Below are 56,497 nucleotides of genomic sequence, written 5' to 3'. Positions count from 1 at the left end.
ACTGCTCGGCGCCGGAGAAGTACTCGTGATTGCCGGTCACGAAGAACGCGCCGTGGCGCGCGCGCAGCCCGGCCAGCGGCTCGACGGCCGAGCGGAGGTGCTCGACGCTGCCGTCCACCAGGTCGCCGACTACCGCGATGAGGTCGGGCTGGGTGTCGTTCACGGTCCGGACCACTCGCTCGGCGAAACCGCGACCGAGGGTCGGGCCGAGGTGGACGTCACTGACCACCGCAATGCGGAAGCCGTCGGCCCGGCGCGGCAATTTCGCCAGCGGCACGGTGACGTGTTTCACGGTGGGTCCGTTCAGCACGCCGTAAGCGCCGAGGCCCACTGTGGTCGCCGCGGCGGCGACGGCGGCCCCGCCCACCACGCGGGAGACGAAGACACGGCGCGGCAGCGCGGTGGCCGCGACCTCGGCCTGCTCGACCGGGTCGTCGTTGTCCGGCACGGGTCGCGCCGCGGGAACGGCCGCGGCCACCGCGGGTTCGCTCACCCGGCGGCCGCGATCGATCCGGCGCAGCGCCAAGCGCCGGATCGGTTCGCCGACCAGCAGGGCCAGCAGCAGGTACACGAACAACGCGCCCCACAGATACCCGGGCCAGGCGATGATCCGCACCACGGCGAACGGAGCCGACAGCAGTTCGGCCGCCGTCGCGCCCAGCAGCAGCACCGGCCCGGCCACCACGACAGCGGTGCCGGCTCGACGCGCACGGGACCCCGCGCCGGTCGTGTCCCGCACGAGCCGCCGCCATACGTACCAGTGGCCGCCGACCAGCGCGAGGAAGACCAGCGCGACAAGAACGAGCACGACGATTCCGACGAGAACCTTCTCAACGACCACGGCGGCACTCTCTGTGAATTTTTCGGATACGCCGCATCAACTTACGTCACGACGTGGACCCGGCCCACGCTTCGGCTTCTCGGTGCCGGTCATCTCGTCCGCTCGACCACCCCGCGCAAGAACGCGGCTTGCCCCGCGTGCTGCAGGTCGTCGGAGATCACGCTGACCAGTCGCACGCCCAGCGTCACCGGCGGGTCCCACCGGGTGTCGACGACGCGATCCAGATCGCCGTCCCGGAGGGTCCGGAGCAAGCGCAGCGTCCGCTCGTGCACCGCGTCGAAATAGCCGGTGAGCAATTCGGCGGGCGCGCGGATCAGCGCCACGTCGGCGGCGCTGTCGCCGTACCCGGTCGCGGTCTTGTCGATGGGCAGGCCGAACCGGTCGTACCACCCCTGCTCGGTCCAGATCTGCTCGGTACCGGCCGCCTCCGCGAGGTGATCGTCCTGCACCCGGGTCAGGTGCCAGATCAGCCACGCGATCGAGTTGGCGTCCGGATCGACGCGGTGGACGAGGCCGTCCTCCGGCAATCCGTCGACGGCTTCGTGCACCACTTCTTTGATCCGCTCGTAAGCGTCGGTCAGCACATCGGCACTGGTAGCCATGAATCGACGGTACCGAGCGGCCGCGAGCGGCGGGCGGTAGGGCGATTTCTCAGACGATCGCACCACATTGAACGTGCCGTTGTTCAACGGTACGATGCATGGTGGTGATATTGGGTCGATGGCCTCGGAATCGGTCACCGACCGGACGAAGACGTACCGAAGTGAGGAAGTACCGATGATCCACGACGTCCAGACCGGCCGCGCCCGGCGAGCCGTTGTCCGCGTGGCGATGGTCGCCGCGCTCGCACTGACACCCGTCGCCGCTGTGGCGGCGCCCGCGATGGCGCAGGAGCCGACCGTCGCGCGGACGAGTCAGGCCGAGGAGATCCACGGCGGCTGGCACCGCCACGGCGGGTGGGGCCACCACGGATACGGCGGCTGGGGCGGCTGGGGTGGTTACGGCGGCTGGGGTGGTTACGGCGGCGGCCTCTGGGGCAATCCGTACGGCTTCTGGGGCAGCCCGTTCGGCATGTGGCCGGGCATCGTCTGGCTGCGGCCCGGCACCGGAAGCGCGTTCTGACGACGAGCGCTCCGGCACAGTCGGCCAGATGAACTCCGGCTCCGCGCCACGGCGCTCGCATGTCACGGCGCACGAGCGCGGAACCGGAAGCACCTGCCACCCGATCAGGCGGTCGCCAGACGAACGGACAGTCGACGCATCGACCGCGGCTCCGCAACATCCTGGCGGCTGCGAATTGCGTTGCCACGCCGCGACACTGCACCAGTGGCACACCACTAACCCTTTCACCCCGCCGAGCCGCGGCAAGCGCAGCACCTTCACAGCACTCAGCCGACGAACTCGCCCCTCTTCGATTTCACGCCCGGGCGTTTCGGAGTATTTGTCTGTTCACGCGTCCGAATTACGCAGCGCTGTACAGGGAATCAGCACACATACTGCAACCGCCGTGCGTCGGCATCGAAACAGACTTTGCCCGAGCATATTTCGTCATCGGTCGACGCGCGGGCAGGCCACCGATTTTCCGTGAAATTCGCAGAACGATTGCTTCGCGAAAGCCCTGCGGCCAGAATGGGTGGGGCCGAGAACCGGCATCTTGGGGATTCGTCGGCACTCGTGGCCGACACGACTATGTGGGGAAATACGATGAGAGTCAACAGATTCGCCGCCACCGCCCTACTCGCGGTCGGAGCCACCGGAATAGCGGCGGGCGTCGCGCACGCCCAGCCCGCCACGCCCGCCCAGGTCAGCGTGCACGGCGTCGAGCAGGGCCTCGGCTTCACCTCGGCGCCCGCCGCCGACGGCACCGGGGTGGTCACCACCCTCGATGCGGGCACCTTCGCGTTGACCGCCGACGCCGGGGCGGTCGAAATGCGCGACGGCGCGGGACAGGTCATCGCGACCCTCCCCCTGGCGTTCCAGGCCTCCGGCGCGACGCACGGGCTGGCGCCCGCGATCACCGACGGCGGGCGCACCCTCACGGTGACGCCGGTGAACGCGCCCGCCGCGACCGAGCGTCTCACCCAGTTCGTCGCCGAGGACGAGACGCTCGCGCGCAAGCAGTACAACGCGGGCATCGGCGCCCTCATCGGCGCGGGGATCGGCGCCGTGATCGGCTTCTTCCTCGGCGGGGTCGGTGCACTGGTCACCATTCCGATCGGGGCGGGCATCGGTGCGCTGATCGGTTTCTCCACGCCGTAGCCGGCCGGTCCGGTGTGCGGCCGTCCGTGGACGGCCGCACACCGATCGCCGGTCGTATCGCCGGGATTCCCTGGGTGCGCGCTCGGCCGAGGGGAACGCGGCGATCCGACCGTCGGCTCCATCCGAAGTCGTCCAGTCCCGTGGACAGCAGGCCGAAACGGACTGCCCGGCCGGGCGCTGGGGCATGATGGGGAGGCACGAAGACGATCGGAGCGAAGACACAGGATCCGCGAGATGGCACAGCGCAGTTCCCTCTCGCAGCAACGCGCTGCGCTGGAACAAGAGTGGTCCCGGTGGATACCCACCGGAGCGCCGCAGGGTGACTCCACGCTGCGCAGCGAGGTCGCGCAATCGTGGCTGCGGTCGCTGCGCACCGTCGATCCGGCGCGCGAGCACGCGCCGCTCGCCGATGCCGACGTGTCCGCCCGCTGGGCCGAATCCCCCTTGCGCACACCGGTATCCGAGCTGACCGACCAGTTGCGCGACATCACCGAGGGCGCGGGTTACGTCGCGGCGATCACCGACGAGACCGGGACCATTCTGTGGTCGCACGGTGGTCCGGTGATGCGCCGGCGCGCCGAGCAGGTGAACTTCGCGCCGGGCGGTCGCTGGGACGAGGCGCACATGGGCACGAACGCGCTGTCGCTGGCGCTGCGCACCGCACGGCCGCACACCGTCTTCTCGGCCGAACATCTGGTCGCCGCCCTGCACGGCTGGGTCTGCTACTGCGCGCCGATCCGCGCCGCGAGCGGCCGTCAGCTCGGCGTGCTGGACCTGTCCACCACCTGGGATCGCGCCCACCCGCTGGCCATGTCCACCGCCCGCACCTTGGTCACCGCCATCGAGGCCAAGCTGCACCACCGCATGGCCACGCCGGGAGTCCGGCTGACCTGTCTCGGCGCGGGCCGCCTGATCCGCGACGGCGCCCCCGTGCGCTTGCGCCCCAGACAGCTGGAGATCCTGGCCCTGTTGGCGCTCGAGCCCGAGGGATTCACCCATGAACGCCTGCACTTCGCGGTGTACGGCGACCGGCCGGTCGGCGCGAGCACGCTCAAATCGGAGATGTCTTACCTGCGCCGCGCCACCGGCGGCGATATCACCAGCCGGGTCTATCAGCTGGTGAGCCCGCTGTCCTGCGACGCCGTGGACGTGCTCGCCGCGCTCGAAGCGGGCGACACCACCACGGCGGTCGAGCTGTATCGCGGTCCGCTGCTGCCGGACTCGGACACCCCGGGGATCGTCCAGTGGCGCGAATATCTGGAGGTCGGGGTGCGCACCGCGGTGCTCACCAGCGGGAACGTCGAGCACGCGCTGCGCTACGGCGAACGCGCTCCGCACGACGCCGAGATCCACGAACACGCGCTGCGTCTGCTCCCGCCGGGCGACGCTCGTCGTGCGCTCGCCGCTGCCCGGCGGCACGGCGCCCTGCGCGACTGAGTTCCGCCTCGGGCCTCGGGCGCTCGCCGCGCGCCTCAACGTTTCCTCAACCCTCGCGCGGCATAGTGACCCGCGTCACGGCCGACCCGCCGTGCGCATCACGTCCGCAACCAGCGAGGAGTTACCCGCCATGAGCTACGCGAAGCCGGGAACCGAGGGCAGCGTCGTCGAATTCGCCACGCGCTACGACAATTTCATCGGCGGTGAGTGGACCGCCCCGGTCGAGGGCCGCTACTTCGAGAATCCCTCTCCGGTGGACGGGCAGACCTTCTGCGAGGTGGCGCGCTCGACGGCCGCCGATATCGAACTCGCCTTGGACGCCGCGCACCGAGCCGCCGACGCGTGGGGCGCCACCTCGGCGGCCGAGCGTGCGAACACCCTCAACAAGATCGCCGACCGGATCGAGGACAACCTCGAGGCGCTGGCGGTGGCCGAAACCTGGGAGAACGGCAAACCGGTCCGGGAGACGCTCGCCGCCGACCTGCCGCTGGCAGTGGACCACTTCCGCTACTTCGCCGGTGCCGTGCGCGCCCAAGAGGGCGGCATCAGCGAGATCGACGCCGACACCATCGCCTACCACTTCCACGAACCACTCGGCGTGGTCGGGCAGATCATCCCCTGGAACTTCCCGATCCTGATGGCCACCTGGAAACTCGCGCCCGCGCTGGCCGCCGGGAACGCGGTGGTGCTCAAGCCCGCCGAGCAGACCCCGGCGTCGATCCTGAAGGTAGTCGAGCTGATCGCCGACCTGCTGCCGCCCGGAGTTCTCAACGTGGTCAACGGCTTCGGCGTCGAGGCGGGCAAGCCGTTGGCCGCCAGCCCCCGGGTGGCCAAGGTCGCCTTCACCGGCGAGACCACCACCGGCAGGCTCATCATGCAGTACGCCAGCGAGAACATCATCCCGGTCACCCTGGAACTGGGCGGCAAGAGCCCGAACATCTTCCTGCCCGACATCATGGCCGCCGACGACGCCTTCCTGGACAAGGCCGTGGAGGGCTTCGTGATGTTCGCGCTCAACCAGGGCGAGGTGTGCACCTGTCCGTCCCGCGCGCTGATCCACTCCTCGATCTACGACGAGTTCATCGGCCGGTGCATCGAACGCACCAAAGCCATCCGCAGCGGTAACCCGCTCGACGAGGCCACCATGATCGGCGCGCAGGCCAGCAACGACCAGTACGAGAAGATCCTGTCCTACATCGATATCGGTCGCCAGGAAGGCGCCGAGGTGCTCACCGGCGGCGGCCCACGCAAGGTCGAGGAGTTCCCCGACGGCTTCTACGTCGAGCCGACGATCTTCTCCGGCCGCAACGACATGCGCATCTTCCAGGAGGAGATCTTCGGACCGGTCGTCTCGGTGACCACCTTCGACTCGATCGACGAAGCGCTGAAGATCGCCAACGACACCCTCTACGGCCTCGGCGCCGGAGTGTGGACCCGCGACATCAACGCCGCCTACCGATTGGGCCGCCAGATCAAGGCGGGCCGGGTCTGGACCAACTGCTACCACGCCTACCCCGCGCACGCGGCGTTCGGCGGCTACAAGAAGTCCGGCATCGGGCGCGAGAACCACCGCATGATGCTCGACCACTACCAGCAGACCAAGAACTTGCTGGTCAGCTACTCGCCGGACAAGCTCGGATTCTTCTGATGACCGATCCGGTCCATCGTGTCGAGCTCACCGCGGCAGCGCGAACACTGCTGCGGCAGCTGATCGCCCAGCATGGCCCGGTCATGTTCCACCAGTCCGGCGGCTGCTGCGACGGCAGCTCACCCATGTGCTATCCGCGCGGAGAGTTCCGGGTCGGCGCGTCGGACGTACTGCTCGGGCACCTGGCGGCGGACACCCCGTTCTGGATGAGCGCCGACCAGTACGACTACTGGCGCCACACCCACCTCACCGTCGACGTGGTGCCCGGTCGAGGCAGTGGATTCTCCCTGGAAGCACCCGAAGGAGTGCGCTTCCTCATCCGCTCCCGGCTGCTCACCGACGAGGAACTCGCCGTTCTCGAGGCGCAGCCGCCACGCACCGGGGCCGATCCGCCGCACTGACCCGGGCACCGGCGACTGCGGGGGATACGGCAGCGCCGGGGCTGCTCACCGGACCGCCGTATCGGGTGAGCAGCCCCTCCCGCTGGGATCGAGCTGGAAGAATCACCGTGCGGGAACAGCCGGGGAGCGGATACCGTCGTTCGAGGTGATTAGGCAAGCGAACGAGAGGGGCCGCGGTGGCGACCGGGACTGCGACGGCGGTCGGGCTGCGATCCGAGCGCGGCGCGGTGCTCGGCTCGCTGATGCTGGCGACCGGGCTGGTCGCGCTCGATTCGACGGTCATCGCCACCGCGGTGCTCACCATCACCCACAGTCTCGGCGGCTTCGCGCAGTTCCCCTGGCTGTTCTCCATCTATCTGCTGGCGCAGGCGGTGACGGTGCCGATCTACGGCAAGCTCGCCGATACCGTGGGCCGCAAACCCGTGCTCCTGTTCGGGATCGCGATGTTCGCGCTGGGTTCGCTGCTGTGCGGCGCGGCGACCAGCATGCTGGGGCTGATCGTCTTCCGGGCGGTGCAGGGCATCGGCGCCGGAGCGATCCAGCCGATGACGATGACCATCGCGGGAGATCTGTACACGCTGTCGGAGCGCGCTCGGGTGCAGGGTTATCTGGCCAGCGTGTGGGCCATATCGAGTGTCGCGGGTCCGCTGCTGGGCGGCCTGTTCGCCGAGTACGTCGGCTGGCGCTGGATCTTCCTGATCAACCTTCCGCTCTGCGCGCTCGCCGGATGGATGCTCGTGCGCAATTTCGCCGAGAGCGCCCCACGGCGCAGACAGAGCGTGGACTACCTGGGCGCGGCACTGCTGACGGTCGGAGCGGGCGCGTTGATCCTCGGATTGCTCGAGGGCGGCCAGGCCTGGGCTTGGTCCTCGCCCGTCAGCATCGGGATCTTCACCGGCGGCGCGATCCTGCTCACGCTGTTCGGGCTGGTCGAGCGCAGGGCGCGCAATCCCATCCTGCCGCTGTGGGTGTTCACCCGCCGGGTGGTGATCGCCAGCAGCCTGGTGTCGGTGCTGATCGGCGCGATCCTGGTCGGCGCTGTCTCCTACGTGCCGACCTTCACCCAGGGTGTGCTCGGCAACGGCGCGCTGGTCGCGGGCCTGACGGTGGGCGCGCTGACGCTGGGCTGGCCGCTGGCCGCGTCCCAAGCGGGCAAGCTGTACCTTCGTTTCGGTTTCCGGACGACGGCTCTGCTCGGTAGCGGTTCGGCGGCGCTCGGCGCCGCGAGCACCCTGCTGATCACCCAGGACTCCGCGCTGTGGCAGGTCGCCCTGTCGTGTTTCGTGATCGGCATCGGCATGGGCTGGGTCGCGACTCCGACCCTGATCGCGGCGCAGACCAGCGCCGAATGGAGCGAGCGGGGCGTGGTCACCTCCGCCAACATGTTCGCGCGCTCGATCGGCAGCGCGGTGGGCATCGCGGTGTTCGGGGCGATCGTGAACGCGCGAGTCGGTCACTCCGATCATCCGCCGCCGCAGACGCTGGCCGCGGCGATACACCTGGTCTTCGTCGTGATCGCGGCGATGGCCCTCGTCATGGTCGTCGCCGCGGCCATGATGCCCCCGCGGGCGGCGGCCGACTGACCTTCGCCCGCCCGGCACCGGCACAGTGCCGTGGCGCGGTCACGTGGCTGCCGATCGGACGACACGACGCGACGCAGCGGGTTTTCGGAAGCGTTCGCTACCGGATCCGGCGCAAGCTTGGCTTTCCAACCGAACCGGATCTCGGAGGTCGTAGTGGCACAGGTCGTATGCGCAATAGTCGGCGTGTTCTTTCTCGGCATGGGTGCGTACGCGCTCGCGTCGCCCGTCGCGCTGATCAGGCCTTTCGGCATCCGACTCGCGGAACCGAGCGCCCGATACGAAGTGCGCGCCGTCTACGGCGGTTTCGGTGTGGCGATGGCCGTCGTGCTCGCGGTGGCCGCCCTCGACCTCGGTTCCCTGCGCGGCGGGATCATGGTCGCGATCGGCGCGGCGCTGGCGGGCATGGCCCTCGGCCGGGTGGTGTCCGCGGTGCTCGACGAGCGGACAGCCTTCTACCCCACCTGGTTCTACGGCGCGGTGGAGGCGATCGGCGCGGCCGCGCTCTTCCTCGCCGCCCAGCGGTAACCGCCCGTCAGCTGGTGTGCACGGGTTCGGCCGTCTCGGCGGGCCTGCCGAGTTTGTTCAGCGTGAGGTACCCGGCCGACACCAGGACCGCCCACACCACGCCGACCACGACGGCCGTGCGCCCGCTGTCGGTGAACAGCAGGAGCACGACCACGAGGCCGAGGAACGCCAGCGCGAGCACGGTGGTGTAGGGCGCGGCGGGCAGCCGGTAGTCGCTGGCGGGGAGCTCGCCGCGGGCGACCTTGGCGCGGTAGAGCAGGTGACAGACCAGGATGACGCCCCAGACGAAGATGATGCCGATGGTCGAGACCGAGGTGATGTAGGCGAAGGCCTTGTCCGGGGAGATGACGTTGACGACCACGCCGATCACCATCGCCGCCGCCGAGGCGCTGATCCCCACCCACGGCACCGCGTTCGCGCTCAGCTGGTTCAGCCGGGCGGGCGCTTCGCCGCGCAGCGACAGGGTGCGCAGCATCCGGCCGGTGGAGTAGATACCGGAATTGCACGACGACAGCGCCGCGGTGAGCAGCACGAAGTTCACGATGCCCGCCGCGCCGGGGATGCCGATCTGCTGGAAGACCTCCACGAACGGGCTCTTGCCCGCGTGGAAGTCGCGCCAACTGGACACCGACATGATCACCACGAGCGCGCCGACGTAGAACAGGCCGATCCGGAACGGCAGCGTGTTGATCGCCTTGCGCAGGGTCTTGCGCGGCTCACGCGCCTCCCCGGCGGTGACGCCGACCAATTCCACGCCCACGTAGGCGAACAGCACGATCTGCAGCACGAGCAGCGATTGACCGAGGCCGTTGGGGAACACGCCCCCGTCGGCCCACAGGTTGGTGACGGTGGGATTCGGGGCGTTGCCGAAGCCGATCAGCAGCACGCCGATGCCGAGCAGGATCATGCCGATGATCGCGGTCACCTTGATGGCGGAGAACCAGAACTCACCCTCGCCGAACAACCGCACCGAGATCAGGTTGGCGCCGAACATCACCGCCAGCACGACCAGCGCGGTGATCCACGGCGGGATGTCGAACCAGTACTGCACGTACTTGCCCGCCACGGTGATCTCGGCCATGCAGGTGGTCACCCACACCGCCCAGTACGACCAGCCGGTCACGAAACCGGCGAAGCGGCCGAGGAATTCGTGCGCGTACTCGGCGAAACTACCCGAGATCGGCCGGTAGGTCAGCAGTTCGCCGAGCGCCCGCATGATCACGAAGATGGCCAGGCCCGCCGCCAGGTAGGCCAGGATGAGGCCGGGGCCCGCTTGCTCGATCGCGCCGCCCGCGCCGTAGAACAGGCCGGTGCCGATCGCGCCGCCGATGGCGATCATCTGGATGGTGCGCGGGCTCAGGCTGCGGGCATAGCCTTCCGAGTCGCCGCTGTCCGCCGGTGCCGACGGTCCGGCGTCCGGAACGTGACGGTCGGAGGCTGTCATACTGCGGTCCTTCCCCTCGATGGGCGGCGACGCCGGTCGCCGGCCGGTGCGCCGGGCACACGACGTCGGATCATCGCACGGCCGGCCTCGATCGAGTCGTCACGCTACCGCCCCGCCCGTGCGCGGCGTCTCGGGGCCGACCGCCGAAGCCCTCCGGCTCTACCGGACCGGTGCCGGACATGCCATCATCGGGTCCCCTACCGATCGGCTCCCGTCATGACCGAACCGCCGCACCGGCGCATCCCAACCGTCCGCCCCGCGCTGCGTGCCGTCCTCGCCCTGCTCGCTGTCGTCGCCGCCCTGGTCGGCGCGGCTTTCGTCACCACGCCGGTGCTGCGCATACCGTCGCCGCCGACGCTGCTGCGGCTGATGACCGACCCGCCCTCCGCGCAGGGCGCACTGTTCGAGAGCCGGACGGTGGCCGCCTCGCCCACCCCCCGTACCCTGCCGATCGCGCCGCGGCCGCTGCCCGAGCAGGTGCCGTGGCGCGGATCGCGCCGCTCGATCGCCGACTTCCTCGACGCCACGCGCACCAATTCGTTCCTCGTACTGCGCGGCGGCGCCCTCACCCACGAGTGGTACCGCGACGGCTTCACGGCGACGACCCGTCAATCGTCGTGGTCGGTGGCGAAATCCATCGTGTCGCTGCTGATCGGCCGAGCCGTCGCCGCGGGAAAACTCGCCGAGGACGACCGCCTGGTGCGCGTCCTGCCCGAGTTGACCACCGGCGGCGCCTACGACACCGTCACCATCCGCGACCTGCTGGACATGGCCTCCGGCGTCGACGTCTCGGAGAACTACAACAAGTACCTGCCGCTGACCGGCACCGCCCGGATGTACCTCACCGAGGACCTCGCCGGATTCGTCCGCGACCACCAAGGACTGCGGTTCCCGCCGGGCAGCGCGGGCGAGTACCGCAGCGTGGATACCCAACTGCTCGGCATGGCGCTGGCGAGAATCGAGGGCCTGCCGCTCGGGGATCTGCTGGAACGCGACCTCTGGGCTCCGATCGGCGCTCAGGACGACGCGCTGTGGAACCTCGATCGCGCGGGCGGCCAGGAGAAGGCCTTCTGCTGCCTCAACGCGACGGCACGCGACTTCGCCAAGATCGGGCAGTTGGTGCTGGACGGCGGACGCGTGGGCGACGCGCAGATCGTGCCGCCCCAGTGGATCGAGCGCATCCGCACCCCGGCCCCGCACCGGGTGGGCGACTGGCCCTATGGCGCGCAATGGTGGCACCCGACCGGCGGGGACGGCGCCGACCTCACCGCGGTCGGCGTCTACGGCCAGTACGTCTACGTCGATCCGCCCAGTGGCACCGTCATCGTCAAACTCAGCGACCACGGGACCACCCAGGACGAGCAGGAGACCATCGAGGTGTTCCGCGCGATCGCGCGCGGCTGAGGCGGCCGGCGAAATAGACCGGGAACGCCCGGCGTTGGGACTGGAGATCCGCACCCTGGAGGAGACCCATGATCGACGTCCCGCTGTCCGTACTGGATCTGGCGCCGGTGCAGTCCGGTCGCACCGTCGGCGAGGGGCTGGACGCGACCACCGAATTGGCCCGGCGCACCGAGGCTTTGGGCTATCACCGCTTCTGGGTGGCCGAACATCACAACATGCCCGGCATCGCGAGTTCGGCGCCGAGCGTGCTGCTGGCCCACCTGGCCGCGGCCACCTCCACCATCCGGGTCGGCTCCGGCGGGGTGATGCTGCCCAACCACGCTCCGCTCGTGGTCGCCGAGCAGTTCGGCACCCTGCACGCGCTGCATCCCGGACGGATCGACCTGGGCATCGGACGCGCGCCGGGCACCGACCAGGCGACCGCCCGCGCGCTGCGGCGCACCGCCGACGGTCTGTCGGCGGAGTCGTTCCCCCAGGAGCTGGCCGCGCTGCTCGGCTACTTCCGCGGGTCCGATCCCGGCGGCATCGCCGCGACGCCGGGCCGCGGCGAGGAACCGGAGATCTGGCTGCTGGGTTCCAGCGGCTACAGCGCCCAGGTGGCCGCGGTGCTCGGGCTGCCGTTCGCCTTCGCCCATCACATCAGCCCCGACAACACCGAGCCCGCGCTGGCGCTCTACCGCGAGCACTTCCGGCCGTCCGAACAGCTGTCGCGCCCCCACGCCATGGTGGCGGTCGCGGCGATCTGCGCGGACACCGACGAGCGCGCCGAAGCCCTCGCCGGTCCGCGCGACCTGGCTTTCCTGAATCTGGTGCGCGGCACGCCGCGGGCGCTGGCCACGCCGGAGGAAGCGGCCGGGTTCCGCCCGTCCGAGCACGAGCGCGCCTTCATCCGGCAGCGCCGGGCCGGGCAGTTGCTCGGCTCGCCGGAAACGGTGCGCGGTCAACTCACCGACCTGCTGCGCCGCACCCAGGCCGACGAGCTGATGATCAACACCTTGGTTTACGACATCGATGACCGAGTCCGATCGTTCGAACTGCTCACCGAGAAGGTCGCGGCCTGAGGCGGCGCTTCAGTGCAATCCGAAGCCGTGGTTGGTCAGCGACTCGCGCAGCCGGTGCCTGCCGTTCAGCGCCGCCGCCGAAGCCAGCCGGGCCAGCACCCGCTCGGTCCAGGAATGCGCGAGCTGTCGCTCGGCATAGAATTCCGCGATCCGGGTCTCGTACTCGGCCACGTGTCCCCGCTGCGCGTCCAGATCGTAGGTCTCCCGGTGCAGGACGGCTTCCTGCGGCAGGCGCGGCTTGACGCGCGCGTCCTCGGCGGGGTCGGGGTGGCCGACCACCAGGCCGAAGACGGCGAACACCTGCGGCGGCAGCCCGAGTTCGGCGGCGACCTCTTCCGGATTGCTGCGCAGCGCACCGATGTAGACGGTGCCGAGCCCGAGCGATTCCGCCGCCACGACCGCGTTCTGGGCGGCGAGCGCGGCGTCGATGAATCCGACGTAGCTGGACTCGAGATAGTCCGCACCCTCCAGCGGCGCGCTCCGGTCCGCGGCGAGCTGGCGCAGGCGGGCGAAATCAGCCGTCCAGACCAGCAGCACCGGCGCCTGCACGATGTGCGCCTGATCCCCCGCCAGCGCGGCCAAGCGCGCCTTGCGCCGCGGGTCACGCACCGCGATGACGCTCCAGACCTGCAGATTCGACGACGTCGGCGCGGACTGCGCCGCGGAGACCAGCAGCCGCAGAGTGGCGTCGGGCACCGGGTCCGGCAGGTAGCGGCGCACCGAGCGGTGTTCGTGCAGCACCTGCAGCACTTGGTTCCACTGGGCGGGCTCGACCGGCCGCGGGTCGCGGTAACGCTGCTGCACGGCGTGGGCGGGTGTCGGCACGGACTGCGTCATGGTGGTCATTTTCACGTCCGGGCGGCGCGCCGTCAGCGGTTGTCCGCAGCTCGAGCCGAACACGGTAGCCTGAGTAAGGTAATCCTAATTTCTTCATCGGAGGTTCTCTTGGCACGTCCTCGCACCACCCTCACCGTGCAGCGCACCGAATGGCTGACCCCGCATCTGATCCGGGTGCACCTCGGCGGCCCCGGCTTCGCCGCGTTCCGTCCCAGCGAGTTCACCGACTCGTATGTGAAGTTCATTTTCGCGCAGGACGGGAACGAGGTGCTGCGTACATACACCGTCCGTTCGGTGGACCCGGTCGCCGGCGAGATCGCGGTGGATTTCGTGTTCCACGGCGCCGAAGGCATCGCGGGACCGTGGGCGGCGGAGGTCCGGCCGGGCGCGACCATCGACGTGTACGGCCCCGGCGGCGCCTACGCCCCGCGCCCCGACGCCGACTGGCATCTACTGGCCGGTGACGAAGCGGCCCTGCCCGCTATCGCCGCCGCGCTCGAGGCGATGCCCGCCGAAGCGACCGGGCTGGCATTCGTCGAAGTCGCGGGCCCGGACGACGAGCTGCCGCTGAAGCAGCCGGACGGCATCGAACTGACCTGGCTGCACCGCGGCGTCCGGCCCCCGGGCGAGTTGCTCGCCGAAACCGTCCGCGCGGCGCCGTGGGCGGCGGGCCGGGTCCAAGTGTTCATCCACGGCGAGGCCGAGGCGGTCATGAAGGATCTGCGCCGCTACGTCCGCAAGGACCGGGGCGTCACCGCCGAGTGGGCGGCCTCGATCTCCGGATATTGGCGGCGCGGCCGCACCGAGGAAGGCTTCCGGCAGTGGAAGGCCGATCTGCGGGCCGCGGAGGAAGCCGGCGGCTGAGCCGTCAGTCGCCCCAGCCGCTCATCGCGAGGATCCCGTCCCAGGTGAGCGCCGGGAGTTCGGGATGGCGATCGCGCAGGAGCACACTGGCCATGCTCCCCGGCGGCGCCTTGCGCGGGTTCGCCAAAGCCTGGGCCTCGATCGCCGCGCCCAGCGTACGGCTGCCGCCGAATCGCGGATACGCGGCGTGCACCAGGTCGGCGAAGCCGAGCGGCAGATCGGCGGGGGAACCGCCCACATCGATGCCGATCCCGTCCACCGCGATCCAGGTTTCCGGCGGCCTGCGGCGGCGCCAGACCGGCGAGTCGGTGAAACCGGAGGTGTGCGCGGCGATGGCGTCCCAGATCGTGTCCACCCTGGCGTCGGTGACGCCGTTGTCCTCGAGGAATCGCGCGGCGCGATCGGCCCCGTCGACTTCGAACCTCTGGTCGTCGCCTCCGCTGCCGGCCAAGCCGAGGTCGTGCAGTACGCAGATGAGATACATGATCTCCTCGTCGTAGTCCGCGCCGGGCCGCATGCCTTGCCGCTCGGCGATCGCCCGCCCGAAGAGGAAACCCCGCACGCTGTGGTTGCGCAGCGCCGGCGAGAGTTCGGCGGTGACGAGGTCGTTCGCTCTGCCCGCCAGCGAAGTCGGCGGATGATGCAGCGTGAAGTTCTGCGCGGCAGCCGTTTTCGCAGCGGCAGCGAACGCGCCGACGGCGATGCCCGCGCCCAGCGCGGCACGGCGAGACATGGACATGGTCGTACTCCTGGTGAGTGAAGGGTGCGCTCAGCGCGCGAGCGCGCGGAAGCGCCTGCGGTAGTCGCTCGGCGAGGTGCCGAGCAGGTCGAGGAAGGTGCGGCGCATCGTCTCCTCGGAGCCGAATCCGCTGCGCCGGGCGACCGCCGTCATCGGTTCGTCGCCGGATTCGAGCAGCGCCTGCGCGGCTTCCAGCCGGGCCTGCTTGACGTAACGGCCCGGCGTCATGCCGATCTCCTGCCGGAACAGGCGGCTGAGATGACGTTCGCTCAGCGCGGCGCGGGCGGCCATGGCCGCCAGGCTGTGGTCGGCGCACAGGTCGGCGATCACCGCGTCGACCACCTGGCGCAGACCGTCGGTGCGCGGCGTCGGAATGCTGGTGCGCACGCTGAACTGCGACTGGCCGCCGGGCCGGTGCAGGAAGACGACGAGGTGTTTCGCCAGTGAGCGCGCGAGTTCGGCGCCGTGCTCCTCCTCCACCAGCGCCAGCGCCATATCGATGCCCGCGGTGACGCCCGCGGACGTCACGATCGGGCCGTCGCGCAGATAGATGGCGTCGGCGTCGACCCGCACGCGCGGAAACCGCTGCGCCAGCGCCGCACACGCCAGCCAATGCGTGGTGGCGCGCCGCCCGTCCAGCAATCCGGCCTCGGCCAGCACGAACGCGCCGGTGCACACCGAGGCGACCCGCCGCGCCGCGCCGCCGACCGCGCGCACCGCGTCCACCAGCGCCGCCGCAACGTCGTCCTCCGGCGGGTAACCCGGCACCAGCAGCAGGTCCACTGGTGCGCTCAGCTCGCCCAGCGCACCATCGACACCGAGCGGTACGCCGACATCGGTGCGCACCGGAGCTCCGTCGGGCGAGGCGAAGCGAATCCGGCGCCCGGCCCAGTGCAGCACCTGCACCGGTCCGGCGACGTCGAGCATCAGCACCCCGTCCGATACCGCGACCACCACGTCACCGCTTGCCTGCATGAGCCCAGTCTCGAGCCGCCGGGCCCAGTCCGCAAGGACACGCGACCCACAGATCCGGACAGGCGGACGCGGCGGGCGCCGGCCCTGCGGTGCGCAGGGCATGGACCCGGCCCGGCGCTGTTCCGATCGAGGTCGACAGCACGGAGGCGACTCCGCTGAACCGCCCCTGTCGACGCGGCGTTCTGCGTAGCATTACTGCACAACGCATTCGGCGGATGTGCGACGAAGGGGGCGGGGTGGATCCGTTCACGGTGATCGTGACCGCGTTGATCGCGGGCGCGGCGGCAGGCGGACAGGAAGCGGCGTCGGAGACGGTGCGGGACGCGTATCGGGCCATCCGGCGCCGCGTCGGCCGCAGCGGTGCGGACGCACAGGCGAGGGCCGCGTTGGAAGCCAACGAAACCTCGCCCGGCAGCGACGTCGCGGCATTGGAAGCCGCCGTGATCCGCGCGGGAGGAGTGGACGACAGCCAGTTGCGGGCGTTGGCCGCCCAGCTCCTGGAAGCATTGCCCACCGCGGACACCGAACGGGCTCGTCACCATATCGACCTGCGTCACGCCAAGGGCGTGCAGCTGGGCGACAACAACACGCAGAACAACACGTTCCACTGACTGCGGCCAACTCTGCGACGGGCCGCGCACGGCCTGCTGACGCGAAGCGCTGACAGAGGTTCCGGTGAAAAATCAGCTACCGATTCAAATCGGCGAGAAGAATGTCCAGAACAATTTCTGGACCGAACGCAGGAGAGCGCTTGTCGTGATCGGCACGGCCCTGCTGATCGTCATATCCGTATCGGCAGTCGTCACGATCTACCTGCTGCTGCCGGATCGCGCCGTATCCGCCCAGCACGCCCTCGACGCCGATCGCGAAGGAAGAGACCGCGCCACCGCTCCCGTTCGGGTGGAGGGCGTGAGCGGCCCACCCGGCGGTCCCGCGTCATTGGCTGCACCGAGAGCCGTCGAATTGGAGGGTGTCACGGCGGACGCATCGACCATTGCGGGTCTCGTCCCCGACGGTGTGCCACTGGGTCAACCCATGACGGCTTCGCGCGAACCGAAATTCTCCGCGGGGTACAGCGAGGGTTTGCTTCACTACAAGCTGACCGGACAGAACTACACGCCGGTCCAGATCTCCAGCATCACCGCCAGGATCACGGAGAGACACCGACCGCCATCAGGGACGATTGTCCCGTTCTTTTCGCAGGGCGCGACCGAAGCACTGACGATGGGATTCGACTTGGACTCCGGTGATGTCGCCGAGGCGAAGGCGCTGGACGAGTTCGGCCGATTCACCGAGCTCGACTACATGAAAACACATGCGGTTACCCTCGCGCTGAACGAGACGCTGGCATTCGAGATAGAGGTCCGAGCGCGAGAATGTGACTGCAGATTCGTGGTGGACGTCGGGTTCGCGGACGGCCGCTCGGTGACGATAGACGACGGGGGAAAGCCATTTCGATTCGTCACGTTCGCCGGCTCGTACGAGCGAGCGTACGTCCCGATGTACGACATGGTGGACGGCTCCTTGGTACCGCAGGCGAAACTGCGACGGTGCCAGTACCCGAAGGAATGCCAGATGCGGTATCTGCAGGTGTACACCGAGTAGCTGGTGCCCGGCTTGCGCAGCGCGAGCCGGTCTGTCACGCCACCGGCGAGGAGAACACCCAGTGGCGGCCGTCGGGACTAGGTGAGGAGGCCGACGATGGTGGCGGACAGGAAGCTGACCAAGGTCGCGCCGTAGAGCAGGCGAAGTCCGTTGCGAGCGATGACGGTGCCCTGTCGCACGCTGAGACTGCGGACGGCGCCGGTCACGATGGCGATGGTGGCGAAGTTCGCGAACGACACCAAGTAGGTGGACACGATCGCGATGGTGCGCTCGGACAGCCCGGCTCGGTCGCTGTTGAGTTCCTGCATGGCGACCACCTCGTTGGACACCAGCTTGGTGCCCATGAAACGGCCCGCGGCGGCCGCCTCGTCCCAGGGGATGCCGGTCAGCCACGCGCAGGGCGCGAAGACGTGCCCCATCACGTCCTGGAAGGTGGTGCCGTTGAACACGGCGGCGAAGATTCCGTTCACCATGGCCAGCAGGGCGATGAAACCGATCAGCAGGGCCGCCACGGTGAAGGCGACCTTGAAGCCGACCAGGATGTAGTCGGTGAGCATCTCGAAGAACGACTGCCGCTTGCGGCTTTCGGCGACCTCCTCCCGGAGCAGTTCGGCGTCGTCGGCGGCCGTGACCGAGTAGGGGTTGATCAGCGCGCAGATCACGAACGCGCCGAGCATGTTCAGCAGGATCGCCGCGATCACGAACTCGGGGTCGATGAGCTGCATGTAAACGCCGAGGATGGCCGCCGACACCGTCGACATCGCCGAGGCGGCGAGGGTGTACATCCGCTGCGGCGGGATGTCGTCGAGCATGGCCCGCAGCGAGATGAACACCTCGGACTGGCCGAGGATGACGGCGGCGACGGCGTTGAACGATTCGACCTTGCCGAAGCCGCTCACCCACGACAGCAGCAACCCGAGGTACTTGATGATCAACGGCAGCACCCGCAGGTGTTGCAGGATGCCGATCAGCGCGGAGACGAGCACGATCGGCATCAGGACCGCGAAAAGGAACGCGGGCCCGCTGCTGCCCACGGTCGGCAGCTCGCCGAACACGAACGCCGTGCCCTGTGCCGCGTAGCCGAGTATGTGGTCGAAAGTGTCGCTGATCGCGCGGATCACGCCGCCTCCGATGCCGGTTCTCAGCAGCAGGAAACCGAGCGCGAACTGCACGATCAGCAGAACCGCTATCCGCGGCAGCCTACGGCCCGCGGCGCGGCGGTCGGAACTGGGCAACCATGCCAGCAGCAGGAAGCACATCAGCCCGCCGACCCCGATCAGATGATGCACGCGCACCTCGTTCGCCATGGCGTACAACAACTGTCGGGAACACCTCTCATGTCGGTTTATGGTGCGGTGTCTCCACAGCTGAGAAGCCGTAGGTGGTCGTGGTGAACCGCCCGAAACCCTCTGGGTTCCGAGCGGCTCGGGCCTCGCGCGACGGCTCGCGCGCTACTGTCGCGGCGCGCGCAACGCCTCCTCCACGAACTGCGTGGTGTAGGTCTCGGACAGGTCGATGCGATCACGCACGGGACGCACGTTCTTCGAGTACTTGCCGAGGATGTCCAGCACGTTCTGTGCGCCTTCCGGTTTCATCAACCCGTCGCCGTTGAACATGCCGATGGAATCGCGGATCGATTGGACGTAGAGGTCCTTGCCCGCGCTCGCGTACTGCGGCGGCATCTTCGCGGCGATCTCCTCGGGCGTGTGCGTCCGAATCCATTGCAGCGTCTGCACGAACGCGGCGGCGAGTTTGCGCACGATGTCCGGGTGGGCGTCGATCGTCGCGCAGTTCATGTACAGCGACGTGGCCGGGTACAGTCCGCCGAGCGCCGCCCGGGTGCCCGCCTCGGTGCGCAGGTCGACCAGAATCCGCGCCTGGCCGGAGTTCACCATCTGCGCCACGGTCGGATCGGTGGTCATGCCCGCGTCGATGCCGCCGTGATTCATGCCCGCGATGAACGTCTGCCCGGCGCCGACTTTCACCCGGGTGTAATCGGCGGTGGTCATGCCCTCCTGGCCGGTGAGCGCCTGGGTCAGGAAGTCGGTCGAGGAGCCGAGCGAGGTCACGCCCAGCTTCTTGCCGCGCAGATCGGCGATCGTGGCGATGCCCGGCTCCGCTTCCGACACCAGCTCGACCTCGCCCGGCACATCGGACATCTGCACCACCGACCGAATGCACTGGTCCTTGGCCTGCAGGTCGATGGTGTGGTCGTAGAACCCGACCACACCCTGCACGTCGCCGGTGAGCAACGCGGTCTCGGCGGTGGCGCCGGACTGCTCGCCGAGCAGTCGCACGTCGATGTCGTTGCGCTCGAAGAAGCCGAGTTGCTGGGTCAACATGGCGGGCAGGTAGATCACCTTCTCCAGCCCGCCCACCATGATGGTGATCTGCGGGCGGCCGTCGACCATCGGGATGGTGCGGGAGTCCCGGCATCCGGTGGCCGTCAGCAGTGCCGCGATCGCGACGGCCACCAGGGCCACATGCTTGCGATACCTCATGATCAGATCCCGTGGTTCGATGTCGCCTGCGAAGGCCGCCATTTGAGCAAGCGGTTCTCCGCCATGCCGATCCCCCACTCGGCGATCAACGCGATCACGGTGATGACGATCATGCCCGCGTAGATGCCCGCCGAATCGAAGGTGCCCTGCGCGTTGCTGATCAACAGGCCCAAACCCTTGCTGGCGCCCGCGTATTCGCCCACGACCGCGCCGATGAGCGCGAAGCCGAAGGCGGTGTGCAGACTGGACAGGATCCAGGTGGTCGCGCTCGGCAGGACGATCGACACCAGCACTTGCCTGCGGCTCGCCCCGAGAATGCGGGCGTTGTTCATCACATTGCCGTCGACCTCGCGCGCACCGGTGAAGGCGTTGAAGAACACCGCGAAGAACACCAGCACCACCACCGTGGCGACCTTCGAGCTCAGACCGAGACCGAACCAGATGATGAACAGCGAGGCCAGCACGATGCGCGGCACGGCGTTGAGCGCCTTGATGAACGGCGCGAGCACTTCGGCCCAGTACCGGCTGCGACCGAGCAGCACGCCCAGCACGACGCCGGCCACCGTGCCGATCACGAAGCCGAGCACGGCCTCCTGCACCGTGGTGTAGATCTGCAGCCAGATCGAGCCGAACTGGGTTCCCTCGGTGAACCATTCGACCAACCGCGCCCAGATCAGCGACGGCTTGGAGTAGAAGAAGGGGTCGATCCACACCGTGGCCGTGAGTTCCCAGGCGCCCAGCCATAGCGCTACCAGCGCGGCGCGCAGCCCCCAGGTACGCATCCGGGCGCGGCGCGCGGCAGTCCGGACCCTGGCCAGGATCTGCTCTTCGGTCTCGTTCTCCACTACGGGCGTGGCGACGGCGCCCGGCGCCAGCACGTCATGCGACACGGGAGGCTCCCTTCGCTCGGGCCGCCTCGACCTGGTCGCGCAGCGTTTCCCAGATCTCCTGGTAGATGTCGCGGAACTCGGTGGTCAGCCGCACCTCCTCGACGCTGCGCGGCCGGGCCAAGCCGACCGTGAAGTCCCCGCACACGGTGGCCGGGCTCGCGGTCATGACGACCACCCGGTCGGCGAGCACGATCGCCTCCTCCAGGTCGTGGGTGACGAAGACGACCGCCGCGTTGGTACCCGCCCAGACCCGCAGCAGCTCGTCCTGCATGAGCTGACGGGTCTGCACGTCCAGCGCGCTGAACGGCTCGTCCATCAGCAGGATCTCCGGCTCGTTGACCAGCGTCTGCGCCAGCGCCACGCGCTTGCGCATGCCGCCGGACAGCTGGTGGGGGTAGTAGCTCTCGAAGCCGGCCAGACCCACCGTGCGCACCCATCCCGACGCCTTCGCGCGCGCCTCCGCTTTCGACGCGCCGCGCAGGCGCGGGCCGAGCGCGACGTTGTCCAGCACGCTCTTCCACGGCAGCACCGCGTCCTGCTGGAACATGTAGCCGATGCCGTCCGGAATGCCTTCGACGTCTTTGCCGCGCACCAGCGTCCGGCCCGCCGATGCCGGTTCCAGCCCGGAGACCAGCGACAACGTGGTGGACTTGCCGCATCCGGTCGGGCCGACGACGGCGACGAATTCGCCGGAGCCCACCGTGAGGTTCAGATTGCGCACGGCGGTGTGGATGCCGCCGCCGGTGCCGGGGAAGCGCTTGGTCGCGCTCCGCAGCTCGATGAGTGATTGCGTCATTGCTTCCTACTCCTGCGAGATCGGGTACGGCGAACGTACGTGTCCCCGGTCACACGTCGGAGCTTGTGCGCACAACCGCCAGAAACGCGGGATTCGCAGGTTCTGCGCATTCTGCTCACCTTCCCCGAGCGCGGTGATCTGCGCCTATGCTGCGCCCATGGCCACTGAGGGCGCGCGGCCCGTGCGATTGCGGACCCAGGTTCTGCTGTCGCAGATCCTGGTCGTCGCGCTGACGCTCGGCGTCGCGTTCGCGGTGTTCGGATACCTCAGTGACCAGCGGCTGCGCGCGGCCTACGGCCAGCGCGCGCTCGCGGTCGCGCGCACCGTCGCCGCCGATCCGGTGGTGCGCGCCGAGGTGGCCGGATACGCGCCCGGCGTGGTCGCCGACGATCCCGGCGTGCGCGAGGACCTGGCCGCGGGCCCGCTCGAGCGGCTCGCGGTGGACGCGACGCGGCGCAACGACGCGCTGTTCGTCGTGATCACCGATGACGCCGGCGTCCGCCTCGCGCATCCGGACGCGGCCCGGCTCGCCGAGCATGTGAGCACCGACCCCTCCGAGGCGCTGGCGGGCCGCGAGTCGATCACCGAGGAACGCGGCACCCTCGGCGACTCGGTGCGCGCGAAGGTACCGGTTCTGGCCCCCGATTCCGACCGGGTGGTCGGCGCGGTCAGCGTCGGCATCGCCACCGACGCGGTGCACGACCAGCTGCTCGCCGATCTGCGCACCGCGGGCGGGCTGGTCGCGGTGGCGCTGCTGATCGGCGTCGCCGGATCGGCCCTGCTGGCCCGCCGGTGGCGCGGGCTTACGCTCGGGCTGGAGCCGGGCGAGCTGGCCGAACTGGTCCGCAGCCAGGCCGCGGTGCTGCACGGCATCGGCGGCGGCGTGCTCGCGGTCGACGCGTCCTGGCGCACCACCTTCGTCAGCGACGAAGCGCGCAGGCTGCTCGGCGTCGCGCCGGACATCGGACGCCCGGTGGACGAAGTGGGGCTGACGCCGCGGGTGCTGGAGGTGTTCCGCGAACTCGACGGGCAACCCGTCTCGGCGACGGTCGGCGCGAACATCGTCATCGTGTCGGCGCGCCGAGTCAGCCGCGACGGGCGCGATCTCGGCGCGGTGCTCACGGTGCGCGATCGCACCGACGTGGAATCGCTGACCCGGCAGCTGGACGCGGTGCAGTCGATGAGCACCGTGCTGCGTGCCCAACGCCACGAGTTCTCCAACAAGATGCACCTGATCAGCGGCCTGCTGCACAGCGGGCGGGTGGAGGAGGCGGCGCGCTCGGTCGACGAGCTGATCGGAGCCGGTCCGCTCGGTCCGGCGACACCGGGCATCGATGCCATCCACGACGCGTATCTGCAGGCATTTCTCGCCGCCAAGGCCGCGCACGCCAGGGAGAACGGCGTCGAGCTCGTACTCGGGCCCAACACCTGGGTCGAGAGCGAACTGACCGACCCGGTGGACGTGACGACCGTGCTCGGCAACCTGCTGGACAACGCCATGGAGGCCGTCCGCGCCGAGGACCGGCCGGTGCGGCAAGTGGAAGTCGAACTGGTGCAGGAGGAGTCGACTTTGCACATCGCCGTCGCCGACAGCGGCGACGGGGTCGCCCCCGACCTCGTGGACACGTTGTTCACCGAGGGGATCTCCACCCGTGACGACCGCGGTGTCCCCGGTGGGCGCGGGGTGGGCCTCGCCCTCATCCGCCAGATCGCCCGCGCCCACGGCGGCGACGTGCGCCTGTCCAGCCCCGGCGGTGGCGAGCCGCCGCTCACCGGCGCGGAATTCATCGCCCGCCTCCCCGGCGTGCTCGTGGAAAGCGAGGAGTCATGGCCGCGCCGTCCCTGACCGTGCTGGTGGTCGACGACGACTTCCGAGTGGCGAACCTGCACGCCGGGATCGTGGCGTCAATCCCGGGTTTCACGGTGGCGGGCACCGCGAACACCCTCGCGGCCGCGCGGGAACTCGTCGCGGCGGAACCGATCGACCTGGCGCTGGTGGACGTCTACTTGCCGGACGGCTCCGGGATCGATTTCGTGCGGGAGATCCGCTGCGACGCGATGATGCTCACCGCCTCGACCGACAGCGACGCCGTGCGGGCCGCCGTCGCGGCGGGCGCGGTGGCCTACCTCGTCAAGCCGTTCCCGCACACCGAACTGGCCGCCCGGCTGGCCGCCTACGCCCGCTACCGGCGCATTCTCGCGGCGCCGCAGGTGGACAACGCCCGGGTGTCCGCCGCGCTGCACGCGTTGCGTCCCGCCGCCACCGCGAGTCCGGCGCCGACGGTGTCCTCCCCGACCAAAGACCTGGTCCTGCAAGCGATTCTCGACGCCGGAGTCGCACTGTCCGCCGGTGAGGTGGCGAGCGCCATCGGCGTCTCCCGCGCCACCGCGCAACGCTATCTGGCCGCGCTCGTGGCCGACGGGGCGGCCCGCATGGGCCTGCGCTACGGCAGTACCGGACGCCCCGAACAGGAGTACTCGGCCGCACCGCGGCGCTGAGGGGACAACGGGGGAACCCACCGCCACACAGCGCTGAGCAACAGCAGTGCGACCCCACTGCCACAGCGCTGGGCAAACAGCAGTGGCGACTTCGCCGCCGCGCGGCCGTGCGGCCCACGCTCGGATCGTGACGGGCAGGTAGTCGCGCACACTCCCGAGCCACCGAGTCGGGTCGTTTCCCTCTGACGTTCGCCTCGACAGCCGACCGAGGCGGCCCCGGCCCCGCCCTTCGCTCGGCGAATTGCGCACTGTCCACCTGCCCCGAGTACGCCTCCCCGCCGGTCGACGATTCGCGGCGAAGTTCTCGTGCCGTCGGCGCACTTCGGTCCGGATGCGACAGGTTGCGGAACTCGTGCCGCGCTGACGGCCCACCAGTGCGGACCCGGCGATCCCGGCTGTCGTGCCCGGCGGCGGTAGCGTCGGGGCATGAGCATCCTCGAAGTCGCCGTGCTCGGCTACGGCTTGGCCGGATCGGTCTTCCACGCTCCGCTGATCGCCGCGCAGCCTCGGATGCGGGTGGCGGCCGTGGTGACCTCCTCGCGGGAACGCGCCGAGCGTGCTCGCGCCGAGCATCCGGGCGTGCGTGTGGTATCGCATGCCGAGGAGCTGTTCGCCGCACCGGCCGGAATAGACCTGGCCGTGATCGCGACACCGAACCACACGCACGCGCCGCTGGCCAGGCAGGCGCTCGCGGCCGGTCTGCCCGTGGTGGTCGACAAGCCGTTCGCGGTCTCGGTGGACGACGCCGAGGACCTCCTGGCCCGCGCGCAGCGCTCCGGCCTGGCGCTGTCGGTCTTCCAGAACCGGCGCTGGGACGGCGACTTCCGGACCTTGCGCGATCTGGTCGAGACCGGAAAGCTGGGCCGCGTGCGGCGTTTCGAGTCCCGCTTCGAGCGCTGGCGCCCGGTGCCGAAAGGCGGCTGGCGGGAAGTCGGCACGGACGAGGAAGGCGCGGGCATCCTGCTCGATCTCGGCAGTCACCTGGTGGACCAAGCCGTGAGTTTGTTCGGCCCGGTGGCTTCGGTGTATTGCGAGCTGGACCGGCGACGGGAGAACATCACCACCGACGACGACGCGTTCGTCGCGCTCACCCATTCCGGCGGTGTGCGCTCCCATCTCTGGATGAGCGCCGTCGCCCCCCAGCTCGGACCACGTTTCCGGGTACTGGGATCCCGCGCCGCGTATGTCACCTATGGCCTGGACCCGCAGGAGGCGGCGTTGCGGTGCGGTCGCCGCCCGGACGACGGAACCCCCTGGGGCAAAGTTGATGCCGAGCGCTGGGGCGTGCTGGGCGCGGAACCCGACTTCGCCCCCGTGCCCACCGCGCCCGGAGCCTACCCCGCGTTCTACTCCGCTATGGCCGCCGCGCTACTCGACGGGGCGCCCGTTCCCGTCGACCCGCGCGACGCCGTCACCACCCTGCGCCTGCTGACGAAGGCACGGGAGTCGGCGGCCAGGGGTGTGACCGTCACCGTCTGAGCCGGACTGGCCACCCGCGCCGCGAGTCGATAACGTCGGTCCCCCGGGATCGGCCGGTCCGGCCGCTCGGCGGAGAGGAGACCCCATGGGCGCAACGGTTTTCGCGGTGCTGCTGCCGCTGGCACTGGCCTTGGTGATGTTCGGGCTCGGGCTGACCTTGACCCCCGCGGATTTCGCCCGGGTGCTGCGCTATCCGAAAGCTGCGGTGATCGCGCTGGCATGCCAGATGCTCCTGCTCCCCGCGCTGTGCCTGGGCTTGGTCTACCTGTTCGGACTCGAAGGCGCGCTGGCCGCGGGCATGCTGCTGCTCGCGGCGTCGCCGGGCGGAGCGTCGGCGAACCTGTTCAGTCACATCGCCGGAGGCAATGTGGCGCTGAACATCACGCTCACCGCGATCAATTCGGTGCTCGCGGTGTTCACGATGCCGGTGGTGGTGGCGCTGTCCTACGCCTTGTTCCTGGAGGACGAAGCCTCGGTCGGCCTGCGGCCGGAGAAGTTCGCGCAGGTGTTCGCCATCGTGCTCGTGCCGGTCGCGCTCGGCATGGTGGTGCACTCGCGGTTCCCGGAGTGGTCGCGCCGGATGCGCGGCGCGGTGAAGATCCTTTCCGTCGTGGTATTGGCGCTGGTGATCGCGGCCGGGGTGGGCGCCAATCTGGACACGCTGACCGAGCACATCGGGAAGCTGGCCTCGATCTGCCTGTCGTTCGCCGTGCTCAGTCTGGCCACCGGCTACTTCCTGCCCAGGCTCTTGCGGGTGGAGACCGGTCAGGCGATCGCCTCGGCCATGGAGATCGGCGTGCACAACGCGGCGCTGGCGATCGCCGTGGCCGCGTCGGTGCTGCACAACGAGACCATGGCCGTTCCCGGCGCGGTGTACGGCGTATTGATGAACATTCCCGCGGCAGCCGCGGCGTATCTGCTGGCCAGACGGGCGCGGCGAGAGCAGCCGGCACCCGCGCCGAGCATGGCGCGGTAGCGGGCAATAGGCTGCCCGGACACGGGCGCCCGCGATGAGTAGCCGCTCGGAGGTTCGACGCATTCGAAGGGAGCCAGCTGCGCGATGCAACCGCTCGGCACGAACGATCCGGCGCGGATCGGTGACTACCGGCTGCTCGGCGTGCTCGGCGCGGGCGGCATGGGCCGGGTCTATCTCGGACGGAACGCGGGCGGGCGCACCGTCGCGGTCAAGGTCATCCGTCCGGACATGATCGACGCCGAGTTCCGCCAGCGCTTCCGGCGCGAGGTGGCCGCTGCGCGCCGAGTCGGCGGACAATTCACCGCACCGGTGCTCGACGCCGACGTGGACGCCGATCCGCCGTGGCTGGCCACCGGTTACGTGGCCGGTTTCTCTCTCGCCGACGCCGTCGACCGGTACGGGCCGTTCACGGAGAACGCGCTGCTCGTGCTCGCGCACGGCCTGATCGACGCATTGGCGGCGGTCCATGGAGCGGGGGTGGTGCATCGCGACCTCAAGCCGTCCAATGTCCTGCTGGCCCTCGACGGTCCCAAGGTGATCGATTTCGGCATCGCCCGCGCTGTCGACGACAGCAAGCTCACCACCACCGGAAAGGTCATCGGCTCACCGGGATTCATGTGCCCGGAGCAGGTGACCGGCGATCCGGCCGGCCCGCCCGTGGACGTCTTCGCCCTGGGCGGCGTGCTCGTGTTCGCCGCGACCGGCCACGGACCGTTCGGCGTCGGCGACGCGGTGCAGATGCTGTGGCGGGTGGTGTACGAGGAGCCGCGGCTCGACGATGTGCCGCAACGACTGCGCCCGCTGGTGGCGGCCTGCCTGGCCAAGGACGCCGCGGCCCGCCCCACCCCGGACCAGCTGCTCACCCAGCTCACCGCACTCGGCATCCCCGATCGCGGCGGGTGGTTGCCCGCGCCGGTGGTCGAGGAGGTCACTCGCCGCGCGGTCGAGCTGCTGAACTTGGACTCCGGCCCGTTCCACCGTCTGGATGGCCCCCCGCGCCCTGATCCGGCGCGCACCGCCGACACGATGGTCCGCCCCGCCGCACCCGCGAACCTGCACGGAGACCCCGGCCGATCGGCGCCCACGCAGATGCGGCATCCGGGCTCGCCGCAGGCGTCTCCCCAGTTCATCGGGCATCAGACCTACCCATCCGCGCACCATAGTGCGCCCGCGTTCGGTGCGGTCCCCGCCGCTGCATCATCACCGCGCCGCCCCGGTCGCGCCCTGCTCATCGCAGGCGCCCTCGTCGTCTGCGTCGCAGTCGCCGTAGCGGCCTTCGTGGTCGGCGCGCAGTTGCGAAACGACAATTCGAACGACGCGGTGGCCCCGACCACCCAGAGCAACGGCGACCCTTCGACGGCTGTCGCCACGCAGGCCGACGACGTAAGTACGACCAGCGACAATCCTTCCGCCACGAGTGTGCCGGAGGCTTTCGTCGGCGAGTGGAAAGGCGTCGCCAGCGATATCCTCGCGTCGTTCGACATCGTGCTGACCATCCGGGACGGCACAGTCGGCGAAGAAGTCGCGCAGTCCTCGAACACCGGCAAGCGGCGTGGTGAGCGCTGTGAGCGGGCGGAGACGCTCACGGGCGCCACCGAAACCGAACTGTCCTTTGTCGCGCGACTCTCCGGCGGCTCCCCCACCTGCTTCGACAATGGCTCTACGTCGACCGTCACCTTGCAGTCGGATGGCTCGGTGTCCTACCGCCTCTCCGGCGTTTTAGGCGATATCGCAGGAACCCTGCACAAGAGCTGAGGGCGAGGCGCCGCCGTCGCATCGAGTGCCGGGGGCGGGAACGCGGGCCACGAGCGCGGGCGGCGGCGGGCGGTTAAGGTGCGGCGGTGGACAGAGCGGAATTCTTCGAGCGGGGCGCTTCCATCGCCGACCGGCTGACGACGACTCAGGCGCAACCGCCGTGGTGGCTGGTGGCGGCGGCCGCGGTGGCGGCGCTCGTGCTGGTGGGTTACACCCCGATCTGGCGGTTCACCCGGAATATCGTCACCATCGCGCACGAAGGCGGCCACGCAGTGGTCGCGCTGCTCACCGGCCGCAAGCTCAACAGTATTCGATTGCATTCGGACACTTCGGGACTCACGGTGTCGAGCGGGAAACCCTACGGGCTCGGGATGATCCTCACCACGATGGCGGGTTACCCCGCACCGGCGCTGCTCGGTCTCGGGTTCGCCGCCCTGCTCGGCGCGAGCCGGATCACCCTCATGCTCTGGACCGCCATCGCCCTGCTCGCCGCGCTGATGATCAAGATCAGGAATATCTACGGCGCCATCACCGTGCTCGGTCTCGGCGCGGTCGTCTTCGTCGTCTCCTGGTTCGGAACCGACACGCTGCAAGCGGGTTTCGCGTATCTGGGCGCGTGGTTCCTGCTGTTCGCCGGGACACGTCCGGTGATCGAGTTGCAAAGAGGCCGTTCCCGGCAGCAGCGCGCCCGCTACCACGACGTCGACTCCGACGCCGATCAGCTCGCCCGGCTCACCCGCCTGCCCGGCCTGCTGTGGGTTCTGGTGTTCGGCACGATCGCCGTCGGTTCGCTGGCGGTCGGGGCGTGGCTGCTGGTCTCCGCCATCGCCGAAGTGTGCCTGCCCGGCGCGCCGTCCGGCTCCTGCTTCGCCACACGCTGACCGCCAGTGCCGCGCTGCGGCGGGTGATCGGCTCGGTTAGGCTCGAATCCCACACTGTGTCAATGTCTTACCCACGGCAGTGGCACTTCGCCGGACGCATCCACGTCGGCCACAGCGGTAACGCGATCCCACTACCTCCGGAGCCAGCATGGCAGCCATCCTCGTTCGGACCACGCCCGCGCGGCCCCTTCTCTCGGCGCTGACGCTGGTCGTCGCGGTGTTCCTCGCCGTGATCCCCTCCGGGGCGGCGACCGCTTCCACCACGCCCTGCGACACACCGTTGACCACGGCCGAGAAAATCACGATCACGGAGCTGTCCGACATCGGCGCGCTGACCGGTTCGTCGCTGCGCCGGCTGGAGCAGGCCGTCGACCGGCACCGGCGGATCACCGAGATCTTGGTCCGCCACCGCGACCTGCGCGGCGTGTTCGGGCTGGGGCTGGACGCGGTCGAACGAGCCGCCGTGCTGCCGCTGCAGCGCGACCCGGCGGCGTTCGACGACCCGGAATGGGCGCATCGGATCAGTCTCGAGCTGCTGTCGCGATTCCTGCGCGCGGTGCACGCCGAATTCACCGGCGCGCCCACCGAGCCGCACTGGGCGCACTACTTCGGCCTGAGCCGCCGCTGCGAACTGTCCCCCGCACGGGTCGCGATGGCCGGTTACAACGCGCATCTGACCGTCGACCTGGCGTATTCCGTCGCGGCGGTCGGCAGCACCGCCGCCAACGCGGCCGACTATTTCCGCATCGTCGACGCGATCGCCCAGCAGGGTGCGCTGATCGTCGAGCGGACCAAGGCGGTCTACGGCGGCGACCTCGGGCCGCTGTGGCGCTTCTACTTCCTCGGCGAGGGCTTGGACGCGGCGCTCGGCCCGGGCGTCGCGACCGGTCCGCTGCTGCGCCTGGCCGACGCCGGCGCCAACGTCCTCATCTTCGGCAACGGATTGGCCCTGCGAGATCCGGCCCAGGCGCCCGTGGTCGCCGCCGAGATCGACGCGCTGTGGCGCGGTCTCGATCTGGCCTTCGAAGCCCTCTCCGGACTCGGCGGCCTCTAGGTCATGTCCCCCGATTGAGTCCGCCCCCGCAGGATTGCCTTGCCTCTCGCGGTAACCCGGATCGCAGCAAACACGCCCTTCAACGAATATGGCAATTCGTCCAGGCCATCAAGCCCACTCGAGTCGGCCGTGCGATCGGTTGTTCAACCCGGCTCCGCAAGTCGGTATCGAGCAACGCTCGCGTGCGGTGGGTCGCAGTTCGCGGCCGACTACGCTGTGGAACGATGAGGCAAAGCGCCGGAACTGGTGGTCTGCATAGGTTTCAGACGAACACGAAGGCGCCGTGAGGAGGTCCGATGGATGCCGAACGCACCGGCCGCAAGGTCGTTGACCCCGGCCGCTTCGATCCGGACACACCGAAGCGAGGGACCTCCCAGCACCCCGATCGGCGGCTGTCGGCGCGTGTCCAGCGCGCCATCTTGCGCGAACGCGTAGTGCCGCTGCTGGCAGCAATAGCGGGATTGGCAGTCGTGCTGGCTGTGGCGATCGCAGGTACCGCGGGCCTGCTGATCGGATATGGCTATTTCGAACAAGGACGCGACCGGGCCGAGCGTGACAGCTGGTCACGCAAGATCGAGACTGCCATCCGGGCCCTTCCGGGGGTGACCGACGCGTCACACCGGTTCGAGCACTACAAGGGCAAACATTTCAACGCCAAACTCGACGTGCGGCTCAGGGACGACGCCACACCGGCCGAGGCTGCGTCTGTGGTGAGTGCCGTGGGCGCTCAACAGCTTCCGCGGCGTTTCCAAGGCGACCCGACAGAGGTCACCATCGACCGGATGGCGGACTCCTATTCCGCGTATTGGCTTTTCGGCCGTGACGTGAGCACTGAAGCGAACGCCGCAGACACCTGGGCACGACTATGGGCCGCCGGCACCGAAGTGCACTGGTCCTCGCGCGGCGGCGACGCGAGCCGCATTACCAACGCCATCGACGTCCGAGCGGGCTCCGAAGCCGAACCTCACCGCGCCACCGCGGCGATGCGCCGAATCATCCGGGACTTCCCCGAACTGGCCTCCAACCATTGGACCGTATCCACCGTTCATGAGCGGGAACGCGGGTTCACCAATCACTCGGAACGGCGCCCCGGGTCGTATCCATGGCCCCATGATCGCGTCACCCCCCACCAAGAGCCCACCCCTCGCTTCCCGTCCAATGATGAACTCGACCTGTGGCAGTGGTTCCTGACCGATCAACCCATCCCGTTCTTCGTTCGGGTGTCGGTCTACGACCCGCCCTCCGAAGGCCGCACACTGGGCGTCACCGTGTTCCCTCCCGTGGGTGCGGAATTCAGCGCCGCGCAGACCAAACAACTCGCCGATCTGCACCTTCCCTACCTGGCTGGCTACGGCGCGGCGGTCGACTACACGATTCACACACCCAACGGCCCCGTCTACTCCTACGGCCCCTTTTTCGAGGTCGTGGTCGGCGGCTGCCAGACATCCGGGTACAACGTCTTACCGGAGTCGCAGCCCTACGTGCGTCAGTACGAACGCTGCTAGGTTCTGTCTCCCAAGCGATCGAACGGGGTGTTCGGAGTGCCTCGGTGGTGCACTGTCCGCTGTGTCGAGGCTGCCGGTTGATCGGTATCGGGTGTTGACGGACTAGTAGTGGGAGTTGCCCCTGCCCGCGAGCCGGACCTCACCGCGGCAGCGCCGCCACGGCGGCCCGGACCACGTCCTCCGGTGGTGGGGTCGCGTCGACGGTGCTGCCGTACTCGTCGGAATCCAGCGGCTCCAGGGTGGCCAGCTGCGACTCGAGCAGGCTCGGCGGCATGAAGTGCCCGCGGCGGGCGGCCAGGCGGCGCTCGAGCTCGCCGCGCGACAGCCGCAGGTGCAGGAAGAACGCGTCGGGAGCTGACGCGCGCAGCCGGTCGCGATAGCTCCGCTTCAGGGCGGAGCAGGTGAGGACGGCTCCCCGGCCCGAACGCGCGGCGAGCCATGCGGCCAAGGCGTCCAGCCAGGGTTCGCGATCGGCGTCCTCCAGCGGCGTCCCGGCCGCCATCTTGCTGACGTTCGCGGCCGGATGGAAATCGTCGCCTTCGGCGTAGTCGACGCCGAGCACGGCGGCCAGGCGGGTGCCCACCGTCGTCTTTCCCGACCCGGACACCCCCATCGCGACGATCGGTACCTCGTGCACTCGAATCTCCTTCCCATTCGGTGGCAGATCTCGTGCTCGCGGACTTGTCGTCGGCGACAACCCAGCCGTCGGTCACTTCGTCGGCACGTGCAGTGACCAGCCGCGCCGACCCGGCTACATTTCAAGGACCGCGACTCGTGCGATGTTACCGGTGGATCGAAAGCTCCTCTGCGGCAAATACTTCCGAACGCGAGCGGCCGACTGGACGGGAAAGTACCGACATGTTTGCGACGACGCAATGCACGCCCGTGGTCCGGCATCCGAACCGCGACCGCACGCTCGACCTACGCATGGTCGGCGGCGGGCGCGGCCGCTGAGGGGGGCGGCGTGCCGACCGCGCGCTCCGCCGATCTCGTCCCGGCCACCGAACACATCGTGCGGCACCTGCTGGACATCATTCCCCGGCGGCACGTGACGAGCGGGAATCTCCTGCGCGAGGAGATCCGCGACACCGTAGCGAACTGTGTCGACCTGGTCGCTTCCGGCGGCCCGGAGCCGCCGGACCGCACGGCTCGCATTTTCGAGGCCGCTGCCCGGTGGGCCGGCGTCGGAGTCGCGATGGACACCGTCCAGCGTCTGGTGCACGAGGGATTCCGCCTCTATCTCGACGCTCACCTGCGGCAATCGCCTGCCGTGCGGCACGACGACATCCGCGGGCTCTTCGACGCGCTGCACGCGGTCACCGCGACGGTCTCGCTCGCCTACCGGTCCGTCGCGCCCGCCGCCGAACAGACGGCTTCGCACGCCGCCGCCGTCGCGCTGCTCAGAGGCCACCATCCCGGGAAGGTCTATCTGGAGCACGGCATTCCGGTCGCCGACCGATACACCGTGCTCGCCCTCGCGCTCGACCGAGCGATCGACCGGCATCCGGGCCGGCGCCCCGGGGACGGACACGCCATCCGGGAGCGCATGCAGATCTGCCTCGCCGTGCACTGCGGCAGGCACGTGCCGACCCTGCTCAGCGCGATCGGCGGAACGGTCCTGGTGCCGGTGTCGGTGGTGGCCGAGGACGAACTCGACGACTTGGTCGCCGCACTGGCCGCGGCGGTGCCCGCCCCGCTCACCGCTGCCGCCACAACCGCCGAACCGGACCGCATTCCCGCGACTGCCGACCAGGCGCACGAACTGCTCGACATGGTCCGGCGCCTGCACCGCCCACCGGGCCTGTACCGCTTCGACGACCTGGCCCTCGAATACCAGCTCACCCGGCCGGGTCCGGGCCGCGACCGGCTGGCCGCCCTGCTCGACCCGCTGGAGGACCATCCCGAGCTGCTGGAGACCCTGCGCGAGCACGTTCGCAACGACTTCAACCGCAGGCGCACCTCCCGGACGATGTACCTGCATCCGAACACCGTCGACCATCGCCTCAAGCGGATCGGCCGCCTCACCGGCCTGGACACCGCCCTTCCGTCGGTGCTCTACCGACTGCGCGCGGCGCTCATCGCCCGCACCTACGACGAGGGGCGATCCGAGCCCCCGCACAGCGGCTAGGGTCGGAAGACATGGAACTACGCATCTTCACCGAGCCGCAGCAGGGCGCGAGCTACGACACCCTGCTCACCGTCGCCAAGGCCACCGAGGACTTGGGATTCGACGCGTTCTTCCGCAGCGACCACTACCTGAGCATGGGCGGCGCCGACGGGCTGCCCGGCCCGACCGACGCCTGGATCACCCTCGCCGGACTGGCCAGGGAGACGAAGCGGATCCGCCTGGGCACCCTGGTCACCGCCGCCACCTTCCGGCTTCCCGGCCCGCTGGCGATCCAGGTGGCCCAGGTGGACCAGATGTCGGGCGGACGCGTGGAATTCGGACTGGGTAGCGGCTGGTTCGCCGAGGAGCACGCCGCGTACGGCATCCCGTTCCCCGCCGACAAGTTCTCCCGGTTGGAAGAGCAACTGGCCGTCATCACCGGGCTCTGGGCCACCAAACCCGGGGACACCTTCAGCTACGACGGCAAGCACTACCGGCTCACCGATTCCCCGGCCCTGCCCAAACCGGTGCAGGACCCGATACCCGTGCTGATCGGCGGGCAGGGCGCCACCCGCACGCCGCGGCTGGCCGCGCAGTACGCGAGCGAGTTCAACATGCCGTTCTCCTCGATCGAGGACAGCGCGCGGCAGTTCGGCCGGGTGCGCGCCGCCGCGGAGGCCTACGGCCGCCCGGCCGACGACCTGGTCTACTCCAACGCGCTGGTGGCCTGCGTGGGCGCCAACGACGCCGAAGTGGCGCGCCGAGCCGCGGCCATCGGGCGCGAGGTGGACGAGCTGAAGGCCAACGGCCTGGCCGGTTCGCCCGCCGAGGTGGTGGACAAGATCGGCCGATACGCCGAGATCGGCACCGGCCGCATCTACCTGCAAATGCTGGACCTCGGCGATCTCGCCCACCTCGAGCTGATCTCCGCGCAGGTGCAGTCGCAGCTCTGAGGGGCGGGGTCAGCCCAGCGGACGGTTCGTCGGCACGATGGCGTAGCTCGGCGCCGACGGATCCAGTTCGAGGTGCTGCGGCCGCAAGGCGGTGTTGTTGAGCATGGGCCGGAAGGCCAGCGCCTTCGGCGAGTTTCCTGCGAAGACGTCGATCCGCAGCCGATGGCCCGGCCGCAGCACCGCCTGCGTGGGGATGACCGCGATGTCCAACGCGACCGGCGCGCCGGGGACGACCGGCTGCACGCTGTCCAGCGTGATCGGATTGAACGGTTCGGTCAGGTCGCCGGTCGGGGTGCGGCTGCTCTTCTGCTCGTCGACGGCGCGCAGCGAGGCGGTCAGCTGCCCGGTGGTCAGCACCTTCGAGGTTCCGTCGGGCCCCACGTCGTTGACCGTGACGTTCCAGTACCCGTCCGTGGCCTCGTGCACGGTGTTCAGGTGAACGTTGATCGGGCCCGAGATGACCGTCGGCTCGGTCATCGGCGCACTGGTGAAGGTCAGGGCGTTGCGCTCGGCGATGCGGGAGTCTTTCGCGCACACGTCCACCACCGCGGCCATGCCGGCCGACCCCTGCGCGGTGTCGCGGGAACACGCCACGGCGAGGCCGGGTGACACCGTCAGGGTGCGCCGCTCGTTCGGCACGGTCATCGTCAGCGATCCGTCGTACACCGCCCTTCCGGCGGTGCCGCTCGGCGCGGCCGACAGGTACACGCGACGATGGTTGAGGTCTTTCTGCGGGAACTGCCCGAGCGTGATCCAGCCGCCGCCCTGTTCCCACACGGTGATCGGCCCGAAGTCGCCCAAGCCGTGGTCCACGTCTTTCAACCACTTGTCGAACCACACTCGTTGCAGCACGTCCAGCCGCGGCGGCGCGCCGGGGATGCCGGTGCCCGCACCGGGATTCGCGTGATAGGTGTCGCCGACCACCAGCTGCTTGTGCCCCGCGGGCAGCGGAATGGCGTTGTACAGCTTGGTCGCGCTGTTGGCGAAGATGTCGTGCCAGCCGCCGTAGACGAAGGTGGGCACCGTGACGCGCTCGGGATGCCCCTGGATGCCGCGGCGGAAGTAGCTGTCCTCGTCCAGCGCGTCGGCCAGCGCGGGCGGCACGTGATCGAGCGAGGGGGTGAGCAGCGCCTGGGCCAGCAGGTCGACGTTGCTGGCCGGATCCGACATCCGCTCGTGCAGCCACGCCCAGTCGAAGGTGCCGTTCAGCATCGACCGCACATCGGGAATCAGTTTCAACTGGTTGACCGTGTTGAGCCACATCGGAAGGAACGTCGTCCCCACGCCGCCGCCCGGCGCGACGACATCCCGCATGAGATCGCTGCCCGGCTCGACGGGGAAGATCGCCCGCAGGGGGGCAGGGGCGTTCTCGGCGGCGCGCAGCTGGTTGATGCCCGAGTAGGAGCCGCCGCTCATCCCGACACGGCCGTTCGACCACGGCTGCGCGGCCGCCCATTCGATGACCTCGCGGGTGTCGAGTTGTTCGCGCTCGCCGAGCGTGTCCCACGCCCCCTGGGAGAAACCTGTCCCGCGCACGTCCGCGATGACCTGGGTGTATCCGGCACGGATCAGGTTGCGGTCGAGACCGAGCACCGTCTGCACGGTGCCACCGTCGATCGCGTGCAGCAGATCGCCGAAGCCACTGACCGGCGTGCGGGAGAGATTCACGCGGTTGACCAGCCGCACCGTCAGCGGCTGCAACCCGGGCGCCGCCAGCGCCGAGTCGATGAGATTGGTCATGAGTTTGGTGTAAGGCGTGAGGTTCACGATGGTGGGCAGCGGCTGCTGCTCCACCTCGCCGCCTCGCTTCACCGGCCGGTAGACGTTGGCCTTCAGCACCACGCCGTCGCTCATCCGGATCGGGACATCCCAGTCGATGTGCACGTCGGCATACGGCTGCGGACCGTCGTGCAACGCGGTCCATCGCACGCTGTGCGCGTCGGGGGACGGCTCCGCCGCGACGGGCGCCGACCCGAACCCCACGGTCGCCAGTGCCGCAACCGCGGCCGCCAGCCGGAAAGCCCTGATCATCGTTGGTCCCACCACACGCCCCGATCCCTCTCGCTCCCTCGACCGGTATCCGGACCGGCCATCGGTCGTCCGATCGAGCGCCAACGTAGCAACCATTCGGCGAATCCGACGGGAGGCCCGGTCGGGTCGGTTTGTCGCGCGCGAACAGCCGGTGAACGCCGCGCGCGCAGCGAAGATCCGGCTTATCGTTGGGCTCATGACGCCGCTGCAGCGCTATATCGCGGAGGAGATCGCCACCGATCACGCCGACGGCATCCTCCCCCGGCGAGAGGCACTGCGCAGGCTGGGTCTGCTCGGGCTCGGCGCCACCGCGGCGGCCGCCCTGCTGGCCGCCTGTACCGGCACCGAGAGCGCCGATTCGGCGCCATCTCCGGCCGCTCCCTCGACTCCGCCGGGTTCCGCCGCCGCGCTCCCGACCACCGCCGTCACCTTCGCCGGACCGGACGGGACGTCGCTGCAGGCTGCCTGGGCGGCGGCGCCGCAGCCACGGGGTGGGGTGCTGGTCGTCCACGAGAACAAAGGACTCAACGACCACATCCGTTCGGTGGCAGGACGATTCGCGGGCGCCGGATACTCCGCGCTCGCGGTCGACCTGCTCTCCGCGCACGGCGGCACCGCCGCGTTCACCGATCCGGCGGCGGCGACCGCGCAGCTGAGCCGTATTCCGCAAGAACAGCTCGTGGCCGGCTTGCGCGCGGGGCTCGACGAACTGCGCCGCCGGGTGGAGGGAAAGAAGCTCGGCGCCACCGGTTTCTGTCTCGGCGGCGGCCTGACCTGGTCGCTGCTGGCCTCCGGCCCGTCGCCGCTGGCCGCCGCGACACCCTTCTACGGACCGTTCCCGGACAACGGCGACCTGGCCGCGTCGAAAGCCGCGGTGCTCGGGGTTTACGCGGCGAACGACGCCCGCGTGAACGCCTCCCGGCCCGCCGCCGAGGCGGCGCTGGCCCGCTCGGGCAACCCGCACCAGATCTTCACCGCCCCCGACGCGGACCACGCCTTCTTCAACGACACCGGTCAGCGGTACAGCGCCACGGCGGCCACCGAAGCTTGGCGTCGCGTATTGGACTGGTACGGAACGTACCTCGGCTGATGCCTCCCGAATCCGGCTCCTTCCGCGCTGCGCGAACGCCCCTCCGGGGCGAGCGGCGATCACGATGGGCCGTCCGGAAGGTGACTGTGATCGGAGGCGGGCGATCGCGCGCGGCGCTGGCCTCGTTCCTGCTCGCGGCGGCGATGTCGGCGTGCGCGGACGAGAACTCGGCGGCGCCCAGGAGCGCTCCCCCTACCGTGGCGGGCACCCTCGCGCCGAGTGATCCCGCCGGTCGGCCCGGCCTCGACGCCGCCGAAGAAGTAGCGAGGGACATCGACGTTCCGTGGGGGCTGGCGTTCCTGCCCGACGGCGCGGCGCTGGTCGCCGAGCGGGACTCCGGACGGATATCGCGCGTCGTCGCGGGCCGTGCGCCCGAGCAGGTGTACCAACTGCCCGGCGTCGCCGCCAGGGGCGAAGGCGGACTGCTCGGGCTCGCCGTCGCGCCGGACTACGCCGAAAGCCGTTACGTGTACGCCTATTTCACCGCGATGACGGACAACCGGATCGTCCGGTTCCGGCTCGACGGGCCACCGGAGGTGCTGGTGGCCGGCATCGCGAAGGCCGGTAATCACAACGGCGGGCGGATCGCGTTCGGGCCGGACGGCATGTTGTACGCCGGGACCGGTGATGCCGGGGAGGCCGAGCGATCGCGGGATCCGGCCGATCTCAACGGGAAGATCCTCCGGTTGACTCCCGAAGGCCGCCCCGCGCCGGGCAATCCGTTCCCCGGTTCACCCGTCTACAGTCTCGGTCACCGAAACGTGCAGGGTCTGGCATGGGACCGGGCCGGGCGCTTGTTCGCGGCGGAGTTCGGGCAGAACCGATTCGACGAGATCAACCTGATCGAGCCCGGCCGCGATTACGGCTGGCCCGAGGTCGAGGGCGCGGGCGGCGCCGACCGCGGTTTCGCCGATCCGCTGCTGACCTGGACCACCGCGGAAGCCTCACCGTCGGGCATCGCCATCGCGGGTGACACCCTCTACGTCGCCGCGCTGCGCGGGAAGCGGCTCTGGACGGTGCCGCTCGAGAACGGCCGTGCGGGTGCGCCCCGCGCCGAGTTGCGCGACCGGTACGGCCGGTTGCGCACCGTCGAGGTCGCGCCGGACGGAGCGTTGTGGCTCACCACCTCCAACACCGACGGCCGGGGTGACCCCGACAGCGGCGACGACCGCGTACTGCGTTTCCCGGCGCGCTGAGCCGAGGCCGATCTTCCTCGCGGCCCGCGAGTGTGACGAGCACGACCCACTATTTGATTGTGCACAACTTAATTGCTCACTACATTGATGACCATGACCGATCACCTCACCCTCGACGCGCAGCTGTGCTTCCCGCTCTACGCGGCGTCCCGGGCGATGACCGCGGTCTACCGCCCGAAGCTGGAACGGCTCGGGCTCACCTACCCGCAGTACCTGGTGATGCTGGCGCTGTGGGAACGCGACGAACGCAGCGTCGGCGATGTCTGCCATGCGCTCGATCTGGATTCCGGCACCCTTTCCCCGCTGCTCAAGCGGCTGGCGGCGGCCGGCTTGATCGAGCGGCGGCGATCGGCGGCCGACGAACGGCGCGTCGACATCCGGCTCACCGAACGCGGGCGCGCACTGCGCGCCGAGGCGGGCGACATCCCGGCCCAGATGGCCGAGGCCAGTGGCCTGTCCATGGACGACGTCGTCGCGTTGCGCGACATCCTGCACCGACTCACCGATGCGCTGAAGTCCCAGCTGAACGAAGGAGAATAGACATGCGGATCCTCTACACCGCCGAGGCGCTGGCCAGCGGCGACGGACGCAACGGCCACGCGCGCAGCACCGACGGCAAGATCGACGTCGACCTGTCTGCGCCCAAGGAGATGGGCGGCGACGGCGCGGGCACCAACCCCGAGCAGCTGTTCGCGGCGGGCTACGCGGCGTGCTTCCATTCGGCGCTGCGCCTGGTCGGCAAGCAGGCCGAGGCGAACATCGACGACTCCGCCGTCGGCGCGAAGGTCGGCATCGGCGCGAACAGCGCCGGCGGCTTCGGTCTGGCGGTTACCCTGGAGGTCTCGCTCCCCCATCTGTCCAGGGCGGACGCGCAGGCGCTCGCCGACAAAGCGCACCAGGTGTGCCCGTATTCCAACGCGACCCGCGGCAACATCGACGTTCAGGTTCTCGTCGCAGACGACTGATCGACAAGGAGCGATTATGCGTGCGGTAGTCATCGAACGATTCGGCGAACCGAAGGATGTGCTGGCCACCGCCGAACGGCCGGTGCCGGAGCCCGGCCCGGGCCAGGTGCGGCTCGAGCTCATCCTGTCGCCGATCCACAATCACGATCTGGCGATCGTGCGCGGCGTGTACGGCTACCGGCCCTCGCTGCCCGCCATCCCGGGCAGCGAGGCGGTCGCGCGAGTCGACGCGGTGGGTCCCGGGGTCACCGACATGTCGGTAGGACGGCGGGTGACGGTGTCCGGCGCGCAGAACGTCTGGGCCGAGTATTTCGTGGTCCCGGCTCGCCAGGTCATCCCGCTGCCCGACACGGTCTCCGACGAGACCGCGGCCCAGCTGCTGGCCATGCCGCTGAGCGCGCTGATGCTGATCGAAGACCTCGACCTGCGCTCCGGTGAATGGCTGGCGATCAACGCGGCCAACGGCGCGGTCGGCAGGCTCGTCAACGTCTTCGCCCGGCAGCGCGGCCTGCGTGTGCTGAACCTCGTGCGCGGCCCGGCCTCGGTCACGGCGCTGCGTGAACTGGGCTACGAACCGGTACTCGACACCTCCGACGAGGGCTGGCGCGACCAGGTCGAAGCAGCGACATCGGGTGCGCCGATCGTCCGGGCCGTCGATCAGGTCGGCGGACGCGCCGCGGCCGACGAGCTGGCGTTGCTCGCGCCGGGCGGTCAGCTGATCTCCTTCGGCGCGCTCTCGGGTCAGCCGCTGTCGCTGGATCCGGGGCGTCTCATCTTCGGGCAGACCGTGGTGAAAGGTTTCTGGGGCGCCAAGCGGATCGAGGAGATCGACGCCGAGCACCGCGGACAGCTCGTCAGCGAGTTGATCGACCTCGCGGCCCGCGGCGTGCTGCGACTGGACATCGAGGCCGCCTTTCCGCTGGAAGCGGCCGCCGACGCCGCGGTCGCCACCGAGACGCCGGGCCGGGCCGCCAAGATCGCTCTGCGCGCTCAGCCTGCCTGACCGGCGTCGAGCACGGCCATCGCGGCATTGTGCCCGGGGATGCCGCTGACCCCGCCGCCCCTGATCGCCCCCGCGCCGCACAGGTACACGTTGCGGTGGCCGGTCGCCACGCCCCACCGGACGGCGGGGTCGGCCGGGTCGGCGTCCTCGGGGAGATAAGGGAACGCGAGATCGCGGTGGAAGATGTGTCCACCGGGTAGACCGATCTCGCGTTCGAGTTCCAGCGGTGTCTTGGCCTCCAGGCAAGGCGCGCCGTTCTCGTCTGTGGCCAGGCAGTCCGCGATCGGTTCGGCCAGCACCGAATCCAGTTGCGCCAATGTGGCTCGCACGAACTCGTCTTTCGCCGCCTCCGGGTCGGCGGCGAAAAGTTTCGCACGAGCATGCAGCCCGAACAGCGTGAGAGTGTGCGTCCCCCGCGCGGCCAGTTCCGGTGCCAGGATCGTCGGATCGGTCAAGGTATGGCAATAGATTTCGGCAGGGGGCGCGGACGGGATGCGACCGATCGCGGCCTCGCCGTAGGCCCTGTCGAGTTGGGCGTAGGACTCGCCGATGTGGAACGTACCGGCGAATGCCGCGTGCGGATCGACATCGGCGTCGCGCAATCGCGGCAGACGGCGCAGCAGCATGTTCATCTTCAGCTGTGCGCCTTCGGGTTTCGGCGGCAGGGCCGCGCCGAGCAGCCCCGCCAGGGTGTAGGGGGCGACGTTCGCGAGGACGTGCCGGGCGCCGACCGTTCCGTCCGGGTGACGGACTTCCGCGGCGTCGCCATCGGTGTCTATGCCCGTCACTTCGCAGCCGGTGACGATCTCCGCTCCCGCCGAGCGCGCGGCCTCGGCCAGTGCGTCGGTGAGCGCGCCCATGCCGCCGATCGGCACGTCCCAGTCGCCGGTGCCGCCGCCGATGACGTGGTAGAGAAAGCAGCGGTTCTGCCGCAGCGACGGGTCGTGGGCGTGGGTGAAAGTGCCGATCAACGCGTCGGTGAGCACCACGCCGCGCACGGTGTCGTCGTCGAAGGTCGACTCGATCGTCTCGCCCAGCGGCCGCTCGAACAGCGCCTCCCAGGTGGCCGCGTCGTCCACGATGTGCCGCAGCGCCTCTTCGGACGGCAGCGGCATGGTCAATGTGGGGAAAATACGCCGCGCCAACTGGTTCGTGCTCGCGTAGAACCGCTGCCAAGCACGGAATTCCCGATCCGAGCCGGTCAGTCGCGCGAAGCTCGCCGCCGTCGGCGTCGGCAGGGACGAGACGAGCAGACCGCCGTCGCCCACCGGCGTGTAGGACGAGACCGCCCGCCGCCGGGTCTCGAACCGCAAGCCCAGGTCCTGCACGATCGAGCGCGGCAGCAGACTCACCAGATACGAGTAGCGCGACAACCGCGCGTCGACGCCCGGGAAGACCCGCGCCGACACCGCCGCGCCGCCGGTATGCGGCTGCCTCTCCGCCACCAGCACCGACCGCCCGGCCCGCGCCAGATACGCGGCGGCCACCAAACCATTGTGGCCACCGCCGACGATCACGACATCATAGAAAGAGCGCGTCGGCGTCATCCGTTCTCGATAGCACGATCTGGCGCTGGACGACAGCGACCCCGCCGACAGCGGCGAAGAATTCAGCCGCGGCACGTCGAGTCGTTCCGAGGGCTCGGGGACGAGGATTTCGCAGCTCTCGACCGCTGTCTGCGGACGATCCGAGTCACCCGGATCGCGGCTGGGCTCACGTTCGGTCGAGGGACGCGCGGGCACGGAGTTCCGCGACGGCGGAGGCCGGGTCTTCGGCGAAGTAGCGGAAGGTGCGGGCCGCTGCCTGCTTGCCCAACGGGCGGGTGAAGGTGATCGGTTCGGTGAGTTCCACGGTGATCGTCGTCTGGCCGGCCACGGCGAGGTCCGCTCCGGCGTTGTCGTCCACGGCCGCCAGCGCGCTGTCGGGGTATCGGCGTTGGACGCGGGCGGACGCGATGCGCCGGGCGGGGATGTGAATGTCCAGCAGCGCGCCGTAGCGCAGTCGCAGCGAGCCGTCGGCGCCGATGACGTGCGGGCGTACGACGCAGGCGGCCTGCAAGGCGACGAGGAAGAACACTCCCCAGACGTCGAGGACGAGGACGATCGCGTGCACCACGGGCCAAGGGATGAGGTACGCGAGAGCCACTGTCTCCACGACACAGACGACCAGGAAGCCGTACACGACGGCCGACTGTCCGGAGGCGTACGGCACCGCCGTGTCTCCCTCGCGCACACCGTGCGGCCCGCGTCGAGCCAGCCAGCGCAGCAAGCTGGTGAACAGACGCAACTCGTGCACGATGAGCTTGCGCACCACCACGGGGACGAGATCCGCCACGGCCGCGGAGACGGCCTGGCGCCGGGTGCGGGCGCCGCGCCGGTGACGGTGATAGTCGAGAGCCAGCAGGACGGCCGCGGCCGGCGTCACGGCGAACACCGCCAGCTCCACGACCGTGCGCGCGAGCGGGGCGACGCGTACCCCCGATACCAGGCAGAACACCAGCGCCAGTTCACCGGGCACCACTGCCGCGCAGGACCACCGCACTGCCGTGCGCAGTGCCCGTAGCCGCCTCATCGGGTCGGCTCTTGCAGCAACTGGATGGCGCGGCGGATCGCACCGGCCTGCGCGGGCGCGAAATCGGCGAAGAACGCTTTCGCGAAACCGCTTTCGCCTATCGACTTCAGGTCCTCACCGCCAGGGAACCGCATCGCCTCGAGCAGCCCCTGCGGCATGCTGTCGACAATGGCACGGGCGGCCGTCTCCACCCGGGGATCGTCCTCAGGCGCGCCCGACAGCTCGTCGAGCTGGGTATAGATCTCGTACGCCCGCGCGATGGCCTGCGGATCGGATTTCAGCGCGTGGGTCAGCGCGTCGAGCCAACCACGGTCACCGTCCGGGGCGCTGGATTCCAGCAGCGCCAACAGCTCGCGGTCCTTGACCGCCATCGCGGGCTCCGGCCCGGGATGCTCGGCGGCGGCATGCGCCATGTCATCGAACAGCGCGGCCAACGCCGGTGAGACCGGCGCCTCGACCGGCAGCCTGCCGCCTTTCTCCGCCTGCCGCAGCAATCGCGCCAGGCGGGCGCGCCGCTGCCGGATGGACTGTTCCTGGCGGGCCATATCCGCGTCGAGCTCGACGAGCACCTCGGCCAAGTCCTTGCCCGCGTCCTCGGCCAAGACATCGCGGACCTCGTCCAGGCTCAATCCCAGTTCGGTGAGACGGCGGATGCGGGCCAGTTCGACCGCGTCGCGCAGCGAGTACCGACGGAACCGTTCGCCTGACGCGGGGGTTCGGGCAGCAGCCCGATGCGATGATAGTGCCGCACGGCTCGTGTGGTGACGCCGACGACATCGGCCAGTTCTCTGATCCGCATGACACCAGTGAAAACGTTGTCGCCGCGACAATGTCAAGCGCAGTTCGCCGCCGGTGGCATCCGGGAGGCATCGCGACAATGCGAACCGCACCACGCTCGCCGTCGAGCAGGATCACCGGCGACGCCATCGCTCGAGACGCTCCGGACGGGAAGACCCCGCCCGGCGCTATGGCCGGACGGGGTCGGGTGTCCCCCAACGAACGAGACGTCGGGTTCTTCTCCGCTATCTACTTCGCCTGAACCGGAGGAGGCTGGTTGATAGTGGTGAAGTACTGGATGGCGGCGCCGATGGCGACCGGGGCGGTGACCAGGATCTGGCCCGCGATGGTGCCGAGGGCGCCGATCGCGATGATGCCGCCGAGGCAGCCGATGGCCGCCGCCGGGATGAACGCGCCGAACAGGCCGACGATCGCGGCCGAGGCGACGGTCGCGCCCGCGATGCCGCCGAGCACGCAACCGACGGCGCCGCCGCCGATGCCGCCGACCAGGGTGCCGATGGTGGCGCCCATGGTGATGGTGCTGGTCATGCGCGACCAAGCGGCCTGTTCACGGTCGTACTCGTTCTTCCACGGCGCCTTGTCCTCGAACGGCAGGGCGACCGGTTTGTAGGCCGCGTGCGCCATGTCGAACCGGGGGGTCAGCGTGGCGGTGCGACCGGCGATATCGGCCACGATCGGGAACTCGAACTCATCGACGCGGAACTTCAGCGGCATACCGGTGAGCACGGTGCCGTTGGCGGCCTTGACCTTGAAGACGCCCTCTTCGACCACCATCGAACCGGCATCGGTGGTGACAATGGACTGGGTGTCGGTGGCGTAGGCGGTGAAGTCGACGGCGTCGTCGCTGTCGGGCTGCGCGCCGGCCGAGCCGGACGCGATCCCGACTGCGGCGACCAGCCCCGCGGCCACCGCAACGATTTTCCTCATCCTTGGTTCTTTCCTCTCGGTTTTTCAGGGGAAGCGGCCGCGCCGAGCGCGCCGCATGCCTGCCGCGGTCGCGGCGGGCAGGTCAGAGGTCGAGGACGAGCGGGCCGGACCTGGCCCGGGAGACGCACAGCATCATCGTGTCGCCGCGCGCCCGCTCCTCGTCGGTGAGCAGTTCGTCCCGGTGCTCGATGTCGCCGCTCAGCACCGCGGTTTCGCAACTGCCGCAGGTGCCTTCGCGGCACGAGGTGACGATGCCGATCCCAGCGGATTCCAAGACGTCGGCGATGGACTGGTTCGGACCGATCCGGAAGGTCTTGCCACTGGCCGCCAAGCGCACCTCGAACGGCTCGTTCGGCGCGAACCGCAGCTTGCGCGGCACGAAGCGCTCCACGTGCACCGGCACCGCGCGCCGTGCGCCTTCGTCCTCCGCGGCGGCCAGCAGCGGCTCCGGCCCGCAGCAGTACACGGCGGTGTCGCCGAGGCCGGTGAAGATCTCGGCAAGCGGCAGCAGCCCGTGCTCGTCCTGCGGCAGCAGCTTCGCCCGCGGATAGCGCTCCGCGATGGTGTCGGCGAACGCCATGTGTCCCTTGGTGCGTCCGCCGTAGTACAGCGACCAGCGCGCACCGGCGGCTTCCGCGGCGGTAACCATGGGCAGGATCGGCGTGATCCCGATTCCTCCGGCGAGGAAGACGTACCTGTCACTGCGTACGAGTTCGAAGTTGTTGCGCGGCGCGGATACTCGCAGCACGGAGCCGGGCTGCGCGGCTCGGTGCAGATAGGCCGAGCCACCGCGCCCGTCCGGTTCGTGCAGCACCGCTACCCGCCAGCGCGCCCGGTCGGCCGGGTCGCCGCACAGCGAGTACTGCCGCACGCCCGCCGCGCCGACCGCGACATCGATGTGGGCTCCCGGCGTCCACGACGGCAGTTCGCCACCGTCGACCGAGGCCAGCTCGAGCGAGAACACGCCCTCGGCCTCGTCGCGGCGGCGCCAGACTCGCACCGCTATGTCAGTCATTTCGTCCCCTAGCCCGGCAACGTCTCCGCGATCACCGTCGCCGAGATGAGCCGCCCCCGCAGCGGACGAATGGGCAGTCGATTCGCACAATCGACGTTGACTATCGCGCCCTCCCCCGGCCGGCGCCGCCCCGAGACTGACGCCATGACCACTGTGGCGCAATTGGTGGACAAGACCACCCAGTTCATTCGGGACCAGGTCGTTCCGGTGGAACGCGAGGTCGTCGTGGACGGGCGGGTGATGGACGACGCTCTGCGGCTCGAGCTGCAGAAGAAGGCCAAGGAGGCCGGCGTCTTCGGCCCGCTGTCGGACCCGCGGTACGGCGGGCTCGGCCTGGACACCCGCGCCCAAGCGCAGGTGCTCGAAGCCGCGGGCGCCAGCCTGCTCGGCCCGATCGCCGTCAACGCGTGGGCGCCCGACGACGGCAACATCCACCTGCTCGCGCACGTGGCGAACGAGGAGCAGAAGCAGCGCTACCTCGCGCCGCTGGCCGCGGGCGACGTCCGTTCCGCGATCGCGATGACCGAACCGGCCCCCGGCGCCGGATCCGACCCCGGCATGTTGCAGACCGTCGCCGAGGAGACCGACTCCGGCTGGGTCGTCAACGGGACCAAGCATTTCACCACGGGCGCGCAGGGCGCGGCGTTCACCATCTGCGTGGCGCGCACCGGCGACGGCCCGACGATGTTCCTGGTCGACCAGGACAACCCCGGGATGCGAGTGGGCCGCCGCATGCCGACCCTCGACCACACCAGCGCGCCCGGCGGCCACTGCGAGGTCACCTTCACCGACTGCGAGGTGCCCGAATCCGCCGTGCTGGGCCAGGTCGGCCAGGGTCTGGCGCTCGCGCAGGTCCGGCTCGCGCCCTCGCGCCTGGTGTTCTGCATGAACTGGCTCGGACTCGCGGTGCGGGCGCACCGGATGACCATCGAGCACATCGGTACGCGCACGTCGTTCGGCGTCCCGATCGCCGAGCACGGCATGGCCCAGGGGCTCGTCGCCGACAACGAGATCGACATCGCCGCCGCGCGCGGCGTGATCCGCACCGCCGCCGAGACCATCGACGCGCAGGGGCCGACCTCCTCGCAGGCGCGGCACGAAGCCTCGATCGCCAAGACGTTCGTCTCCGAGGCGGTCTGGCGGGTCCTCGACCGGGCGGTCCAGCTGCACGGCGGGCTCGGCGTCTGCGAGGACCACCTGGTCGCCCGGTTCCTCGTCGAGGCCAGGGCCTTCCGGATCTACGAGGGACCGTCGGAAGTCCTGCGCTGGTCGATCGCCCGTCGCGCCCTGCGCACGAAACGCTGAAGGAGCAAACCATGACCACGCGTGAGATCGCCGGCTTCGCGGCCGCCTATCCCGAACTCGACTGCGCCGCTGTCGATTACGAGTACCTGCGGGCGGTGTCCCAGGAGATGGTGCCGTTCGGGCGCCACGTCGGCACGCTCATCGCCGAGATCGGGCCCGACCGCGCCGTCGTCGAGATACCCGCCGTCGGCGAGGTCCGCAACCACATGGGCACCGTGCACGCCGGAGCGCTGTTCACCGCCGCCGACATCGGCGGAGCGGCCGCGTTCGTCGGCGCCGCGGCCACCCGCCTGCGCACCGTCGAGCGGCTGGTGCTGCGCGGCGGCAGCGCGTCCTACCGCAAACCGGCCATCGGCCGCATCCGCGCCGTCGCGACCGTCGACCAGCGCGAACTCGCCGACGTGCTCGCCGCCACGGCCTCGCGGCGTTTCGAACTGACCGGAAAGGCCAGTTTGCTCGATGACGGCGATGTCGTCGTCGCGAAGTTCACCTTCGACTACGTGTGTGACGTGACCATCGGGGAGGGCGACCGATGACCACCACGGCGCCCGAGAACCGTTCGGAGTTCACCGCCTTGGAGTCGGCCGCGGTCGACACCGCCGACGGCGTCACCTTCATCGTCCGCTTCCTGGCCTCGAAGAAGCCGGGCGCGCCCGTCGTGCTGATCCTGCCCGCGATGGCCATGAAGGCGAAGAACTACTTTGCCCTCGCGAAAGAGCTTCACGCACAGGGCATTTCGGTGGCAATGACCGACTTGCGCGCGCACGGTGAGGCCAAGCCGGAGCTGGGGCTGCACCGCGACTTCGGTTATCGGGAAATGATCGAGACCGACCTGCCCGCGCTCGTCGCGGCGGTGCGGGCGCGTTTCCCCGAGGCGCCGATCCAGCTGTTCGGGCACAGCTTGGGCGGACAGCTCGCGCTGCTGTTCGCCGCGGCCGAACCCGACCGGGTCGCGGGCGTGACCGTCATCGGCACCGGCACCGTGTTCTGGTGGGCCTTCGGTGTTCGCCGCTGGTGGGAGGCGCTGAGCCAGATCCAGTGGATCGGCCTGGTCTCCCGCTGGAAGGGGCACTGGCCCGGCGGCGTGCTCATCCCGGCCCCGATGCCGGGCGGCGTCATGCGCGACTGGTCGATGCATTCGCTGACCAGCTACTACCGCCCGAAGGGCAGCAAGCGCCGGTACAACACCCTGCTGCGCGAGCTGACCGCGCCGGTGCTGGTGATCTCGCTGTCCGACGACGCGCTCGGCCCGAAGTCGAACGTCGACTTCCTGGTCTCCCGGATGCCGAAGGCGCGGGTGACGCACTGGCACATCGACGAGAACTCGCCGGTGCGCCACCGCGACCACTTCCTCTGGGTGAAGGATTCGCCCGCGATCGCGGCCAGGGTGGCGACCTGGATCGTGGCCGGCGAGCTGCCGGGCTGAGGGGCGACGGTGGCACGACTGCGAATCGAAGCGGTGTCGAAGCGATTCGGCGCCGCCCACGCGGTGCGCGAGGTGAGCCTCGACATCGCCGACGGCGAATTCATGGTGCTGCTCGGCCCGAGCGGCTGTGGCAAATCCACGCTCCTGCGCATGATCGCCGGACTGGAGGACCCCTCCGACGGCCGAATCCTGCTGGACGACAGGGACATCACGCACCAGGCGCCGCAGCAGCGCGATCTGGCGATGGTGTTCCAGAGCTACGCGCTGTACCCGCACCTGACCGTCGCCAAGAACATCGGGTTCCCGCTGCGCGCCCGGCGCACGCCGCGGGCGAAGATCACCGAGCGGGTGTCGGAGGTGGCCGCGGTACTCGGTCTGAGCGAATTGCTGCGCCGCAGGCCGTCCGCGCTGTCGGGCGGCCAGCGTCAGCGCGTCGCGCTGGCGCGCGCCATGGTGCGCGATCCCGGCGCGTTCCTGATGGACGAGCCACTGTCCAACCTGGACGCCAAGCTGCGCAGCGCCACCCGCGCCGAACTGATCGGACTGCATCAGCGTCTCGGCGCGACCTTCCTGTACGTGACCCACGACCAGGTCGAGGCCATGACCATGGCCGATCGGATCGCGCTGCTCAACGAGGGCCGGGTGGAGCAGGTGGGCACGCCCACCGAGCTCTACGACCGTCCCCGGTCGACCTTCGTCGCCGGTTTCCTGGGCGCACCGCCGATGAACCTGTTCCCGGCCGTCGTCACCGAGCGTGACGGTTCACTGCGCGTGGTGGCCGACGGCATCGACACCGGATTGTCCATCGGCGCCGGTGATTTCGGCGACGACCTGGAAGTGGTCGCCGGGATCCGCCCGGAACAGCTGCGCCTGGACCCGACCGGCGCCGACATCCGCGGCCGGGTGACGATGGTGGAGAACCTCGGCAGCGAGGAACTGATCCATTTCACCACCGGCGATCGGGTTCTCTGCGCCAGAGCGCCCCGGCCCGCGGGCGTCACGGTCGACGACAGCATCGCGCTGCGGGCCGACCCGGCGCACATCCATCTCTTCCACGCCGCCTCCGGCCTGCGCCTGACCTGGCAGCAGACGCGGCAGGACGCTCGAATCGACAGCGCGGGCGAACCCGTCGCTGTCGCCTGAACCCGGAACACCCCCAACTCGATGAGGAGAACACCGTGAAACGCACCGCGCCCATTCTGGGCCTGGTGTTCGCAACCACCGTCGCGCTCAGCGCTTGCGGCGGACTCGGGAGCACCACCACCGACTCGAACGCCGGCAGCGCGCAGATCCCGGAGCTGAAGCCCGATCAGCAGGTGTCGATCGTGTTCGAGTCCTACAACTACGGACTCGCCGGCGCCTGGACCGATACCTTCAACTCCTTGATCGCCGATTTCCGCACGAAGTTCCCGAACATCACGGTGACCGCGCAGAAACCGCAGGGCAACAGCCCGAACCCGGCCACCGACACCGTCTCCAGCATCCAGAACCAGATGGTGGCGGGCAACCCGCCGGACGTCGCCCAGCTCGGCTTCAGCGACCTGGACTTCACCATCCACCAGCTCGGCGCCAAGCCGCTGGACACCCTGGTCGGCAAGCAGGACGTGCAGCGCAATTTCGACGGGGCGAAGCATCCGTTCGCGCCGAAGGCCCGCACGCTGGCCGACTGGGACGGCCACACCTACGGTGTGCCGTTCGTGTTCTCCACGCCCGTGCTCTATTACAACGCCTCGCTGTTCGCCGCGGCGGGCCTGGATCCGGCGAAGCCTCCGGCCACCTGGCAGCAGGTCGCCGAGGCCGCGACGGCGATCACCGGGAAGACCGGCAAGGGCGGGGTCTACATCGACTGCCTGACCAAGACCGCCAAGGACTGGTGCTTCCAGTCGATGGTGCGCTCCAACGGCGGCCGGGTGATCTCCGAGGATCGCACGAAGCTCACCTTCGCCGACGCTCCCGCGGTCGAGGTCGCGGCGATGAGCCAGCAGTTGGTCAGCTCCGGCGGCATGCCCAAGCTCAACCAGAAGCAGGGCTACGAAGCGTTCGCGCGCGGTGAGATCGGCATGATCCTGGAGACCAGCGCGATCCAGGGCACCTTCGTCACCGGAGCCAAGGACAAGTGGGATCTGCGCTCGGCGCCGATGCCTAGCTTCGCGGGCAAGCCGACCGTGCCGACCAATTCCGGCGCTTCGCTGCACATCCTGTCCAACGACCCGGCCAAGCAGCGCGCCGCCTGGGAACTGATCAAGTTCCTGACCAGTGAGTCCGCCTACAGCAAGATCTCCCAGGGCATCGGCTACCTGCCGCTGCGCACCGGCCTGATGGACGATCCGGACGGATTGCAGGCCTGGTCGAAGCAGAACCCGCTGCTGGCGCCCAACGTCGCCCAGCTGGCGAACATGGAACCGTGGATCTCCATGCCCGGCAACAACTATCTGCAGATCCGCGACGGCATGATGGACGCGGTCGAGGCCGTCGTCTTCCAGGGCAAGGACCCGCAGTCCACCCTCACCGCCGCCCGCGATCAGGGCGCCGAACTGCTGCCGACGTCATGAGCGAGGTGACGATCGTCCAGCTCACCGACACCCACATCCGGCCCGCCGGGGAATGGGTGCACGGCATGGTGGACACCTACGCCAATCTCACCCACGCGTTGCAGCAGCTGCGGGCCTCCCGGCAGCGCGTCGACGCGCTGGTGCTCACGGGAGATCTGACCGACACCGGGTCGCCCGAGGCCTACCAACGGCTGCGCGGCGCGGTCGAACCGGTGGCCGCGGAACTCGGCGCGCAGACCATGTACGTCATGGGCAACCACGACGAGCGCACCGCCTTCGCCACCGAACTGCTCGGAGCCGATCCCGCCGAGATCGACCCGGACACCACGCACGACCAGGTGGCCGACGTGGCGGGTCTGCGGGTGATCGCGCTGGACAGCACGACTCCGCGACGGCACGACGGCCGGCTCGAGCAGCGGCAGCTGGACTGGCTGGCCGAGCAGCTGCGCGAACCGGCGCCGCGCGGCAGTCTGCTGGTGCTGCACCATCCGCCTATTCCCTCGCCGGTCGCGGCCACCGAATACTTGCGGCTGGAACGGCCCGAGTTGCTGGCCGAGGTGCTGGCGGGCTCGGACGTGGGGCTGATCGTCTGCGGGCACAATCACCTCACGGGCGCGGCGGCTCTGGCGGGCATCCCGGTCTGGATCGGGCCCGCGCTGGCCTACCGGATCGACACGATCGCGCCGTCCGGACGGCACCGGGGATTGATCGGATTCGGCTACAGCCGGATCGATCTGCTCGGCTCGACGCTGGTCGCCACCGCGATCGAGGCGACGCCCGCCGAGACCCTCTACGACCGGCCCGAGCAGGACGTGCTCGACCAGCTCGCCGCGCTGGCCGCGGAGGCCGGATAACTCGATGTTCGTCGTGGAATCACCCTTGGTGACCGCGGAGCCGGCCGAAACGGTCGCGCCGTCGCATCGCCCCGCCCGGTTGCGCCGGGCGGGGCGGTTCGCCGCGCCCTACCTGTATCTGGCGCCCGCGCTGGTGTTGCTCGTCGTGTGGATCTACCGGCCGCTGGTCCAGGCGGTCGAACTGTCCACCTATTCGTGGAACCTCTTGCCGACCGCGCCGATGAAACCGGTCGGCACCGGAAATTACGAACGGCTGCTGGAGCTTCCGGCCTTCTGGGACTCGGTCGGCCGCACCGGAGTGCTGATCGCGGGCATGCTGCCGTTCACGGTCGTGCTCCCGCTGCTCGTCGCGCTGGCCAGCCGACGGGTGCACGGCCGGGCGCGGACGGTGTACCACGCGTTCGTCTTCGTGCCGTTCCTCGTCGCGCCCGTCGCGGCGGCGGCGGTGTGGCGCTGGTTGCTGCATCCGGGCAGCGGCTTCGTCGATCAGGTCCTGCGCTCGGACCGCAACTGGGTCTACGACGTGGGCACCGCGCACGGAGTGATCATCCTGATCACCGGATGGCAGTTGCTCGGGTTCGCCGTGCTCGTGATCTGGGCGGGGCTGGCCGGCATCAGCGGCGACTACGACGAGGCCGCCCGGGTGGACGGCGCGAGCGCCCGGCAGATCCGCCGGTGGATCACCTTGCCCCTGCTGTCCCCCACGTTGCTGTTCCTGGTGCTGACCACGGTTCTGCTCAGTCCGACCCTGACTTTCCCGCTCATCGACTCGATGACCCAAGGCGGTCCGTCGCAGGCGACCACCAACATCTATTACCTGTTGTGGGATTACGCCTTCCACAGTTTCGACGCGGGGCTCAGCGCCGCCGCCGGTGTGCTGCTGTTCGCCGGGTTCGGAGTGATCGCGGGGATCTTGGTTTGGGTCTCGGAAAAGGTTGCCTTTCATGATGATTGACCGATTACGCACCGCGGGCAGCCACCTGCTGCTGGCCGCGACCGCCGTGCTGTGCGCGTTCCCGATCTACTGGCTGTTCGCCACGTCGCTGCGGCGGCCCGAGGACGTCACCTCGCTGTCGCCGATCCCCTGGCCGATCTCCCTGGCCAACTACGGCGACGTGGCCGACAAAGTCGACGTGGTCGGCCTCATCGGCAACACTTTCTTCGTCGCGGCGCTCTCGGCGGCGGGGCAGCTGCTGATCGCGCTGCTGGCCTCCTACGCGTTCGCGATGTACACCTTCCCGTTCCAGAGACTGCTGTACCTGGCATTCGTCGGCACCTGGCTGGTGCCGTTCCAAGTGACGATGCTGCCCAACTACGTCCTGCTCACCGAGCTCGGCCTGATCAATTCGCTGATCGGCGTGGTGCTTCCGACGCTGTGCTCGGCGCTGGCGGTGCTGCTGCTACGCCAGCACATGGCCGGCTTCCCCAAGGAACTCGTCGCGGCGGCGAAGATCGATGGCCGATCCTCCTGGTCGATCCTGTGGACCGTGGTCGTGCCGAACCTGCGTCCCGCCCTGGCGGCGTTGGGCATCCTGCTGTTCATCAACGCGTGGAACGAATACTTCTGGCCCGCGGTGGTGCTGCGCCAGTCCAACAGCGTGCTCCAACTGGGCCTGCGCAGCTTCATGGGCACCGAGGGCGACCAGTGGGGGCCGATGATGGCGTTGGCCAGCCTCGCCTGCCTTCCAGTGCTACTGATGTACCTGCTGCTGCAACGTCATATCGTCAACGCGTTCGTGCGGTCGGGGTTGAAGTAGGGCGCTCTACGCGCCCCGCTCGCCTCGCGGTCCGTGCTACCGACGCACTCGCTCGTGCGAATGCCCTCATGGTTTACGCCTTCCCAAACCCTAGGGCTCGAACCGGCGACCGCATCGCGCGATCAGAGGACCTCGAAGATACGGTTCTCGCCGCCCTGCACGACCCGGCAAGCCGCACCTACAACGACCGGAAGCGCGGCGAGGGCAAGAAACACAACGCCGCCCTCATCTGCCTGGCCCGGCGCCGCCGCGACGTGCTCTACGCCATGCTCGGAACCGAATTCGAGCGAAATCCGCTGGCCCCAGCATCGACATGGTGCCACGATCACGTGACATCACGTCGTGACGACCGCGCTGAGAGGACGCCGCATGATCGCGGATCTCCGCATCCGTTTCGCTGTCGACGACGAGGTGCTCTCGCGGCTGCACACCGACGCGTTCGGCGGTGGCCATGAGCTGAGCCCTTGGAAGGCACGCCTGGAACGGCACAGCAGATCGTGGGTCGGTGCGTTCGTCGGCGATCGGCTTGTCGGCCGTCGGCGAACACATAGCCGACGGGGTGCGCCGCCATCGGACGCGGGCCGTCACCGCGTCCGATGGCGGCGGCTTCATGAGGCGACGCGCGACACCGTGGTGAGGGTCCCGATGAGGGCGGTGTCGTGGTCCGCGGCGCGGAAGCGGGGGTGGTCGAGGATGTCGTGCAGGAATTCGGTCGTGGTGGCGATGCCTCTGCCACGGATTCTGGTCTCGGCCAGCGCCCTGCGCATGCGAGCGATGGCCGTGCGCCGGTCGGGCGCCCAGACGATGATCTTGGCGAGCAGCGAATCGTAATGCGGCGGAATGGCATAGCCCGGTGAGACGTGGGTGTCGATACGGACGAACGGCCCACCCGGGAGGGCGCACTCGGTGAGTGTGCCTGGCGCAGGTGCGAATGCGCGTTGCGGATCCTCGGCGTTGATCCGGCATTCGATGGACACTCCGCGCGGGGTTGCGGCATCGACGGGCAGCGCCAGCGGCAGGCCCGAGGCGATGCGCAACTGCTCGGCGACGAGGTCGATGCCGGTGACCATCTCGGTGACCGGATGCTCGACCTGCAAACGGCAGTTGACCTCCATGAAGTAGAAGCGCCCCTGCTGGTCCAGGAGGAATTCGAAGGTTCCGGCTCCGACGTAGCCGACGGCCTCGGCGCCCCGCACGGCGGCCGCGCCGATCCGGGCCACGAGTTCCTCGGACAGTCCCGGAGCGGGCGACTCCTCGACGAGCTTCTGGTGCCGCCGCTGCAACGAGCAGTCCCTGGCGCCGAGATGCCGCACCGTGCCGTGCCGATCGGCCAGGATCTGTACTTCGATGTGCCGCGCCGAGTCGAGGTAGCGCTCGACGTACAGGCGGCCGTCCCCGAACACCGCGGTGGCATTGGCGCGGGTCTCCTGCCAGGCGGCGGAGAAGTCGGCGGAGTCCCGCACGACCCGCATCCCACGGCCGCCGCCGCCCGCCACCGCTTTGATGATCACCGGATAACCGATGTCGTCGGCGAGGGCGTGCGCCTCGTCCACCGTCTCGAGCGGATCGCGGCTGCCCGGCAGCAGCGGCAAGCCGGCCGCGGCCATCAGCGACCGCGCCGTCGACTTGTCGCCGAGATCGGCCATGATCGCCGCGGGCGTGCCGACGAACACGAAGCCCTCCGCCTCGCACACTTCGGCGAAATCGGGGTTCTCGGAGAGGAATCCGTATCCAGGATGGATCGCGTCGGCGCCGGTGGCCCTGGCGGCCTCGATGACCGCCGGAATGTAGGAGTAGCTGCGCTTGGCGGGACCGGGACCGATCCGGAACGCTTGGTCGGCCAGCCGTACCGCCGCCGAATCGGCGTCGGCCGCGGAGTACACCGCGACGGTGGCGATCCCGAGTTCGGCGCAGGTGCGGATGACCCGCACGGCGATCTCGCCGCGGTTGGCGACGAGCACCTTGCGGATCGGCCGCGCGGTCATCGC

53 protein-coding genes and 2 pseudogenes (1 of these 55 cut by a window edge) are annotated in these 56,497 nt (G+C 69.6%); 35 read left to right on the top strand and 20 right to left on the bottom strand.

The features are described from left to right. Together ON27_RS11710 and ON27_RS11705 are read right to left on the bottom strand one after the other, a co-directional pair. Nucleotides 1–841, bottom strand: the 5' portion of a protein-coding gene (locus tag ON27_RS11710) for a metallophosphoesterase (protein ID WP_043724300.1). Its footprint begins 428 nt before the window's first position; only the first 841 of its 1,269 coding nucleotides appear in the window; it begins with the start codon at nt 839–841; its stop codon lies beyond the left edge, outside the window. Between the two features lie 89 nt (nt 842–930). Then, a complete protein-coding gene (locus tag ON27_RS11705; protein WP_043724383.1) occupies nt 931–1,443 on the bottom strand; it encodes a mycothiol transferase in 513 nt (170 codons plus the stop codon). 175 nt (nt 1,444–1,618) lie between these two features. On the opposite strand from ON27_RS11705, the gene ON27_RS11700 reads away from it, so the two are divergent. The 7 genes from ON27_RS11700 (at nt 1,619) to ON27_RS11670 (ending at nt 8,694) form a co-directional block, all read left to right on the top strand. Then, a complete protein-coding gene (locus ON27_RS11700; protein ID WP_157227163.1) occupies nt 1,619–1,963 on the top strand; it encodes a hypothetical protein in 345 nt (114 codons plus the stop codon). Nucleotides 1,964–2,545: 582 nt separating this feature from the next. Beyond that, nucleotides 2,546–3,100 carry a DUF8020 domain-containing protein gene (locus ON27_RS11695; RefSeq protein WP_043724288.1) on the top strand — a complete coding sequence of 185 codons (555 nt, stop codon included), beginning with the start codon at nt 2,546–2,548 and terminating at the stop codon, nt 3,098–3,100. A gap of 234 nt (nt 3,101–3,334) precedes the next feature. After that, a complete protein-coding gene (locus ON27_RS11690; protein ID WP_043724284.1) occupies nt 3,335–4,537 on the top strand; it encodes a sigma-54-dependent transcriptional regulator family protein in 1,203 nt (400 codons plus the stop codon). Between the two features lie 130 nt (nt 4,538–4,667). Then, nucleotides 4,668–6,185 carry an acetaldehyde dehydrogenase ExaC gene (exaC, locus tag ON27_RS11685; RefSeq protein ID WP_043724380.1) on the top strand — a complete coding sequence of 506 codons (1,518 nt, stop codon included), beginning with the start codon at nt 4,668–4,670 and terminating at the stop codon, nt 6,183–6,185. Then, entirely contained in the window at nt 6,185–6,586 is a 402-nt protein-coding gene (locus ON27_RS11680; protein WP_043724282.1) for a DUF779 domain-containing protein, read from the top strand. Before exaC ends, ON27_RS11680 begins: the two co-directional genes overlap by 1 nt. 176 nt (nt 6,587–6,762) lie before the next feature. Further along, nucleotides 6,763–8,169: an MDR family MFS transporter gene (locus ON27_RS11675; protein WP_043724278.1), complete on the top strand. Its 1,407-nt coding sequence runs from the start codon at nt 6,763–6,765 to the stop codon at nt 8,167–8,169. Between the two features lie 153 nt (nt 8,170–8,322). After that, entirely contained in the window at nt 8,323–8,694 is a 372-nt protein-coding gene (locus tag ON27_RS11670; protein WP_043724377.1) for a DUF4345 family protein, read from the top strand. A gap of 7 nt (nt 8,695–8,701) precedes the next feature. Here ON27_RS11670 and ON27_RS11665 read toward each other — a convergent pair whose 3' ends face one another. Next, nucleotides 8,702–10,138 carry an amino acid permease gene (locus ON27_RS11665; RefSeq protein WP_043724275.1) on the bottom strand — a complete coding sequence of 479 codons (1,437 nt, stop codon included), beginning with the start codon at nt 10,136–10,138 and terminating at the stop codon, nt 8,702–8,704. A gap of 216 nt (nt 10,139–10,354) precedes the next feature. Between ON27_RS11665 and ON27_RS11660 the strand changes: the two genes are divergently transcribed. Both ON27_RS11660 and ON27_RS11655 read left to right on the top strand, forming a co-directional pair. Continuing rightward, nucleotides 10,355–11,542 carry a serine hydrolase domain-containing protein gene (locus ON27_RS11660; protein ID WP_051046449.1) on the top strand — a complete coding sequence of 396 codons (1,188 nt, stop codon included), beginning with the start codon at nt 10,355–10,357 and terminating at the stop codon, nt 11,540–11,542. Nucleotides 11,543–11,610: 68 nt separating this feature from the next. Continuing rightward, nucleotides 11,611–12,603 (top strand): LLM class flavin-dependent oxidoreductase, encoded by a 993-nt coding sequence (locus tag ON27_RS11655; protein WP_043724274.1) that lies wholly within the window; start codon nt 11,611–11,613, stop codon nt 12,601–12,603. Between the two features lie 9 nt (nt 12,604–12,612). Here ON27_RS11655 and ON27_RS11650 read toward each other — a convergent pair whose 3' ends face one another. Further along, a complete protein-coding gene (locus ON27_RS11650) occupies nt 12,613–13,440 on the bottom strand; it encodes an NADPH-dependent oxidoreductase (protein ID WP_043724372.1) in 828 nt (275 codons plus the stop codon). A 108-nt stretch (nt 13,441–13,548) separates the two neighbouring features. On the opposite strand from ON27_RS11650, the gene ON27_RS11645 reads away from it, so the two are divergent. Further along, nucleotides 13,549–14,304 carry a siderophore-interacting protein gene (locus ON27_RS11645; RefSeq protein ID WP_043724270.1) on the top strand — a complete coding sequence of 252 codons (756 nt, stop codon included), beginning with the start codon at nt 13,549–13,551 and terminating at the stop codon, nt 14,302–14,304. A gap of 4 nt (nt 14,305–14,308) precedes the next feature. On the opposite strand, the gene ON27_RS11640 is transcribed toward ON27_RS11645, so the two are convergent. After that, entirely contained in the window at nt 14,309–15,043 is a 735-nt protein-coding gene (locus ON27_RS11640; protein ID WP_043724266.1) for an HD domain-containing protein, read from the bottom strand. A 30-nt stretch (nt 15,044–15,073) separates the two neighbouring features. Continuing rightward, nucleotides 15,074–16,018: a GlxA family transcriptional regulator gene (locus ON27_RS11635; protein ID WP_043724261.1), complete on the bottom strand. Its 945-nt coding sequence runs from the start codon at nt 16,016–16,018 to the stop codon at nt 15,074–15,076. A 236-nt stretch (nt 16,019–16,254) separates the two neighbouring features. On the opposite strand from ON27_RS11635, the gene ON27_RS11630 reads away from it, so the two are divergent. Beyond that, nucleotides 16,255–16,629 (top strand): Het-E N-terminal domain-containing protein, encoded by a 375-nt coding sequence (locus ON27_RS11630; protein ID WP_043724370.1) that lies wholly within the window; start codon nt 16,255–16,257, stop codon nt 16,627–16,629. A 424-nt stretch (nt 16,630–17,053) separates the two neighbouring features. Then, the gene (locus tag ON27_RS11625; protein ID WP_157227162.1) at nt 17,054–17,623 is read left to right on the top strand and encodes a hypothetical protein; all 570 of its coding nucleotides are present in this window, start codon (nt 17,054–17,056) and stop codon (nt 17,621–17,623) included. 77 nt (nt 17,624–17,700) lie between these two features. Here the strand turns inward: ON27_RS11625 and ON27_RS11620 are convergent, their stop codons facing one another. The 4 genes from ON27_RS11620 to ON27_RS11605 all read right to left on the bottom strand — a co-directional run bounded on the left by ON27_RS11620 (nt 17,701) and on the right by ON27_RS11605 (nt 21,810). Continuing rightward, nucleotides 17,701–18,912, bottom strand: a complete 1,212-nt coding sequence (locus tag ON27_RS11620; RefSeq protein WP_043724367.1) for a NupC/NupG family nucleoside CNT transporter — start codon at nt 18,910–18,912, stop codon at nt 17,701–17,703. Nucleotides 18,913–19,074: 162 nt separating this feature from the next. Then, on the bottom strand, nt 19,075–20,124 hold the full coding sequence (locus tag ON27_RS11615) for an ABC transporter substrate-binding protein (RefSeq protein ID WP_043724364.1): 1,050 nt from the start codon (nt 20,122–20,124) through the stop codon (nt 19,075–19,077). 2 nt (nt 20,125–20,126) lie between these two features. Next, nucleotides 20,127–21,014, bottom strand: coding sequence for an ABC transporter permease (locus ON27_RS11610; RefSeq protein WP_083887514.1), 888 nt, complete (start codon nt 21,012–21,014; stop codon nt 20,127–20,129). Next, on the bottom strand, nt 21,004–21,810 hold the full coding sequence (locus ON27_RS11605; RefSeq protein WP_043724255.1) for an ABC transporter ATP-binding protein: 807 nt from the start codon (nt 21,808–21,810) through the stop codon (nt 21,004–21,006). The genes ON27_RS11610 and ON27_RS11605 overlap by 11 nt, the downstream gene beginning before the upstream one ends. A gap of 157 nt (nt 21,811–21,967) precedes the next feature. Here ON27_RS11605 and ON27_RS11600 point away from each other — a divergent pair, with 157 nt between their 5' ends. The 8 genes from ON27_RS11600 to ON27_RS11565 all read left to right on the top strand — a co-directional run bounded on the left by ON27_RS11600 (nt 21,968) and on the right by ON27_RS11565 (nt 31,959). Further along, the gene (locus ON27_RS11600) at nt 21,968–23,656 is read left to right on the top strand and encodes an ATP-binding protein (protein WP_174377836.1); all 1,689 of its coding nucleotides are present in this window, start codon (nt 21,968–21,970) and stop codon (nt 23,654–23,656) included. After that, on the top strand, nt 23,638–24,309 hold the full coding sequence (locus ON27_RS11595) for a response regulator transcription factor (RefSeq protein ID WP_043724252.1): 672 nt from the start codon (nt 23,638–23,640) through the stop codon (nt 24,307–24,309). The genes ON27_RS11600 and ON27_RS11595 overlap by 19 nt, the downstream gene beginning before the upstream one ends. A gap of 426 nt (nt 24,310–24,735) precedes the next feature. Next, nucleotides 24,736–25,788, top strand: a complete 1,053-nt coding sequence (locus tag ON27_RS11590) for a Gfo/Idh/MocA family protein (protein ID WP_043724250.1) — start codon at nt 24,736–24,738, stop codon at nt 25,786–25,788. 85 nt (nt 25,789–25,873) lie between these two features. Then, nucleotides 25,874–26,764 (top strand): bile acid:sodium symporter family protein, encoded by an 891-nt coding sequence (locus ON27_RS11585; protein ID WP_043724246.1) that lies wholly within the window; start codon nt 25,874–25,876, stop codon nt 26,762–26,764. Between the two features lie 84 nt (nt 26,765–26,848). Next, entirely contained in the window at nt 26,849–28,519 is a 1,671-nt protein-coding gene (locus ON27_RS11580) for a serine/threonine-protein kinase (RefSeq protein WP_043724243.1), read from the top strand. Between the two features lie 86 nt (nt 28,520–28,605). Further along, the gene (locus ON27_RS11575; RefSeq protein ID WP_063711305.1) at nt 28,606–29,400 is read left to right on the top strand and encodes a M50 family metallopeptidase; all 795 of its coding nucleotides are present in this window, start codon (nt 28,606–28,608) and stop codon (nt 29,398–29,400) included. Between the two features lie 148 nt (nt 29,401–29,548). Beyond that, nucleotides 29,549–30,454, top strand: coding sequence for a DUF5995 family protein (locus ON27_RS11570; RefSeq protein ID WP_043724232.1), 906 nt, complete (start codon nt 29,549–29,551; stop codon nt 30,452–30,454). A gap of 296 nt (nt 30,455–30,750) precedes the next feature. Continuing rightward, nucleotides 30,751–31,959: a hypothetical protein gene (locus tag ON27_RS11565; RefSeq protein ID WP_043724229.1), complete on the top strand. Its 1,209-nt coding sequence runs from the start codon at nt 30,751–30,753 to the stop codon at nt 31,957–31,959. Between the two features lie 139 nt (nt 31,960–32,098). Here the strand turns inward: ON27_RS11565 and ON27_RS11560 are convergent, their stop codons facing one another. After that, nucleotides 32,099–32,572, bottom strand: coding sequence for a gluconokinase (locus tag ON27_RS11560; protein ID WP_043724355.1), 474 nt, complete (start codon nt 32,570–32,572; stop codon nt 32,099–32,101). A gap of 351 nt (nt 32,573–32,923) precedes the next feature. On the opposite strand from ON27_RS11560, the gene ON27_RS11555 reads away from it, so the two are divergent. Together ON27_RS11555 and ON27_RS11550 are read left to right on the top strand one after the other, a co-directional pair. Continuing rightward, nucleotides 32,924–34,087, top strand: coding sequence for a PucR family transcriptional regulator (locus ON27_RS11555; protein WP_051046447.1), 1,164 nt, complete (start codon nt 32,924–32,926; stop codon nt 34,085–34,087). 11 nt (nt 34,088–34,098) lie between these two features. Next, nucleotides 34,099–35,019 carry an LLM class F420-dependent oxidoreductase gene (locus ON27_RS11550; RefSeq protein ID WP_043724226.1) on the top strand — a complete coding sequence of 307 codons (921 nt, stop codon included), beginning with the start codon at nt 34,099–34,101 and terminating at the stop codon, nt 35,017–35,019. Between the two features lie 9 nt (nt 35,020–35,028). Here the strand turns inward: ON27_RS11550 and ON27_RS11545 are convergent, their stop codons facing one another. Continuing rightward, complete coding sequence (locus ON27_RS11545) at nt 35,029–37,050, bottom strand: CocE/NonD family hydrolase (protein WP_043724223.1); 2,022 nt, start codon at nt 37,048–37,050, stop codon at nt 35,029–35,031. 196 nt (nt 37,051–37,246) lie between these two features. Between ON27_RS11545 and ON27_RS11540 the strand changes: the two genes are divergently transcribed. From ON27_RS11540 to ON27_RS11520, 5 genes are all read left to right on the top strand, one after another. After that, on the top strand, nt 37,247–38,140 hold the full coding sequence (locus tag ON27_RS11540; RefSeq protein WP_043724222.1) for a dienelactone hydrolase family protein: 894 nt from the start codon (nt 37,247–37,249) through the stop codon (nt 38,138–38,140). Between the two features lie 143 nt (nt 38,141–38,283). After that, complete coding sequence (locus ON27_RS11535; protein WP_086007465.1) at nt 38,284–39,336, top strand: PQQ-dependent sugar dehydrogenase; 1,053 nt, start codon at nt 38,284–38,286, stop codon at nt 39,334–39,336. Nucleotides 39,337–39,429: 93 nt separating this feature from the next. Further along, on the top strand, nt 39,430–39,876 hold the full coding sequence (locus ON27_RS11530) for a MarR family winged helix-turn-helix transcriptional regulator (RefSeq protein ID WP_043724342.1): 447 nt from the start codon (nt 39,430–39,432) through the stop codon (nt 39,874–39,876). 2 nt (nt 39,877–39,878) lie between these two features. Then, the gene (locus ON27_RS11525) at nt 39,879–40,301 is read left to right on the top strand and encodes an organic hydroperoxide resistance protein (protein WP_043724221.1); all 423 of its coding nucleotides are present in this window, start codon (nt 39,879–39,881) and stop codon (nt 40,299–40,301) included. 16 nt (nt 40,302–40,317) lie between these two features. After that, complete coding sequence (locus ON27_RS11520) at nt 40,318–41,304, top strand: zinc-binding dehydrogenase (protein ID WP_043724218.1); 987 nt, start codon at nt 40,318–40,320, stop codon at nt 41,302–41,304. On the opposite strand, the gene ON27_RS11515 is transcribed toward ON27_RS11520, so the two are convergent. The 7 genes and pseudogenes from ON27_RS11515 to ON27_RS11495 all read right to left on the bottom strand — a co-directional run bounded on the left by ON27_RS11515 (nt 41,292) and on the right by ON27_RS11495 (nt 46,615). After that, nucleotides 41,292–42,851, bottom strand: coding sequence for a phytoene desaturase family protein (locus tag ON27_RS11515; RefSeq protein ID WP_043724337.1), 1,560 nt, complete (start codon nt 42,849–42,851; stop codon nt 41,292–41,294). The genes ON27_RS11520 and ON27_RS11515 overlap by 13 nt on opposite strands. A 166-nt stretch (nt 42,852–43,017) precedes the next feature. Then, nucleotides 43,018–43,875 carry a hypothetical protein gene (locus ON27_RS11510; RefSeq protein WP_043724215.1) on the bottom strand — a complete coding sequence of 286 codons (858 nt, stop codon included), beginning with the start codon at nt 43,873–43,875 and terminating at the stop codon, nt 43,018–43,020. Further along, complete coding sequence (locus tag ON27_RS11505) at nt 43,872–44,453, bottom strand: hypothetical protein (protein WP_245559915.1); 582 nt, start codon at nt 44,451–44,453, stop codon at nt 43,872–43,874. The genes ON27_RS11510 and ON27_RS11505 overlap by 4 nt, the downstream gene beginning before the upstream one ends. Before the next feature lie 27 nt (nt 44,454–44,480). Beyond that, a pseudogene (locus ON27_RS45815) lies at nt 44,481–44,570 on the bottom strand (MerR family transcriptional regulator); the annotation flags it as partial. A gap of 11 nt (nt 44,571–44,581) precedes the next feature. Next, nucleotides 44,582–44,674, bottom strand: a pseudogene (locus ON27_RS45810) (MerR family DNA-binding transcriptional regulator); the annotation flags it as partial. A gap of 227 nt (nt 44,675–44,901) precedes the next feature. Continuing rightward, nucleotides 44,902–45,600 carry a DUF8020 domain-containing protein gene (locus ON27_RS11500; protein ID WP_043724211.1) on the bottom strand — a complete coding sequence of 233 codons (699 nt, stop codon included), beginning with the start codon at nt 45,598–45,600 and terminating at the stop codon, nt 44,902–44,904. An 82-nt stretch (nt 45,601–45,682) separates the two neighbouring features. Beyond that, the gene (locus tag ON27_RS11495; protein ID WP_043724207.1) at nt 45,683–46,615 is read right to left on the bottom strand and encodes a PDR/VanB family oxidoreductase; all 933 of its coding nucleotides are present in this window, start codon (nt 46,613–46,615) and stop codon (nt 45,683–45,685) included. A gap of 144 nt (nt 46,616–46,759) precedes the next feature. Between ON27_RS11495 and ON27_RS11490 the strand changes: the two genes are divergently transcribed. Genes ON27_RS11490 through ON27_RS11455 form a run of 8 tightly spaced genes read left to right on the top strand, consistent with a single transcriptional unit; the run spans nt 46,760 to nt 54,509 of the window. Further along, entirely contained in the window at nt 46,760–47,920 is a 1,161-nt protein-coding gene (locus ON27_RS11490) for an acyl-CoA dehydrogenase family protein (RefSeq protein WP_043724203.1), read from the top strand. 11 nt (nt 47,921–47,931) lie between these two features. Continuing rightward, a complete protein-coding gene (locus ON27_RS11485) occupies nt 47,932–48,456 on the top strand; it encodes a YiiD C-terminal domain-containing protein (protein WP_043724200.1) in 525 nt (174 codons plus the stop codon). After that, nucleotides 48,453–49,346: an alpha/beta hydrolase family protein gene (locus ON27_RS11480; protein WP_043724193.1), complete on the top strand. Its 894-nt coding sequence runs from the start codon at nt 48,453–48,455 to the stop codon at nt 49,344–49,346. The genes ON27_RS11485 and ON27_RS11480 overlap by 4 nt, the downstream gene beginning before the upstream one ends. Nucleotides 49,347–49,355: 9 nt before the next feature. After that, nucleotides 49,356–50,489 (top strand): ABC transporter ATP-binding protein, encoded by a 1,134-nt coding sequence (locus tag ON27_RS11475; protein WP_043724190.1) that lies wholly within the window; start codon nt 49,356–49,358, stop codon nt 50,487–50,489. Between the two features lie 35 nt (nt 50,490–50,524). Beyond that, nucleotides 50,525–51,898, top strand: coding sequence for an ABC transporter substrate-binding protein (locus tag ON27_RS11470; RefSeq protein WP_043724187.1), 1,374 nt, complete (start codon nt 50,525–50,527; stop codon nt 51,896–51,898). Beyond that, nucleotides 51,895–52,752, top strand: a complete 858-nt coding sequence (locus ON27_RS11465) for a metallophosphoesterase (RefSeq protein ID WP_043724182.1) — start codon at nt 51,895–51,897, stop codon at nt 52,750–52,752. The genes ON27_RS11470 and ON27_RS11465 overlap by 4 nt, the downstream gene beginning before the upstream one ends. 4 nt (nt 52,753–52,756) lie before the next feature. Next, nucleotides 52,757–53,707 (top strand): carbohydrate ABC transporter permease, encoded by a 951-nt coding sequence (locus ON27_RS11460; protein WP_083887512.1) that lies wholly within the window; start codon nt 52,757–52,759, stop codon nt 53,705–53,707. Next, nucleotides 53,697–54,509: a carbohydrate ABC transporter permease gene (locus ON27_RS11455; protein ID WP_043724179.1), complete on the top strand. Its 813-nt coding sequence runs from the start codon at nt 53,697–53,699 to the stop codon at nt 54,507–54,509. Before ON27_RS11460 ends, ON27_RS11455 begins: the two co-directional genes overlap by 11 nt. 608 nt (nt 54,510–55,117) lie before the next feature. On the opposite strand, the gene ON27_RS11450 is transcribed toward ON27_RS11455, so the two are convergent. Continuing rightward, nucleotides 55,118–56,497 (bottom strand): acetyl-CoA carboxylase biotin carboxylase subunit (locus tag ON27_RS11450; protein ID WP_306306947.1); only part of this gene is annotated, 1,380 nt, incomplete at its 5' end.

The sequence above is a fragment of the Nocardia asiatica NBRC 100129 genome, assembly GCF_000308415.1.
In the GTDB taxonomy this organism is placed as follows: domain Bacteria; phylum Actinomycetota; class Actinomycetes; order Mycobacteriales; family Mycobacteriaceae; genus Nocardia; species Nocardia asiatica.
Note: the sequence above shows the minus strand (reverse complement) of the source record. Positions and strands in the feature narration are given on the sequence as shown.

What these genes read in the sequence shown, in the direction of transcription:
- ON27_RS11705 (WP_043724383.1), bottom strand. Translation starts at nt 1,443, where the DNA reads ATGGCTACCAGTGCCGATGTGCTGACCGACGCTTACGAGCGGATCAAA.
- ON27_RS11700 (WP_157227163.1), top strand. Translation starts at nt 1,619, where the DNA reads ATGATCCACGACGTCCAGACCGGCCGCGCCCGGCGAGCCGTTGTCCGC.
- ON27_RS11695 (WP_043724288.1), top strand. Translation starts at nt 2,546, where the DNA reads ATGAGAGTCAACAGATTCGCCGCCACCGCCCTACTCGCGGTCGGAGCC.
- ON27_RS11690 (WP_043724284.1), top strand. Translation starts at nt 3,335, where the DNA reads ATGGCACAGCGCAGTTCCCTCTCGCAGCAACGCGCTGCGCTGGAACAA.
- exaC (WP_043724380.1), top strand. Translation starts at nt 4,668, where the DNA reads ATGAGCTACGCGAAGCCGGGAACCGAGGGCAGCGTCGTCGAATTCGCC.
- ON27_RS11680 (WP_043724282.1), top strand. Translation starts at nt 6,185, where the DNA reads ATGACCGATCCGGTCCATCGTGTCGAGCTCACCGCGGCAGCGCGAACA.
- ON27_RS11665 (WP_043724275.1), bottom strand. Translation starts at nt 10,138, where the DNA reads ATGACAGCCTCCGACCGTCACGTTCCGGACGCCGGACCGTCGGCACCG.
- ON27_RS11660 (WP_051046449.1), top strand. Translation starts at nt 10,355, where the DNA reads ATGACCGAACCGCCGCACCGGCGCATCCCAACCGTCCGCCCCGCGCTG.
- ON27_RS11655 (WP_043724274.1), top strand. Translation starts at nt 11,611, where the DNA reads ATGATCGACGTCCCGCTGTCCGTACTGGATCTGGCGCCGGTGCAGTCC.
- ON27_RS11650 (WP_043724372.1), bottom strand. Translation starts at nt 13,440, where the DNA reads ATGACGCAGTCCGTGCCGACACCCGCCCACGCCGTGCAGCAGCGTTAC.
- ON27_RS11640 (WP_043724266.1), bottom strand. Translation starts at nt 15,043, where the DNA reads ATGTCCATGTCTCGCCGTGCCGCGCTGGGCGCGGGCATCGCCGTCGGC.
- ON27_RS11635 (WP_043724261.1), bottom strand. Translation starts at nt 16,018, where the DNA reads ATGCAGGCAAGCGGTGACGTGGTGGTCGCGGTATCGGACGGGGTGCTG.
- ON27_RS11625 (WP_157227162.1), top strand. Translation starts at nt 17,054, where the DNA reads ATGACGGCTTCGCGCGAACCGAAATTCTCCGCGGGGTACAGCGAGGGT.
- ON27_RS11615 (WP_043724364.1), bottom strand. Translation starts at nt 20,124, where the DNA reads ATGAGGTATCGCAAGCATGTGGCCCTGGTGGCCGTCGCGATCGCGGCA.
- ON27_RS11605 (WP_043724255.1), bottom strand. Translation starts at nt 21,810, where the DNA reads ATGACGCAATCACTCATCGAGCTGCGGAGCGCGACCAAGCGCTTCCCC.
- ON27_RS11600 (WP_174377836.1), top strand. Translation starts at nt 21,968, where the DNA reads ATGGCCACTGAGGGCGCGCGGCCCGTGCGATTGCGGACCCAGGTTCTG.
- ON27_RS11595 (WP_043724252.1), top strand. Translation starts at nt 23,638, where the DNA reads ATGGCCGCGCCGTCCCTGACCGTGCTGGTGGTCGACGACGACTTCCGA.
- ON27_RS11590 (WP_043724250.1), top strand. Translation starts at nt 24,736, where the DNA reads ATGAGCATCCTCGAAGTCGCCGTGCTCGGCTACGGCTTGGCCGGATCG.
- ON27_RS11585 (WP_043724246.1), top strand. Translation starts at nt 25,874, where the DNA reads ATGGGCGCAACGGTTTTCGCGGTGCTGCTGCCGCTGGCACTGGCCTTG.
- ON27_RS11580 (WP_043724243.1), top strand. Translation starts at nt 26,849, where the DNA reads ATGCAACCGCTCGGCACGAACGATCCGGCGCGGATCGGTGACTACCGG.
- ON27_RS11570 (WP_043724232.1), top strand. Translation starts at nt 29,549, where the DNA reads ATGGCAGCCATCCTCGTTCGGACCACGCCCGCGCGGCCCCTTCTCTCG.
- ON27_RS11565 (WP_043724229.1), top strand. Translation starts at nt 30,751, where the DNA reads ATGGATGCCGAACGCACCGGCCGCAAGGTCGTTGACCCCGGCCGCTTC.
- ON27_RS11560 (WP_043724355.1), bottom strand. Translation starts at nt 32,572, where the DNA reads ATGGGGGTGTCCGGGTCGGGAAAGACGACGGTGGGCACCCGCCTGGCC.
- ON27_RS11550 (WP_043724226.1), top strand. Translation starts at nt 34,099, where the DNA reads ATGGAACTACGCATCTTCACCGAGCCGCAGCAGGGCGCGAGCTACGAC.
- ON27_RS11545 (WP_043724223.1), bottom strand. Translation starts at nt 37,050, where the DNA reads ATGATCAGGGCTTTCCGGCTGGCGGCCGCGGTTGCGGCACTGGCGACC.
- ON27_RS11540 (WP_043724222.1), top strand. Translation starts at nt 37,247, where the DNA reads ATGACGCCGCTGCAGCGCTATATCGCGGAGGAGATCGCCACCGATCAC.
- ON27_RS11535 (WP_086007465.1), top strand. Translation starts at nt 38,284, where the DNA reads ATGTCGGCGTGCGCGGACGAGAACTCGGCGGCGCCCAGGAGCGCTCCC.
- ON27_RS11530 (WP_043724342.1), top strand. Translation starts at nt 39,430, where the DNA reads ATGACCGATCACCTCACCCTCGACGCGCAGCTGTGCTTCCCGCTCTAC.
- ON27_RS11525 (WP_043724221.1), top strand. Translation starts at nt 39,879, where the DNA reads ATGCGGATCCTCTACACCGCCGAGGCGCTGGCCAGCGGCGACGGACGC.
- ON27_RS11520 (WP_043724218.1), top strand. Translation starts at nt 40,318, where the DNA reads ATGCGTGCGGTAGTCATCGAACGATTCGGCGAACCGAAGGATGTGCTG.
- ON27_RS11515 (WP_043724337.1), bottom strand. Translation starts at nt 42,851, where the DNA reads ATGACGCCGACGCGCTCTTTCTATGATGTCGTGATCGTCGGCGGTGGC.
- ON27_RS11510 (WP_043724215.1), bottom strand. Translation starts at nt 43,875, where the DNA reads ATGAGGCGGCTACGGGCACTGCGCACGGCAGTGCGGTGGTCCTGCGCG.
- ON27_RS11500 (WP_043724211.1), bottom strand. Translation starts at nt 45,600, where the DNA reads ATGAGGAAAATCGTTGCGGTGGCCGCGGGGCTGGTCGCCGCAGTCGGG.
- ON27_RS11495 (WP_043724207.1), bottom strand. Translation starts at nt 46,615, where the DNA reads ATGACTGACATAGCGGTGCGAGTCTGGCGCCGCCGCGACGAGGCCGAG.
- ON27_RS11490 (WP_043724203.1), top strand. Translation starts at nt 46,760, where the DNA reads ATGACCACTGTGGCGCAATTGGTGGACAAGACCACCCAGTTCATTCGG.
- ON27_RS11485 (WP_043724200.1), top strand. Translation starts at nt 47,932, where the DNA reads ATGACCACGCGTGAGATCGCCGGCTTCGCGGCCGCCTATCCCGAACTC.
- ON27_RS11480 (WP_043724193.1), top strand. Translation starts at nt 48,453, where the DNA reads ATGACCACCACGGCGCCCGAGAACCGTTCGGAGTTCACCGCCTTGGAG.
- ON27_RS11465 (WP_043724182.1), top strand. Translation starts at nt 51,895, where the DNA reads ATGAGCGAGGTGACGATCGTCCAGCTCACCGACACCCACATCCGGCCC.
- ON27_RS11460 (WP_083887512.1), top strand. Translation starts at nt 52,757, where the DNA reads ATGTTCGTCGTGGAATCACCCTTGGTGACCGCGGAGCCGGCCGAAACG.
- ON27_RS11455 (WP_043724179.1), top strand. Translation starts at nt 53,697, where the DNA reads ATGATGATTGACCGATTACGCACCGCGGGCAGCCACCTGCTGCTGGCC.